Here is a 57,671-nt window from a genome sequence, read left to right as displayed (position 1 = left end):
CCCTCGGGGATGTGTTCGGCCGGGTCGCCATTGGCGTGGAAGACATAGTGCTCGAAGAAGGCCCGCCAGGCGTTGCGCCGCTTGGCGGGCAGCCGGCGCACGTTGCGCAGGGCGTGGACGAAGGCGTCGAACGGCTGGCCCGCCATCCCATTGGCCGCCATGTCCGCCGGCTCCCACCAATAGTTGACCAGCATGTTCAGCGGCCCGGTCGCCTGGACGTGGTGCCACCACAGGGTCGGGATGTAGATCGCGTCACCCGGCTCGAGATCGGCGATCAGGGCGCTCTCCAGGGCCTGCGCGAACTTCGGAAAGCGCTCCAGATTCGGGTTATCCAGCGACACCAGGCTGACCGGCCGACCGGCCGGGGTGAAGTCCAGCGGGCCGATATAGAGGTTGCCGACCTGGTCGGGCGGAAACAGCGTGAAGCGCCGCTGGCCGCTGACCACCACGGCGAGGTTGTCGGACATGTCGTGGTGGGTCTGGATGATCGAGGCGTTGCCCAGCCACAGACGCGGCGCGATCGCCTCGTCCAGCAGGTCGAGGGCATTGGCCTTCTCGAAGCCCGGCAGGATGGGCGCGATCGGGGTCGAGCCCACATAGATCGCCGGCGGTTCTGGGTGGTCGGCCAGCCGCAGCAGCTCGTCCAACACCGGCTTCAGCGGGGCCGGGCGACGGTCGAAGTTCATGCCCCGGCCGGTCTCGTCATAGAAGAACCGACCGCCGATCGCTGGCGCGCCCAGCATGGCCTCGACGGTCGCGCCCTTGTCGAAGCGCTTCAGATAGTCGGCCAGAGCCTGGGGCGACGTGCGCGCGGCCCGCACCGCCGGCCAGTCTCGCGCCACGCCGCGCAACACGGTGGGCTGGTAGAGCGGCGTCAGATCACGAGCGAAGGTCTCGGCGTCGATCTCGAAGATCTCTGACGGCCGACCAGGGGAGGGCATGGAGGACGCGGACTTTTCGGGAAGGGGTGAGCGGCGGCACGCTAGGGTGCGAAATCGGCGGTCGCGTTACCGAACGTTGCGGGGTCGCAAAGAACGGCCGATCCGCCTCGCCAAACGCCGGAATGCTGATAAGCACGGCCTTATGCTGACCGATCCGTTCTTCTACGCGGTGGCGATCCCCGCGGTGATCCTGCTGGGCCTGGCCAAGGGCGGGTTCGCCGGAATCGGCGTGGTGGCCGTGCCGCTGCTGGCCCTGGCGGTCTCGCCGGTCATGGCCGCCTCCATCACCCTGCCGATCCTGCTGGTCCAGGACGTGGTCAGCGTCTGGGCCTTCCGGAAGAGCTGGGACAAGGGCCTGCTGATCCTGATGCTGCCGGCCGCGGCGGTTGGCGTCTTCCTGGGCTGGGCCCTGGCCGCCTTCGTCGAGGAGGCCGCCGTCGAGCTGGCCGTGGGCGCGATCTCGGTCGCCTTCGCCCTGCAGCGCCTGTGGGCCGAGCGCGCGGTCAAGGCCGCGGCGCAGGTGGAAGCCGGCCCCGCGCGGCCGTGGCTGGGCGCCCTGTGCGGCGCGGCGGCCGGCTTCACCAGCCAGATCGCCCACGCCGGCGGCCCGCCCTTCCAGATCTACGTCCTGCCCCGCCGCCTGGCGCGCGACACGTTCATCGGCACCAGCGCCATCTTCTTCGCGGTCGTGAACTGGATGAAGGTCCCGGCCTATGTCGCCCTGGGCCAGTTCACGCCCAAGGTGCTGGCCACCGCCGGGGTGCTGCTGCCCTTGGCCATCGCCTCGACCTGGGCCGGCGTCTGGCTGGTGCGCCGCGTGCCGGCCGAGGGCTTCTACAAGGTCATCTACGTTCTGCTGGTGGCGGTCGGCGGCAAGCTGGTCTTCGACGGCGCGCGCGCACTGTTCTTCTGAGTCGCTTTTCCGCGTGCCTTTTTTCCTTCAAGCGTGTCGCCAAGGCCCTTTCGCCGCCACGATGATCACCGCTTATATGTCACGGAACGAACCTAGGGTTCGGACGTAGATGCCATACGAATGGGCGGGCCATGACTGCGAGCACCACCACGACCGAGGTCGTCGCCGTTGAAAAGCCGGCGACGCATTATCCCACGCCCGGCGCCAAGTGCGCCGACCTGGTGGTGCACTTGGCCGGCCTGGCCTGCGCCCTGCTGGGCGGCGGCATCCTGCTGGGCCTGGCCTTCGGCCTGGGCGACCTGAAGCAGGTGGCCGCGATCAGCGTCTACACCGTTGGCCTCATCTTGATGCTGTCGCTGTCGACCGCCTACAACTTCGCCAAGGCCCGCTGGCGGCCGCTGCTGCGCCGCTTCGACCACGCCGGCATCTTCGTGATGATCGCCGCCTCGTACACGCCCTTCACCACCCAGAACCTGACCGGCTGGTGGGCCATCGGCATGACCACGGCCGTGTGGACCGTGGCCGCCGTCGGCGTCGCGGCCAAGCTCTTCCTGCCGGGCCTGGACAAGCGTTTCTGGGTCGGGCTGTACCTGGCGCTGGGCTGGCTCGTCCTGGTCGCCATCAAGCCGATGATCGACGGCCTTTCGTGGGTGGCCCTGCTGCTGCTGGCCATCGGCGGCCTCGTCTATTCCACCGGAACCATCTTCTACCTGATGCGTCGCCTGAAGTTCCGCCGCGCCATCTGGCACGGCCACGTGATTGGCGGCGCCGGCCTGCACTACGCGGCCGTCCTGGTGGGCGTGGTGCTGGCCAGCACGCACTAGAGGCCAACCTTGGACAAGGATCCCGCCGGCAAGATCAGCCTTCAGGGCTTCTTCAAGGATTGGAAGACCGCCGATCCGCTGCGGGGCAAGCGCCTGCCCGCCCCGCCGTCCGAGCGGCACGTCCAGGCGGCCGGCTTTCCCGGTGTGCGCCTTTCGGTCGATCAGGCCGACGACGCCCTGAAGAGCGCGGCCGACCGCCTGGCCCCGCTGCGCTCGCTGATCGGCCGCGACGAGTTCAACATCCTGGCCCTGTCCGGCGGCGCGGCCGGCGGCGCCTATGGCGCGGGCGTGCTGACAGGCCTGTCCAAGGCTGGCCGGCGGCCAGACTTCGCCATCGTCACCGGGGTCAGCACCGGGGCCCTGATCGCCCCACTGGCCTTCCTGGGGTCGGCCTGGGATGACCGCCTGACCGAGGCCTATGTCGGTGGCCACGCCACCGAGCTGCTCAGTCTGCGCCGCCTGGCCCCGGCCCTCGGCCCTAGCATCTTCAAGGGCGAGTCACTGGACGCCCTGGTCGAGACCTTCGTCGACCAGGAGATGGTCGAGGCCGTCGCCGTCGAGCACGCCAAGGGCCGGCGCCTGTTGATCGCCACCACCAATCTCGACAGCCAGCGCGCCGTGGTCTGGGACATGGGCGAGATCGCCACCCATGGCGGCGCCGACGCCCTGAAGCTATTCCGCACCCTGCTGGTCGCGTCCTCGTCGGTGCCGGGCATATTCCCGCCCAAGCTGGTCGAGGTCGAGGTCGACGGCCAGGCCTACCAGGAGATGCACGTCGACGGCGGCGTGGCCGCGCCGCTGTTCCTGATGCCCGACGCCCTGCTCCACTGGCGCAATCTGGGGCCCCGCTTCCGGCGCGGCCGGGTGCACGTGATCGTCAATACGGTGCTGGATCCCTCGACCCAATCGACCCCGCCGGGCGTGGCCTCGATCATGGCGCGCAGCTTCGACACCATGCTGCGGTTCTCGTACCGCCAGGCGCTGAGCCTGGCCGCCGGCTTCTGCTCGCGTCACAACCTGCCGCTCAGCGTGGCCTCGATCCCCAACAGCTTCGAGGGCACCAACCTCTTGAAGTTCGAGACCGACCTGATGCGCCGCATCTACGACGCGGGTCACGATCACGCCCTGGACGGTTCGGTGTGGACCAGCGCGGTCGAGGAGCAGAGCCTGTGGCGCGGCCTGTTCCGCAAGCAGGTCCCGTCGATCTCGTCCGGCACCGGCGTCATCGTCCGCGACGAACCCGGCCCGGTCGGCGTCGAGGCGCCGCTGGAGCCATAGGGGCAAGGTCGCTCTTGGGGTGGTGAACGGCCTTCAATCGACTAAAGTTCTCCAATGCGCACATACCTTGGCTCGTGTCATTGCAAGGCCGTGAAGTTCGAGGTTGATGCTGAAATCGACTATGTACGTGTCTGCGATTGTTCTATTTGCTCAATGCGCGGAGGACTGATGTTCCGCGTTCAGAGCAACGCGGTACGGCATCTCACGCCGCTAGCCGATTTGACTCCGTATCGCTGGGGCTCGTGCACCGCCACGGACTATTTTTGCCCGATCTGCGGGATCCTCCCATTTCGGAAACCGAGCCATCCAACACGCGCTGAGCAAGCGGCTGGAATGGCCGCGTTCGACGGATGGGCGATCAACACACGCTGTCTTGAAGGCTTTTCCCCCGAGGCCGTGACTGTCGTTCCGATATTCGGGCGACGGCTCGGCCTAGAGACCGACTAGATCGAAAGCCGACCCGCGGTCAGGTCGATCCTCAAATCTCTTGGAGTCCGCGGCGTGCGGGGCGCGGTGGGAGAGCTCCCGCCGCCATGAGGCTTTCCCAGTGAGCAAAGTCGCGCGCTACGCCGGGGGCGCCCCTGGGTTTTGATCAGCTCGCCGAGCGACAGACTTCCGCGATGCGGTCGGCCATTTTGTAATCGCCTTCGCGCAACACCATCCGCAGGGCCCCCTCGCAGTGACCGTTGTTGATCAGGTTGGCGGCGCGCTGGGCCGTAAGCTTGCGGTGGCCGTCGCTCTCGCTCGACATCGAACCCGGGGGAAAGCTGGCCCGCGGCGCCGACGGCCAACCCAGCACGCCGCGCTGGGCGGCGGCGCCCGTGGCGCCGAGCGTGAGGACGCCGATGATGGTGAGCGAGAGGAGGCGCATGACGATCCCTTCCGGCGACCGTGTCGCCCGCGTGCGGAATCAACCCGAGGGCGATACACCCGCGTCGCTCACCCCGCAATGGTCAGGGCGGGAGGGCGTCTTGGACGCCTTAGGCCTTCTTGAGATGCCGCGCGCGCAGCTTGTCGACGTTCGGCGGGTCGGCGCGGAAGTCCGAGGCCAGGCCCAGGCGGGCGTTGCACGACGGGCAGCGGACCGAATCCCCGTCGGCCAGTTCGGTCGGCGGGTCGAAGCGCGTGCCGCATGGCTTGCACTTCCAGTCGCCCACGGCCGGAGGCGGGGGCGGCGGAGGCGGCGGCGCGGCCTGGGGCGTGAACACCGTGGTGCGGGCCGACGGCTTGACCATGCGCTCGAGCGGCGGCGGACCGCCGGGAGCGGCGACAGCGCTCTTGAGGCTCAGGGTCTTGCGGCGCGGGGGCTCGCTCTCGCTCATGGTCTCGCTAGTCTTAAAGGGGATGGGGGCTTCTAGGATAGGACCCGGGCTTGCTGCATGAAAGCGGCCGGAAACACAAGCTTTATAAGGGAAAAAGCCCTTACCAGTGCGGCTTCAGGCTGAACGACAGGGCCACCACGTCGTCCTTTTGCGTGGCCAGGCCCATGATGCCTTCCTTGGCCCTGATCTCGCGATGGATGTAGCCAAGCGAGGCCTGCATCGCGCCGCGGCGCCAGGCGACGCCGGCCTGGCTGTCGCCGATCAGCTTGCTGGTGACGTCCTGGGTCAGGCCGCCCCGGCTCCAGTCGCCATTCTGGCCGCGCAGCATGTTCAGGCCCACGGCCCTGCCGCTGGCGGCGGCGAAGATGTACCAACGGCCGCGATCGCCGTACGCCTCATCGCCTTCGCGCACGCCCAGCGCCTGGTTCACCCGGTCGCCCATGTTCTTCTTCTTGCCCAGGCGCACGGTGGCGCCGGCCTCGGCCGAGCCGCCGGCCCCGCCATAGCCGATGCCGGCGTGCGGGGTGACGTCGAGGGCGAACTTGCGCCCCCGCAGCGACACAGCCGCTGGCCAACCGCGTGTCAGGGTCACGTCGACATCCTGGACGTCGTAAGCGTCGCTATCCGGACGGACCAGGGTCAGGGGCGCGACGGCGGCCGTCTTGGCCACACCGGCCATCGAGACGCGGACGCTGTCGATCGGGCCGCCGGCCTGGGCTTGGCGCGTGAAGGCATTCGAGCGCCAGGTCACCGGACCCGCGCCATCATAGTAGCGGTTGGCGTCGAGGATGCGGGCGTCGCCGGCGATGCTGGCGGCGGGCGAGAGCGCAAAGCCTCCTTCGACCTCGGCCTCCGGGGCATCGATCCGACGGGCCACGAAGCCGGTCGCGCTGTTCGGATCGAGCGGACGCAGGCTCTCGGGCTTCACCTGGAAGGAAATCGGCGCGGCGGGCTTGTCGAGCGCCGCGGCGCGCTTATCTGACGGCTTCAGCTTGCCGGCCTTCGTGGCCGCGCAGGCCGCGCCGGCATGGGCGGAGACCATGGCCACGAGCATGGCCACGAGACAAAAACCGGTACGCTCCCCAGCGGTCCGCATCGCGGATTCCCCAATCCCAACGGAAGTCCAGCCTACGCGCTTCGTGTGACGTGTCTATCGTGACGAATGCGCACATGGTGAACCGCCACGGACCGCGCCGGTTCCGCCCGAATGTCGCCACAAACGAAAACGGCGGCGCGATTGCCCGCGCCGCCGTCGTCATGTCGTGGAGTTGCTCGGCTTATTGGCAGGCCAGGCACTCGTCATAGTCTGTCTTTTCCGGAGCGTCGAAACCGGCGGTCTCGGCCTTCTCTCCCGCGCCGGCATAGGCCGCGCGCTGCACCGACTTTGAGCGCAGGTAGTACAACGACTTCACGCCGCGCTCCCAGGCCTGCCAGTGCAGCATGTGCAGGTCCCACTTGTCGACGTCGCCGGGCAGGAAGATGTTCACCGACTGGCTCTGGCAGATTTCCGGCGTGCGGTCGGCGGCCAGCTCGACCACCCAGCGCTGGTCCAGTTCGAAGGCGGTCTTGTAGACGTCCTTCTCGTCCTGGCTCAGGAAGTCCAGGTGCTGAACCGAGCCTTCGTGCTCCAGGATCGAACCCCACACCGCATCGGTGTTCTGGCCCTTCTCCGCGAGCAAGTTCTCCAGATAGGGGTTCTTCACCGCGAACGAGCCCGACAGGGTCTTGTGGGTGTAGATGTTGGCCGGGATCGGCTCGATGCCCGCCGACGTGCCGCCGCAGATGATCGAGATCGAGGCGGTCGGGGCGATGGCCAGCTTGTGCGAGAAGCGCTCGACCGACCCGCGATCGGCGGCGTCCGGGCACGGGCCCTTCTCTTCGCCCAGCGCGATCGAGGCCTTGTCGGCTTCGCGGCGCAGGTGCTTGAACATCCGCATGTTCCAGCTCTTGGCCAGGGCGCTCTCGAACGGAACGTTCTGGCTCTGCAGGAAGCTGTGGAAACCCATCAGGCCCAGGCCCACCGAGCGCTCGCGCATGGCGGCGTAGGCGGCCGTGGCGGCCGCGTCCGGGGCGCGATCGATGAAGTCCTGCAGCACGTTGTCCAGGAAACGCATGACGTCCTCGATGAACGTCGGGTGGTCGCGCCACTCCAGGAAGGTCTCGGCATTGACCGACGACAGGCAGCAGACGGCGGTGCGCTCGTTGCCCAGGTGGTCGGTGCCGGTGTGCAGCATGATCTCGCTGCACAGGTTCGACTGGCGCACCTTCAGGCCCAGCTCGCGCTGGAACGCGGGCATGGCGCGGTTCACGGTGTCGGAGAAGATCAGATAGGGCTCGCCGGTCTGCAGGCGCAGCTCCAGCACCTTCTGCCACAGGGCGCGAGCGTCGACTTCGCGCAGGACCTCGTTGGTCTTGGGCGAGCGCAGGCCGAACTTGGTCCCGTCACGCACGGCGTGCATGAACTCGTCGGTGATGGAGAGGCCGTGGTGCAGGTTCAGGGACTTGCGGTTGAAGTCGCCCGACGGCTTGCGGATCTCGAGGAACTCCTCGATCTCGGGGTGGTGGATGTCGAGATAGACGGCGGCCGAGCCGCGGCGCAGCGAACCTTGCGAAATGGCCAGGGTCAGCGAGTCCATCACGCGGATGAAGGGGATGATGCCCGAGGTCTGGCCCTGGCCCTTCACCTTCTCGCCGATCGAGCGGACGCCGCCCCAGTAGGTGCCGATGCCGCCGCCATTGGCCGCCAGCCAGACGTTCTCGTTCCAGACGCCCAGGATGCCGTCCAGGCTGTCATTGACGGCGTTGAGGAAGCAGCTGATCGGCAGGCCGCGATCCGCGCCGCCATTCGACAGCACCGGGGTCGCCGGCATGAACCACAGGCGGCTCATATAATCGTAGACGCGCTGGGCGTGCTCGGCGTCGTCGGCGAAGGCCGTCGACACCCGGGCGAACATGTCCTGATAGGACTCGCCGGGCAGCAGGTAACGATCTTCCAGGGTGGTCTTGCCGAAGTCGGTCAGCAGGGCGTCACGCGAACGGTCCACCTGGACCTTCCGCACCAGCGCCAGCTGCGGCCGCTTGGCGGGCTTGATCGCCGCCAGTCGGGCTTCGTTCCGAACGCTCGTCTTCGCCGCTTCACTGCCGTTCATGACCAAATCCATTGCTCAATCAGCGTGTTCCGGAGAAGGGACTTGCCCCGGTCAGCCGCTATATCTTGTGGCTGAGGAGCCCCCTCAACCCACATATGGGGCCATAGTGGCTAATGACTCGTCAACGCCCCGGAGGCGAGTTTTTCGTTAACAACCTGTGAACGGCCGCAAGTTGCATAGGCGGGACAAGGGGTTGCCTGGACGAACTTTTTTCAGCCGCGACAGGAGGTCGCAAGAGGCCCCGAGACATCCGCCCCCGGACAACGCCGTTCGTTAACAGGGTGACCACAAGGGATAGTGGTTGGCGGTGGATACCGCCCGTCCGGCGCCCTCTCGGGCGAGCGCCGCGAAAGGCCCGCAAACCGGGCCTTCAGCTACAATATGGGGCCGACGGGCCCGGCCGCCAAGCATCGCCGAGGGTCCAGATCGGGAGATTCGGACCACCCCATTCGAACTTGGGGGTCCAGACATAGAGAAAGGGCCCGGCGTCGCCGCCGGGCCCTCCCAAGTCTTCAGTCGATTCGATCTTAGAAGTTGATCGAGATCGTCGAACGGCGGTTCAGCGGTTCCTTGACACCATCGCCAGTGGCGACGGCCGGAGCGCTTTCACCCTTCCAGTCGACGGCCAGGGCCGTCGTGGGAACGCCTTGCGAGGCCAGGGCGTCGGCGACGGCGCGAGCGCGGCGTTCCGAGAGCTTGGCGTTGTACTTCGGCGAGCCCGACGTGTCGGTGTGGCCGACGACGACGATCTTGGTCGCGTGACCGTCGTTCGAGTACTTCGCGGCTTCCGAGACCACCGATTGCGCTTCCGGCGTCAGGACCGATTGGTCGAACGGGAAGTAAACGATGAACTCGCGGGCCTCATACTGCGGCGGCGGCGGAGGCGGCGGCGGCGGGGGAGGCGGCGGGGGCGGAGGCGGCGGGGGAGGCGGCGGCGGCGGGGGCGGCGGCGGAGGCGGCGGCGACGCGAACGAGTAGCGGAGACCGACGGTCACCGACTGGTCGCGGTACTGGCCTTCGAAGGCGCCCGGCTGCAGCACGCTGGAGCCCATCGACTGCCAAGCATGGTCCGCGCCGGTGATGTAGCGGTAGGTGAAATCGATGTTCAGCTTGTCCGTGGCCTTGATCGAGGCGCCGGCGATGGCTTGCCAGGCGATGGCCAGATCGTCGTCGTCAACGGTCAGGTTCTGGATGGCCGGGTTGGTCGCCGTGATGGCGCCCGGAACGCTGCTGAATTGACCCAGGGTCTTGACGTCCAGGCGGTTGATGCCGACGCCGGCGCCCACGAACGGGTTCAGCCAGGAGCCCGGAGCGAAGTCATAAATGACGTTCGCCATCAGGGTCCAGGATTCGATCGAGCCGTCCGGCGAGCCGCAGGTCGGAGCGGCGGCGGTGCGGGTGACGCCCGGGGTGCAGAGGCCGACCGGCAGACGCTGGGCCGGGCCGTGGACGCTCTTCAGGTCGCCGGGGCGATAGCCGCCCTCGACTTCAGCGCGCCAGTTCGGGTTGAACTGGTAGCCGAGGCGAACGAAGCCGGTCCAGTCCTTCTCGGACTTCCAGGCCCAGTGATAGTGAGCACCGTCCGGAGCGTTTTGATCCGACTCGGTCTTCACGCTCTGCGGCCAGTGATAGCCAAGGTCGACCGCGCCGTACCAGCCGGTCTCTTGAGCCGAAACGCCCGACGCGGCGAACACCGCGGCCAGAGCAGCTCCTGCCAGGAGGTTGAGTTTCATAGTTGAAGAGCCCTCTATTGCCCTGCCCAGGCCGGAGACCGACCGAGCACTGTTATACCAAGGCGAACGCCACGGGAAAGTGTCAGCAAAGACACACTCGTCAGGTTTCGCCCCCCTGCCCTTTGCTCAGGAAAGCTACACATGACCGCCCCTCAGAATCAACTTCCGAGCGTGCCCGCCGTCATCCACGGAAGATAAGCGTCTGCTCCGCTGGGTTCGCACGTGAACCGTTTGCACGCAAGGGCTTGAAGCCATGAAATGGTCAAGCATTCGCAGATCGTCGCCGAAAAACCTCACCTTTTGCTGGCGTTGGTCAGGTCCTCGACCAAACTTGACCAGATCGGGCCCTAATCCAGAGTGGTGCGATAGCGCGCCATGGCCAGGGCCGAGACGGCCAGGACGAAGACTCCGAGCGCGGAGAGACTTGGCCACAGCTGGGCGAGATCCAGCCCCTTCAGCAGGGCGCCGCGCACCACCCTGAGAAAGTGTGTCACCGGGATCACGCCGCCCAGCGCCTGGGCCCAGTCGGGCATGCCGCGGAACGGGAACATGAAGCCCGACAGCAGGATCGACGGGAAGATATAGAAGAAAGACATTTGCATCGCCTGCAGCTGGGTCCTCGCCACCGTCGAGATCAGGAAGCCCAGGGCCAGCGAGCCGATGATGAACAGCACGACGCCCAGCGACAACGCCGTCCAGCCTCCGGCCATCGGGATGGAAAACAGCGCCCGGGCCAGCATCAGGATCACCGCCGTCTGGACGATGCCGACGGCCACATACGGCGCCAGCTTGCCGATCATCACCTCGATTGGCCGGGCCGGCGTGGCCAGAAGGCTCTCCATGGTGCCGCGCTCGTACTCGCGGGTGACGCCTAGCGAGGTCATCATCACCAGGGTCATCGACAGGATCACGCCCAGCAGGCCCGGGACGATATTGTACGCGGTGATGGCCTCGGGATTGTAGCGGCGGTGGATCACCACCGAGAACGGATCGCCGCCCGGCCCTCCTTGGCCTTTTTGGGCCACGGCGCCCACCATGTCCCGCGTCAGGGCCGTGCGCGGCAAGTTCGACAGCGCCGCGATCGCCCCGCCGGTGGCGGCGGGGTCGGAGGCGTCGGCCTCGATCAGGATCTGGGCGTCGTCGCCGCGCACCACCCGGCGGCTGAAGTCCGCCGGAATGGTCAGGGCGAACTGCACCTCGCCGCGCGCCACCGCGTCGTCCAGCTCCTTGGGCGAGGTCGCGGCGCGGACGATCTCGAAATAGCCGCTGTTGACCAGGGCCGACAGGGTCGAGCGGGCCATCGGCCCCTGGTCCTGCACCAGCACCGCCGTCGGCAGGTCGCGTGGGTCGTTGTTGATGGCGTAGCCGAACAGCAAGAGCTGCACGATCGGCATGACCAGAATCATGGCGTAGGTCAGCCGGTCGCGGGTGAGCTGGATGAACTCCTTGATCAGCACGGCCAGGATGCGGGCGCCCGATAGCTGGCTCATTGAAAGTTGTCCGACGACTGGCCCATCAGCCGGATGAAGACGTCCTCCAGGGTCGGCTGGACCTCGGTCCATTCCAGAGGCGGCTCGCGGTAGGAGGCGATGGCGGCTTCCAGCGCCGCGCGATCCGTGCCGCTGACGTGCAGGGCGGCGCCGAACGGCGCGGCCATGATCACGCCGGGCGCCTTGGAGAGCTCGCGCGCCAGGCGGTCGGCGCCCTGCCCCTCGGCCCTGAAGGTGACCAGCCGTGATTGGGCGATGACTTCATCAGCCGTACCGCGCGCCATCAGTTTGCCGTAGGCGATGTAGGCGATGTCGTGGCAGCGCTCGGCCTCGTCCATGTAGTGGGTCGAGACCATCACGGTCAGGCCCTCGGCCGACAGGGCGTGGATCTCGTCCCAGAACTCGCGGCGGGCCTTGGGATCGACGCCGGCGGTGGGCTCGTCGAGCAGCAAGAGCTTGGGCTCGTGCATGACGCTGGCGGCCAGGGCCAGGCGCTGCTTCCAGCCGCCGGATAGCGAGCCGGCCAACTGCTTCTTGCGGGCGGTCAGGCCCAGGCGGTCCAGGCTTTCCTTTACCCGCTCGCGCCGGCGATCCAGCTCGTGGACGCGCGCGACGAAGTCGAGGTTCTCCTCGATCGACAGGTCCTCGTAGAGCGAGAACTTCTGGGTCATGTAGCCCGTCTGGCGCTTGACCGCCTCGGCGTCCCCGCGGAAGTCCAGGCCCAGCACCCACCCCTCGCCGCTGTCGGGGGTGAGCAGGCCGCAAAGCATTCGCAAGGTGGTGGTCTTGCCCGAGCCATTGGGCCCCAGGAAGCCGGTGATTCGGCCCTTCTCCACCTGGATCGACACGTCCCGCACCACGTGGCGCGGACCGAAGCTCTTGTTCAGCCCCCGGACATCGACGGCCAGGCCGCTCACCGGCCAGTCTCCTTGGAAGAGTCCTCCAGCGGGACGATGTCGACAGGCAGCCCCACGGCCAGCGGCGCGCCGGGCTCCGGCCGCGCCTCGACCAGGAACACCAGCCGCTGGCGGGCCTCGCGGCTATAGATCACCGGCGGGGTGAATTCCGACCGTGGCGAGACATAGTTGATCCGCGCCGTCCGTTCGGGCCCGCAGCCGTCGCAGCTGAAGCGCACGATCGCGCCGGCCCCGTACCGCGCGACCTCGGCCTCCGGCACGAAGAAGCGTAGGCGCACGCGGTCGTTGGTCAGCAACGCGACGATCGGCTGGTTGGCGGCGACCCATTCGCCGGGCTGATAGAAGACGTCCTGCACCCGGGCCGCCTTGGGCGCGCGCGGGCTGATCTGGTCCAGGCGATCCTGGGCGGCGGCCAGGGCCTCGCGGGCCGAGACGACGGCCGATCGGGCGGCGTTCACCGCGTCGGGGCGCGCGCCCAGGGTCCCGACATCCTTGCGGCGCGCGACGGCGGCGGCGTTGGCGCGGGCGGTGTCCAGGGCGGCCTTGACCTGGTCGAGGCGGGCCGGCGCGTAGATACCCTTCTTCACCAGAGGCGCGATGCGGTTGTAGTCGGCCTGGGCCTGGCGCACCTGAGCCTCGGCCGCGGCGCGCTCGGCGTCATAAACGGCCAGTTCCCGCGGGCGCTGGCCCTTCTCGGCGTCGCGCAGCTGGGCCGTGGCGATGGCGACCTGGGCGGCGGCCTGATCGCGGGCGGCCGTGAGCTGGGCGGCGTCGAGGGCGAACAGCGGCTGGCCGGCCTTGACCCGATCGCCGCGCTGGACGGCGACAGCACTGACGAGGCCCGCGTTCGAGGCTCCGACATAAAGCGTCTCGCCCTCGACATAGCCCGACAGGCGATGTGGCCGGTGGGCGTCGGGGCCGAGCAGCTTCCAGCCGAGGAAGCCGGCGACGCCCACGGCCGCGACGATGGCGATGATACGAACAGGCGGCTTCATGGCAGCATGACCACACGCGAGGCCAAGCCTGTCAGCACGGTCTCGCAGTGCTGCAGCGCCAGGGCCTCCAGGTCGACCGGCGGCGCCCCCACGGGCGAGAAGGTCTCCTGCCAGATCACCCCCATCAGAACGGGACCCACGATGCTGAAGGCCTGGAGGCGCGGATCGCCCGGGCGAACCTCGCCGCGTTCCTGGGCCCGGGCCAAGGCACCGGTCATCGCGCCGAGCGCGCGGCTAACGACCTCGTCGTGCCAGACACGGGCCAGTTCCGGAAAGTTGCGCGACTCGCCGACGACCAGCTTGGCCACGGCGCCCAGGCGCGATGTCCCGATCACCGTGACGATGCGTCCGACCGCCAGGCGCAGCAGATCCGGAAACGGCAGCGTGGCCTGGGCCAGCATGACCTCGACCATGCCGATGTTGGGAACCACCGCCTCGCGCACCACGGCGCGGAAGATGTCTTCCTTGGTCTCGAAATAGAGATACAGCGCGCCCTTCGAGATGCCAGCCTTTGCGGCGATCTCGTCCAGCTTGGCGGCGGCGAAGCCCTTTTCCGCGAACACTTCGAGCGCCGCCTGAACGATCTCGCCCGGCCGCGCCTCGCTGCGCCGACGCCATTTCGGAGTACCGGCCTGCATGATCTTGACCCGCCGATGTAAGTGACCGACGAGTCAGATACGCTTCGATGGTGGAAAGTTCAAGCCTTCGCCGTCACCAACCAGGACGCCGAATGCATCGTCGCGACGCCGTCCCGAGCATAAGGCTCAAGGGCCGCCGTCACCGCCTCGACGACCTTGGCCCGCACGACGGCGTCGACGTCCTTCAGGATCGGATTCAACGGCCCCACCCGCAGGCTCATGGTCAGCAGCTCGTCGAAGCTGAGCGGGCTTTCGGTGTCCAGCGGCGCGATCTCGATCGCGCTCCAGCCGGCCTCCGCCAGGATCCGCCGCACGCGGTCGGGATCGGCGAAGGCGAAGCGGCCCGGCGCGTCCTTCTCGAACTTGGGCGTTTCCGGCAGGAACGGCGCGGCGGCGCGCAGCGGGACCAGCGATAGCGGGTTCTCCTCGGGCGAACGCCAGGCGGCGAAGGCCAGCTTGCCGCCCGGTTTCAGGGCCGTGCGCAGGTTGGCGAAGGCCGCCACCGGGTCGGGGAAGAACATCACCCCGAAGCACGAGACCATGGCGTCGAATTCGGGCGCGAAGGCATGGGTCTGGGCGTCGGCCAGCAGGAACTCCACACTCTCGATCCCGTCCTCGCCCGCGCGGCGACGGGCCAGCTCGACCAGGGCCGGCGAGATGTCGGCGCCGACCGCGCGGCCCGTGGGGCCCACCCGCCAGGCCGCCGCGAAGGTGGTCGCGCCCGAGCCGCAGCCGACGTCCAGCACGGCCTCGCCGTTCACCGGCCCGGCGGCGTCGACCACCGCCTCGGCGATCGGGGCCATGATCCGGTCCAGCAGCGCCTGGTGCTCGACCCAGACCCGGCCCGCGCGGTCCCAGTAGGCCGCCATGTCGCGTTCAGGGGTAGTGCTCATCGTCATCTCCGTCGTTGCCAGCATCGGCCTGCCCGCGCATCCTGCAAGTTGAAGCGCACTTGAGGTCAAGCGGTGTTCGACATCGACATTTCAGAACTCTCGAAACGTTCGGGCGCGCAGGCCTCGACCCTGAGATTCTACGAGGAGAAGGGCCTGATCGCCTCGACCGGGCGACGGGGCCTCAAGCGCCTGTTCGCGCCCGATACCGCCGAGCGCCTGTCGCTGATCGCCCTGGGCCGCGCCTCTGGCTTCTCGCTGGACGAGATCGCCATCATGCTTCACGGACCCGACGTCGACCGCGACCGCCTTCGCGCCAAGGCCGACGATCTGGATCGCAGGATCGAGCAGCTTGCCCGCATGCGCGACGGCCTGCGCCACGCGGCCGACTGCAAGGTCCCAGTGCTGACCGACTGCCCGCACTTCCTGCGCATCGTGAAGGCGGCCGGCCATCGCCGGCGGCGCTATCGGGCGGAAGCCGTCTAGGCGAAGCGCTTGGCGCCGGCCACGCACAGCACGATCACGGCGGTGACCGCCAGCATGGCGGGGGCGACCGGCTCGTGCAGCAGCAGGCCGGCCAGGGCGAGGCCGAAGAACGGTTGCAGCAGTTGCAGCTGTCCGACCTTGGCGATGCCGCCCAGGGCCAGGCCCCGGTACCAGAACACGAAGCCGATCAGCATGCTGAACACCGAGACATAGGCCAGGCCCCACCAGGCGCTGGGCGCTATGCCGCTCCACGCCAAGGGCAGGGTGATCACCGCGATCACCGCCATCACCGGCAGGGCCAGAACCAAAGCCCAGCAGATCACCTGCCAGCCGCCCAGCCGGCGCGACAGCACCGCCCCCTCGGCATAACCCAGGCCGCACGCGACGATCGCCGCCACCATCAGGAGGTCGCCAGCCACCGATCCCGAGCCGCCGCGCGAGAGGGCGAAGCCGGCGACCGACAGGCTGCCGATCACCGAGAAGATCCAGAACGCCGGCCTCGGCCGCTCGCCGCCACGGAGCACGCCGAAGATCGCCGTCGCCAGCGGCAGCAGGCCCACGAACACCACGGAGTGGGCGGTGTCGATGTGCTGCAAGGCCATCGCCGTCAGCAGCGGAAACCCGACCACGACGCCCAAGGCCACCACCAGCAACGGCCGCAGGTCCGAGGCGGCGGGGCGCTTCTGCCGTAGCGCCAGCAGCAGCACGACGCCCAGTAGGGCCGCGATCACGGCGCGGGCGGACGTCAGGAACGCGGGACCAAAGCCGCCGATCGCCACGCGCGTGGCCGGCAGCGAGCCGCTGAAGATGATCACGCCCAGGAGGCCGCTGCCCCAGCCCGTCGATGTCCGTTCCACACGTCGCTCCCCGCGAGAAAGCGCGAGCCATAAAGAGCGGGCTTCGCCGGACCCAGGAACGGTCGGTACGATTTCGACCGAACTGTATGCTATTGATAGCCACACAGTTGAGGAGCGACACCATGGCCAAGGCCGCGAGCCGGACCGGCGAGGTGATGCAGGTGATCCGGAGCCGCATCTCCAGCCGCGCCTTGGGCCACGGCGACCGGTTGCCGTCGATCCGCGCCCTGGCCGCGACCCTCGAGGTCTCGCCATCCACCGTGGTCGAGGCCTATGACCGGCTGGCGGCCGAGGGCGTGGTGCGCTCGCGGCCGGGCTCCGGCTTCTACGTCAGCGCCGGCGTCGCCACGCCGACGGTCAACGCGCTCCAGCCCCGCGCCGACCGCGCCATCGATCCGCTGTGGGTTTCGCGTCAGTCGCTGGACGCCACGCCAGAGGCGCTGAAGCCCGGCTGCGGCTGGCTGCCGCCGGACTGGATGCCGGGCACGATCCTGCGGCGGGCCATGCGCGGCCTCTCCCACGCCGACGATGCGGTGCTGGTCGACTACGGCAATTCGCGCGGCCTCCTGGACCTGCGCCAGTTGCTGGCTCGCCGCGCCGCCGCCGACGGGCTGGATGTCGGCCCCGAGCAAATCCTGCTGACCGCCTCGGGCACCCAGGCCATCGACCTGATCTGCCGCTTTTTGCTGAAGCCCGGTGACGCGGTGCTGGTCGACGATCCCTGCTACTTCAACTTCCAGGCCCTGCTGCGCGCCCACAAGGTGCGGATCGTCAGCGCGCCCTACACACCCACGGGCCCGGACGTGGCGGCCTTCGCCGAAGTCCTCGCCGCCGAGCGGCCGCGTCTCTACATCACCAATTCGGCGATCCACAATCCAACCGGCGCGACCATGTCGGCCCAGACCGCGCACAAGCTGCTGACCATCGCTTCCGCTCATGGACTGGTCATCGTCGAGGACGACATCTTCGCCGAGTTCGAGCCCGAGCCCTCCCCGCGCCTGGCGGCCTTCGACGGCCTGACCAACGTCATCCGCATCGGCAGCTTCTCCAAGACCCTGTCGGCCTCGGTGCGCTGCGGCTATATCGCCGCGCGTCCGGACTGGATCGAGGCGATGGTCGACCTCCAGGTCGCCACCAATTTCGGCGGCGCCAGTCCGGTGGCGGCAAGGCTGATCTTCGACAGCCTGATGGACAGCGGCTATCGCCGGCACGTCGAGGCCCTGCGCCGGCGGCTGTCGGGCGCGCGCCGCGACGCCAATTCTCGCTTGGCGAGCCTGGGCGTGAAGACCTGGGTGACGCCGCGTGGCGGCTTCTATCTGTGGGGCCGACTGCCCGACGGCCGCGACGCCTCGGAGATCGCCCGCGCCGCTCTGGAACACGACGTGATCCTGGCTCCGGGCGACGTGTTCAGCGCCGCCCAGAAAGCGCCGGACTTCATGCGTTTCAATGTCGGCCAGATGCAGGATCCGCGCGTCTTCGCGGTCCTGAAGGCGGCGCTGGCCTAGGGCGCTCGGTCTTAAGGCGCGGGGCGCAGGATCTTGGCCATCGCCTTGCCCTTGGCCAGCTCGTCGATCAGCTTGTCCAGGTAGCGGATCTCGCGCATCAGCGGCTCGGCCACCTCTTCCACGCGCACGCCGCAGACCAGCCCCTTGATCTCGGCGCGGGCGGGGTTCAGCCGGGCCTTGGCGAAAAAGGTCTCGAAGTCGGTCTTCGCCGCGATCTCGGCCTCGAGCTCCCGCTGGCTGAAGCCGGTCAGCCACAGGATGATCTCGTCGACCTCGGCCTTGGTCCGGCCCTTGCGCTCGGCCTTGGTCACGTAGAGCGGGTAAACGCTGGCGAAGCTGGTGCTGTAGATGCGGTGGCTCATCAGCCGCCCTCGCCGTGGGACTCGGCCCAGGCCTTGGTCGCCGCGCACACGTCCATCGCCCGCCTATACCCCTCGCGCGCCGTGGCGCGGTCCACATAGGCGCGCTCGGCTTCATTGAGTTCGTAGCCGCCGGCGCGCTTGGCGAACTGCAGGGCGTAGGTCACGGAGATATCGGCCGCAGTGAAGGCTTCGCCGGCCATGTAGGGCGCGCTGGCCAGCTGCCGGTTCACCAGGCGCAGACGGCCCTTGAACATCGCGAGACCCTTGCGGGCGCCCCAATTGTCCTTCTCGTCCTCGGGCGCGAGGATGCGGCTGACCACCGGAATGAACATCGGCATCGCCAGGCCCGCCTCGCCCAGATGCAGGAACTGCTGGTAGTTCGGGAAGGCCGGGTCCTGGGGATCGGGCGCCATGGGCGTCGGCCCATAACGCGCCATCAGATATTCCATGATCGCGATCGACTCGACCATGACGATGTCGCCGTCCCGGATCGCGGGAATGAAGCCGGCGGGGTTGATGGCCATGAACTCGGTGTCGTTCTCGACCCCGGCCAGCATGTCCACCGGCCGCAGCCGATACGGCAGCCCCATCTCCTCCAGCAGCCAGGCGACCCGAAAGCCCCGACCTTCGCCGTATAGGGTGATCATGATCGCGGCTCCCTTAATGCCTGGGGCCCATTCAATCACGCGAAGGCGCGTCAGGCGCAACTGGCGGTTCCGGGCGTCCTTCGAAGCGCCCCTGTCCAGCGCGGGAAAGTCTAGCGCAGGGTGGCGTCGCGCAGCCGGCGGCGTCTTCCTCCCAGCGCGTCTGGACGGTTCAGCACCTTCCGATACTCGTCGCGGCGCTCGTGGATCGAGGCGATGACCAGGCCCATCGGCACGCCGATATCGACCAGCACGGCCTCGGACAGCTGCAGCGAGGCCTCGATGGTCTCGGGCACGGCGTCGGTGGCGCCCAGTTCGTAGAGGCGCGCGGCATGGCGGGCGTCGCGGGCGCGGACCACGATCGGCACGTCCGGCCGGGCCCCGCGCGCAGCGGCGACCACGGCTTCAGCCACCTCGAAGGCGTCCATGGTCACGACCACCGCTTTGGCCGTGGCCAAGCCGCAGCGCTCCAGCAGCTCCAGCCGCGAAGCGTCGCCGTAGTAGATGCGCGAGCCGTCGCGGCGGTCCTGCTCGACCAGGCGGGCGTCGCGGTCGACGGCGATCCAAGGCAGGTCGTGGCGGCCCAGCATGTCGCCGACCAACTTGCCCACGCGACCATAGCCGACGACCAACACCTGGCCGGCCGGCTCGGGGCCGACGCGGTCCGGCTCCCGGTCCGTGGACGGCGGGGCTTCGCTGATCGGCAGCGGCGCGCTCTTGCGACCCAGATAGCCGCCCAGCGCCGCCAGGCCCGGGATCAGGAACATGGTCAGGGTCGCCGAGACCAGCACCGCCTGACCGACGCCGGGCGAGACCACCCCGGCCCCGATGGCGTTGTCCAGCAGCACGAAGGCGAACTCGCCGCCGGCCGCCAGGATCAGGGCCGCCTCGATCGCCGCGCGCTTGTTCAGGCCCATGACCAGGCCGCTGCCGAACACCACCGCCGTCTTCAGCACCAGCAGGCCCGCCGCCGTGGCCAGGATCGCGGCCGGTTGCGCCACCAGCAGAGAAAGGTCCAGGCGGATGCCCAGCGACACGAAGAACAAGGAAAGCAGCAGGCCCTTGAACGGCTCGATCTTGACCTCGACCTCGTGGCGATACTCGGTCTCGGCGAGCAGGACGCCGGCCACGAAGGCGCCCAGCGCCATCGACAGGCCCGACAGAGCGCTGACCATGCCCGCGCCGATGATCACCAGCAGGCAGGCGGCCATGAACATCTCTTCGCTCTTGGCCTTGGCGACGGATTTCAGCATCGGCCGCAGGGCCAGGCGCCCGACCAGCACGATCGCGCCCAGGCCGATCGCGGCCGGCGCCAGGGCCAGCAGGTCCTTCAACTGGAACGTGCCATTGCCGCGGCCCAGAATGGCCAGGGTAATCAGGATGGGGGCGACGGCCAGGTCCTGGAACAGCAGCACCGAGAAGGTGGCGCGGCCGGCCTCCGAGTGCAGGCGGCGGCGCTCGGCCAGCACCGGCACGGCGATGGCGGTCGAGGACAGGGTCAGGGCCGCGCCGATGGTCAGGGCGGCCACGGGATCCTGGCCCAGCAGCATGGCGCCGGCGCCCAGGGCCAGCGAGCAGCCGATGACCTGCACCGCGCCCAGGCCGAACACCCATTTGCGCATCAGCCGCAGGCGCTCCCACGACAGCTCCAGCCCGATCATGAACAGCAGGAACACGACCCCGAACTCGGCCAGCTGGGCGATTTCATCGGGATTGTCGACGGTGACGTAGTCCAGCCACGGAGCATAGGGGATGAACCGGCCTAGACCAAAGGGTCCAAGGATCACCCCGGCCAGCAGATAGCCAAGGATCGGATTGATCCTCAGCCGCTTGAACAGCGGCGCGACAATGCCGGCGGTCGCCAGGAACAGGACCAGGTCCTTGTAGCTCTCTGGTGAAACCTCGTGCGCCACGCGCTCTCCTTTTGCTTCTAGACCGGTCGCTTCAAACGCACACCGGGCCCCGCCTCGTCCGCCACGATCAGCGACACTCCCCCCGCCTCGATCGCGTCGATCAGGAGGCGTTCGGTGCTATGGTGCAAGGCGTGGCGCTCGGTCTCGAAGTCCTTGACCGTGCTGCGCGACACGCCCGCCTTGTCGGCGAGCTCCCCCTGGGACCAATTGATCAGTCCTCGGGCGGCCCGGCACTGGGCCGGGAGGAGAATTTTTGCGTGTGGCATCTGGCGCACCCAGGCTTAGTCGCCCATATTGGTTGAGTACGCCCGAAAAAGCTGATCGTCAAGGAGAGCCTTTGCACCACACCTCGCTGATCGCCACCATCGTCGCGGGCCTGGGTCTCGCCTTCGTCTTCGGCGCCATCGCCAACCGGCTGAAGTTGCCGGTGCTGGTCGGCTACCTGCTGGCGGGCGTCGTCGTCGGGCCGTTCACGCCCGGCTATGTCGCCGACCAGGAACTGGCCCCGCAACTGGCCGAGATCGGCGTGATCCTGCTGATGTTCGGCGTCGGCCTGCACTTCTCGCTGAAGGATCTGATGGCGGTGAAGAACATCGCCATTCCAGGCGCGATCGTGCAGATCGGGGCGGCGACGGTGATGGGCCTGGGCCTGGCGGTCGCGCTGGGCTGGAGCGTCGGCGCGGGCGTGGTGTTCGGCCTGGCCCTGTCGGTCGCTTCGACCGTGGTGCTGCTGCGCGCGCTTCAGGAGCGACGGCTGATCGAGACCGGACGCGGCAAGATCGCGGTCGGCTGGCTGATCGTCGAGGACCTGGCCATGGTGCTGGCCCTCGTACTGCTGCCGGCCCTGTCGGGCGTGCTGGGCGGCGAGGCGCCGACCCATCAGGGCAGCGACGGCGTAGGCATGGCCTTCGCCGTCACCATCGGCAAGGTCGTGGCCTTCGTGGCCTTCATGCTGATCGTCGGCCGCCGGGTGATCCCGTGGATCCTGCACCGCATCGCCCACACCGGCTCGCGCGAGCTGTTCCGCCTGGCCGTGCTGGCCATCGCCCTCGGCGTGGCCTTTGGTTCGGCCGCGCTGTTCGGCGTGTCGTTCGCCCTGGGGGCCTTCTTCGCCGGCATGATCATGGCCGAGAGCGAACTGTCGCAACAGGCGGCCAACGAAACCCTGCCGCTGCGCGACGCCTTCGCGGTGCTGTTCTTCGTCTCGATCGGCATGCTGTTCGACCCCAGCGTCCTGTTGCGCGAGCCGCTGGCGGTGCTGGCCACCCTGGCGATCATCGTGGTGGGCAAGTCGATCGCCGCCCTGGTCATCGTCCTGGCCTTCCGCCGCCCGATGAGCACGGCCCTGACCATCTCGGTCAGCCTGGCCCAGATCGGCGAGTTCTCGTTCATCCTGGCGGGCCTGGGCGTCTCGCTGAAGCTCTTGCCCGACAACGGCCGCGACCTCGTCCTGGCCGGCGCCATCCTGTCGATCCTGGTCAACCCGCTGCTGTTCGCCTGGCTGGACCGCATCCTGCCCGGGATGATCGCCAAGGAGCGCGTGGCCTCGGGCGAGCCGCCGATCCCCGCCGCCGCCAAGCCCCACGCCCTGCTGATCGGCTACGGCCGGGTCGGCAAGGCCGTGGCCGAGGGCCTGAAGGGCAAGACCCCGCTGGTGGTGATCGAGGACGACCCCGAGCGCGCCGAGGAACTGCGCAAGGCCGGCTTCGAGACGATTGGCGGCAACGCCGTCAAGCCCGAGGTGCTGCTCAAGGCCGGCCTGGACAAGGCCACCCACCTGTTCGTCGCCGTGCCCAATCCGTTCGAGGCGGCCCGCATCATCGAGCAGGCCCGCGCCGCCAATCCGCAGTGCGAGATCGTCGCCCGCGCCTATACCGACGCCGACGTCCTGCTGCTCAAGCAGATGGGCGCCACCCACGCCCTGATCGGCGAGGAGGAGATCGCCAAGGGCATGCTGTCGCGGGCGCCGAGGAAGAAACCGGCGGCCAGTTCGGCGCATCACTAGCTGGGATCCGTCTCCCCGGCTTTCGCCGGGGAAACGGCATTGGGAAGCACCGAATGCGGATTTTACTGGTCACGCCCTTCCATGAGCGGTAACCGCCCCGGATGATCGAACGTCACCCCTCCGGCGGCTACATCCTGGAAGAACTGTCCGTCGGGATGGTGGCCGAGAAGCACGTCACCGTCACCGAAGAGCGCATCGGCCTGTTCGCCGAGGCCTCGGACGACTTCAACCCCGTCCACATGGACGAGGCCTTCGCCAGCAAGACCGCCTATCGCGGGCGCATCGCCCATGGCCTGCTGTCGGCCTCGTTCGGCTCGGCCGTGGTCGGGACGATCCTGCCCGGGGCCGGGGCGATCTACCTGTCGCAGACCCTGGCGTTCCACAAGCCGGTGCGGATCGGCGACGTCGTCACCGCCCGCGTCACGGTCGCGGCCATCGATCCCGAGAGCGCCCGTGTCACCCTGCGCTGCGAAGGCCTGGTCGGCGACGAGCCGATCATGGATGGCGAGGCGGTCGTCCGCGTGCCGCGCCGCCGCAAGCCCGCCAATAGGTCCTAACCCACTCCCCGTCTTGCGAGCGTCGCCGGGCTTGGCCATGGTGCCCCCTTCGTTTTCTGGGGGAGCGCATGCGTAAAGTTCTGTTCGGCCTGTCGGGCCTGGCCCTGTTCGCCACCACGGCCCCAGTGGCTGCAATGCCGGCTGATCCCGGCCCCAACGCGCCCGTCCAGTACGAGGTCTCGTTCGAGAACGCCGCCCACCACGAGGCCCAGGTCACGGCGACCTATCGCGGCGCGCCCAAGGGGCCCTTGCACCTGCGGATGTCGCGCTCGTCGCCCGGCCGCTACGCGATCCACGAATTCGCCAAGAACGTCTACAAGGTCACCGCCGTCGATGGGGCCGGCAAGCCGCTGACCGTCGAGCGCACCGATCCCTACGGCTGGACGGTCACCGGCCACGACGGCGCCGTGAAGGTGACCTACACCCTGTACGCCGACCGCGGCGACGGCACCTATTCCCAGGTCGACGCCAGCCACGCCCACCTCAACATGCCCGCCACCTTCCTGTGGGCCGACGGCTATGACGACAAGCCGATCCGGGTGAGCTTCAAGCGCGCCGATCCCAGCTGGAAGGTCGCCACCCAGCTGCCGGCCGTGACGGGCCAGGCCGACGCCTTCTGGGCCCCGAACCTGCAGTACTTCATGGACAGCCCGACCGAGCTGTCGGCCTTCACCCTGCGCGAGTGGCCGGTCACCGACGCGGGCAAGACCTATACGTTCCGCCTGGCCCTGCATCACCCCGGCACGGAGGCCGACGCCGACAAGTTCGCCGAGAAGCTGAAGGCCATCGTCCCCGAGCACATCAAGGTGTTCGGCGAGCTGCCGAAGTTCGACCACGGGACCTACACCTTCATCGCCGACTACATGCCGCAGATCACCGGCGACGGCATGGAGCACCGCAACTCGACCTTCATCAGCCAGCCGCGCTCGCTGTTCCGCGCCAACTTCGCCCAGCTGGGCACGGCCAGCCACGAGTTCTTCCACGCCTGGAACGTCGAGCGCATCCGTCCGGCCGAGCTGGAGCCGTTCGACTTCACCAAGGCCAACCCGACCCCGTCGCTGTGGCTGGCCGAGGGCTTCACCCAGTACTACGGCCCGCTGCTGATCCGCCGCGCCGGCCAGTCGACCACCGACGAGTTCCTCACCGGCCTGTCGGGCACGCTGAACGGCGTCGTCACCGGTCCGGGGCGCCTCTACGGCTCGCCGCGGGAGATGAGCCTGCGCGCGCCGTTCGTCGACGCCGCCGCCGCGCTGGACCCGACCAATCCCAACATCTTCACCTCGTACTATCCGTACGGCGCGATCATCGGCCTGGCCCTGGACCTGCAGCTGCGGGGGCGCGAAAAGCCGCTGTCGCTCGACGACTTCATGAAGCGGATGTGGAAGAGCCACGGCGCGCCGGAAAAGCCCTACAAGCCCGCCGACATCCGCGCCGCCCTGGCCCAGACGACCGGCGACGCCAAGTTCGCCGACGCCTTCTTCAAGGCCAGCATCGAGGGCTCGGCCCTGCCCGACTTCGCCCCGCTGCTGGAGCAGGCCGGCCTGAAGCTGCGTGCGAAGTCCCCCAAGAGGGCCTGGCTGGGCGCGTCGCGCGTGAAGGTCAGCGGCGCCGAACTGATCCTGGACCAGCCGCCGGTCCCGAACAGCCCGCTCTACGCCGCCGGGCTCGAGGTCGGCGACCGCATCGTCGGCATCGGCCGTTTCCAGTTCGCCAACGAGGCCGACTGGACCGACGCCCTCGACCGCCTCAAGCCCGACGAGGCCACGACCGTGAAGTTCGTCCAGCGCGGCCAGGTCCGCGAGGCCCCGCTGAAGGTCGCCGCCGACCCGACCCTGGAGATCGTCCGTTTCGAGAAGGCCGAGCTCAAGCCGACCGAGGCGCAGCTGGCCTTCCGCAAGGCCTGGCTGGGCGCGGAGAGCGAACCGGCGAAATAGGCCCCGGGTCCCGATCGACCAAGGTCGTTCCGGATCGCGATCGCCGCCCTCCGCGTTGTGAAGGTTCAGAAGCGCCTCACGGCGCCCCACCGGAGCCTTCACATGACGCGCCTTCTCCTGCCCTTCACCCTCGCCCTCGCCCTGACCGGCCTCGCCGCCTGCGACAAGGAAGCCGGCCGCAAGCAGGAAACCGTCGGCAAGGTCGAGTCCGGCGTCGGCACGCTGGTCGGCGACAAGGACCTCAAGGCCGAAGGCAAGAAGGACAAGGTCGCGGGGAACGTGAAGCAAGGGGATCTGAAGGACGCGGTGAAGGACGCCAAGAAGTAGGGGACCGCCAAGCGCCATTGCGGACTCTAGGCCTGCTCCAGAAACGTGACCTTCTAGGTTTGAGACGTGACGGCGCAAGTTCAACGCCGCGAAAGCGTCGTGCGCCAACGTGAATGAGCGGGCTCGGATTCGGCCCTCGCCCTCGTTGAGCACCTTGGCGACGATCACTAGGCTGCTTGGCATGCCGGGATCGAGCCCCTATGAGGCGTCATGGGCCGACGCCAACTTATCGGACTTGTGCTGCTCGCCGCGTGTTCGCCCGTCGCGTCCCACGCCCAAGAGGTCGAGGCGATTTCGGTCTGGGGCCGACGCGCCAACGACCTGGGCCGGGCCACGTCCGCAAGCGAGGGCCGCATCGCCTATGCCGACTTCGCCGTGCGGCCGCTGCTGCGACCGGGAGAACTGATCGAGGCGGTGCCCGGCCTGGCGGCGACCCAGCACTCCGGAGCGGGCAAGGCCAACCAGTACTTCCTGCGCGGCTTCAACCTGGATCACGGTACGGACCTGGCTGCCTCGCTGGACGGCGTGCCGCTGAACCTGCCGTCGCATGGCCACGGCCAGGGCTATCTGGACCTCAACATCCTGACGCCGGAATTCGTCCACGACATCGGCTTCAAGAAGGGGCCCTACTCAGCCGAGAACGGTGACTTCGCCACGGCCGGCGCGGTGGCGTTCGAAACCGTCGACCATCTTCATGGTGATAACCTGCAGGCTTGGGTCGGAGAGAATGAGTACTATCGCGCGGTCGGATCCAAGGCCCTGAGCCAGAACGTTCTGGTCGCCGCCGACCTGTCCAGCGCGCGTGGGCCCTGGAGCTCGCCCGAGGACCTGCGGAAGGCCAATCTTCTGGGCCGGGCCGTCGTCGGCGGATGGTCGATCACCGCCCTGATCTACAACGCCGATTGGAACGCCACCGATCAGATCCCCCGCCGTGCGGTCGAGAACGGAACGCTGGACCGCCTGGACGCCGTCGACACGTCCGACGGCGGCGAGACGTCGCGCTACATCCTCTCGGCGCGTCGGCGTGATCTGCTGCGCGGCTTGGACACGGTCGTCTACGTCCAACGCTACGAGCTCGATCTGTTCTCCAACTTCACCTACTTCCTCGACGATCCGGTCAATGGGGACCAGTTCGAGCAGGCCGACCAGCGCTGGATCTATGGCGGCGCGCTGACCAAACGCTGGACGCTGGCAAACGGCTGGAGCGCGCGCGCCGGCGTCTCGGCCCGCGTCGACGATATCGGCAAGGTCGGGCTCTATCGCACCACTGGCCGAGTGCGCCGCCAGACCATCCGACAGGACGCCCTGACCGAATGGTCGACGGCGCTGTGGGGCGAAGCCTCCAAGACCTTCGGCAAGCTGGACGCCACCTTGGGTCTCCGCGCCGACGCCATGGGCGCGGATGTGAGGGCCGGCGATCCGCGCAATAGCGGAGAGCTCAGCGACCTGCTGATCAGCCCGAAGCTGGCCCTGGCTTGGCGCATCTCGAAGGCATTCGAACTCTATGCCGACGCAGGCGGCGGCTTCCATTCGAACGACGCCCGCGGCGCGGTGATCGCTGTCGATCCGGTCACCGGCGATCAGGCCGAACGCGCCCCGTTGCTATCGCCGTCGGACGGCGCGGAACTGGGCCTGCGCTGGAAGCGCGACAGCCTGACCCTGACCGCCGCGGCCTGGGCGCTGCATGTCGAGTCCGAGCTGGTCTATGTCGGCGACGCCGGCTTTACCGAGGCCAGCGGCGCGACCAAGCGGGCTGGCGTCGAGTTGCTGGCCGACTGGCGGCCGACCGCCGACCTAAACCTGACGGCGTCTTACGCCGCCACCCACGCCCGCTTCACCGACGATGCGGGCGAGGGCGACCGCATTCCCAACGCCGTGCGCTCGGTGCTCAGCGCTGGAGCCAGCTGGACGATCGCCGATGCCGCGACTTTGTCCCTGACCTGGCGTCGCCTTGGCGCCGCGCCGCTGGCCGAGGATAATTCCGTACGCTCACGGCCGACCAGCTTGGTCAATGCTCTTTTCGCTCAGGACTTCGGCCGCGCCAGCCTGATGGTCGAAATACTGAATCTGACCAACAGCCGGAAGGACGACATCGCCTATTCCTACGTCTCGCGCCTGCCTGGCGAGCCGGCGGAGGGCGTCGAGGACATCCATTTCCACCCCGTGGAGCCACGCGCCGTTCGCGTGGGCATGAAGATCGATTTCTGATCCTCGCCGCGAAAAAGGGATGATTTCCTCGCCCCGCCTCGCCAAGGTCCCAATGCGGCTTCCGTCCGCGTTCTGAGGGGCTCTCACAGTTGTCCAAGCGTTCTATCCGTTACGCCGTGGCCGGCGTCCTCGCGGCCGCGCTCGCCGTTCCCGTTGCTCACGCCGACGCCATCAAACAGACCAAGGCGCCGTTCGAAGACAAGTTCCGGCAGCTTGAAGGCGAGGACTGGCCCACGCCCACCGACTACCGCAACGCTTCGGGCGCGCCGGGCTATCGCTACTGGCAGCAGAAGGTCGACTATGACGTCGCCGTGCGCTTGGACGAAGACAGCAAGCTGCTCACCGGCCGCGAGACGATCACCTATCGCAACAACTCGCCCGACAGCCTGCCCTATCTGTGGCTGCTGCTGGAGCAGGACTCCAAGCGCGACTCGATCAGCAAGCTGACGGAAACGGTGTCGGGCGACAGCATCAGCCTGGGCCAGGTGCGCCGCATCCAACGCTTCAAGGAATGGGAAGGCGGCTTCACCATCAAGGCGGTGAAGGACGCCTCGGGCCGTCCGCTGAAGTTCACCGTTGTCGACACCCTTCTGCGCGTCGATCTGCCGGCGGCTGTGCGCGCCAACGGCGGCGAGACCAAGTTCACCATCGAGTGGACCCTGCCGATGATCGAGAACAAGGTCGTCGGCGGCCGCAGCGGCTACGAGTGCTTCACCGGCAAGGGCGAGGACGGCAACTGCATCTACGAGGGCGCCCAGTGGTTCCCGCGTCTGGCCGTCTATTCGGACTATGAAGGCTGGCACAACAAGGCTTTCCTCGGGGCCGGCGAGTTCACCCTGGAGTTCGGCGACTATCGCGTCGCCCTGACCGTGCCGTCGGACCACGTGGTCTCGGCCACCGGGGTGCTGCAGAACCCGGCCGCCGTGCTGAGCGCCGCTCAGCGCGAGCGCCTGGCCAAGGCCCGCACCGCCAGCGAACCGGTCTATGTCGTCACGCCCGAGGAGGCGCTCGCCGCCGAGAAGGGCAAGGCCACGAGCGAGAAGACCTGGGTCTTCCAGGCCAGCAACGTGCGTGACTTCGGCTGGGCCAGCTCGCGCAAGTTCGTCTGGGACGCCCTCGGCGTGAAACAGGAGGGCGACGCCGCCCATCCGGTGGTTATGGCCATGTCGTTCTTCCCCAAGGAAGCGCGGCCTCTGTGGGACGCCTATTCGACCAAATCGATCGCCCACACCCTGAAGGTCTATTCGGACTTCACGTTCGCCTATCCCTATCCGGTGGCTCAGTCGGTCAACGGTCCGGTCGGGGGGATGGAGTATCCGATGATCAGCTTCAACGGCCCCCGGCCGCTGAAGGATAAGAAGACCGGCGCCCTCACCTACACCGAACGCGCCAAATACGGCCTGATTGGCGTGGTGATCCACGAGGTCGGCCACAACTACTTCCCGATGATCGTCAATTCCGACGAGCGCCAGTGGACGTGGATGGACGAGGGCCTCAACAGCTTCCTCGAGTTCCAGGCCGAGGTTCAGTGGGACAAGAAGTTCCCGTCGCGTCGTGGCGAACCCAAGGACATCGTCGAGTACATGGTCAGCCAGGACCAGGTGCCGCTGATGACCCAGTCCGACTCGGTCATCCAGTTTGGCCCCAATGGCTATTCCAAGCCTGCCACCGCCCTGGTGATCCTGCGCGAGACGATCATGGGCAGAGCGCTCTTCGACCGCGCGTTCAAGGAGTATTCGACCCGCTGGCGCTTCAAGCACCCGACGCCGTACGACTTCTTCCGCACGATGGAAGAGTCGTCGGGCATCGACCTGGACTGGTTCTGGCGCGGCTGGTTCTACTCGACCGACCACGTCGACATTTCGCTGGATAAGGTCGTCAAGGCGCGCCTCGACAGCGGTGACCCGGACGTCGAGGCCGGCGCCCGCAAGGCCCTGGACGCCAAGGAGCCGGAATCGCGCACCGCCGCCAACAACACCGGTCCCACGGTTGTGGATCGCGATCCCAAGATCCGCGACTTCTACAACGAGACCGATCAGTTCTCGGTGTTCGACAGCAGCCGCAAGAAGGCCAAGACCGCACGCGAGGACCTGACGCCCGAAGAGCGCGCCGCCCAGGACCTGAAGGACAACTTCTACCGCTTCACCTTCCGCAACATCGGCGGCCTGGTGATGCCCGTGATCCTGAAGATGGACTTCGCCGACGGCAGCACCGAGACCGTCCGTATCCCGGCCGAGATCTGGCGCAAGAACGCCAAGCAGGTCACTTGGCAGTACGTCTCGACCAAGGACCTGAAGGGCGCCGAGCTCGACCCCCTATGGGAGACCGCCGACGCCGACCGGGGCAACAACGTCTATGGCGGCGCCATTACGCCCACGACGTTGAAGATCCAGAAGCCGCCGGAAACGGCCAACCGCATGAAGGACGCCAACCTGAAGGTGGAGCCGGGCGGCCTGGGCGTCCTGAGCTCGGAGGAGCCCAAAAAGGACGACGCCAAAAAGGACGAAGCGCCAAAGTGATCGCGCGCGCGGCCGTCCTGCTCGCGACGGCGGGCCTCGTGCTCGCCCCGCTCCCGGCGGCCGCGCATCGCGGCCACGGCGTCCTGAGCGTCGTGGAGATCGACGCCCGGACGGGCGGGGTGAAAGTCAGCCATCGGATCCCGGCGCACGACGCCGAACCGGCCCTGGCCCAGATCGCACCGGACGCCCAGGCCAGCCTCGACGATCCTGACGCCATCGACGCCTTGAAGACCTACATGCTTCGGACCTTCAGCGTCGGCGTGAACGGTGACGCCGTGAACCTGACCTTGAAGGACATGACGCTGGCCGCCGACGAGGTCCGCTTGGAGTATGTCGGCAAGGTCGCTCCCGCTGACGTTCGCGCCACCGTCGAGGTGCGAGCCGCCATGTTCGCCGATATCTACGGCGACGAGGTCAATCAGGTGAATATCCGTCGCCTGGGCGTGACCCGAACTCTGGTGTTCAACAGCCCCGACGCCGACGCCCCTCAGACTTTAGACGCCCTCGCGCGCTAGAGACGCGCGCCCGCTACGATGCGCGCGGTGAAATGATCAAGCGACCATCGTCACGCGTTTCGTTAGCGGCGCACGCCATTGCGGTCTGTGTTGCTGGACGATTCAGCGAGGCCGGCGGCTTGCTCCGCCCGTCGCCTTCGGGAAGAGGACGTTCGCAGGCTGACGCTTGACCTCGACATACGCTCCGAACAGCAAAATCTCGGGCAACACGACTTGGCCGTCACGGCAGGTTAGCTTGGCTTTGATTTTCAGAACGAGGTTACGGGCAACGTATGGACAACCGCGCGGGCGAGATGATGGTGTTTGTGCGGGTGGTCGAGGCGGGCAGCTTTTCCGAGGCCGCTCGGTTGCTGCTGATGACGCCATCGACAGTATCGAAGCTGATCGCCCGACTGGAAGCGCGCCTAGGCGTGAGGCTAATCGAGCGGTCGACCCGGCGCCTGGCCCTGACCCGCGAAGGCCAATTCTACTACGAGCGGAGCCAAGCGCTGCTGGGTCAGCTTGACGAGACCGAACAACAGATCGCCCAGGGCGGCGCCGAGGCCGAAGGCGTCATTCGCGTCACCTCGTCGGTGACCTTCGGCGTCTCGGCGCTGGAACCGATCCTGCCCGAGTTCCTGGCGACCTACCCCAAGATCGTGATCGACCTGTCGTTGTCGGACGATGTGGTCGACCTCTATCTGGAGCGCACCGACATCGCCATCCGGGTCGGCAAACTGCGGGATTCCAACCTGATGGCCCGCAAACTGGGCGAGACCCGCCGGCGCATCGTCGCCTCCCCCGCCTATCTGGCCAAGCACGGCACGCCGCTGACGCCGGGGGACTTGGCCGGCCACAACTGCTTGGGATTCAATTTCCGCCGCGCCAATCCGGTCTGGCCGATGCGCGAAGGCGGGCGGATCGTCGAGCGGATGCTGAGCGGGAACCTGCTGGCCAACAATGGCGAGACCTTAAGGCGCATGGCCATGGCGGGCGTGGGGATCGCGCGGATCGCCGACTACCATCTGCGCGGCCCGATCGCGCGCGGCGAGTTGATCGAGCTTCTGCCAGATAGCGACATCGGCGAGACCGACGAGATCCACATGCTGTTTCGCGGCGCCCAGTTCCTGCCGGCGCGGGTCCGGGCGTTCCTGGACTTCACCGCGCCTCGTATGCAGCGCTTCCTCGCCGAGGGGTGAAAAGGGGCGGCCGGAGCGTGGGGGAGCTGGCCCCGGCCGCGCGAGGCCTCACCGACGCCCGTGCCCCAGGACTTCCATCCGCATCACCTGCACCCCGCCCTCGGCGAGCGTCGGGAGCTTGGCGAACCAGTCCTTCACATAGGGCATGGCGTTGTGCGCCTCGAAATCCTCCACGGTCGCGAAGACCTCGTAGAAGATGAAATGGCCCGGTTTGGCCCGATCCTCCTGCAGGAAATAGACAAGGTTCTTGGGATCGCCCCGGACCAGCTCCACCAGCGGCAAGGTCGCCGCGCGAAGAGCCGCTTCCTGGCCGGGCTTGGCCTGCACCCGGGCGACAATCGAATAGGCGCCCGCGGGGATCTGGTTGTAGCGGACGCCGGTCGGCTCGCGGGCCATGGCCGGCGTCGAGAGCGCGCCGGCGGCCGTCAGGGCGGTCAGCGCCAACAGGGCGGTGATGGTCTTACGCATCGTGGTGTCTCCTCTGAATGAATGACTTCAGCGCGTGGCGCGCTGGCGGGCGGCCAGGGTGGTGGCGAAGCGCTGCTTGACCGGGCCCAGAGCCTTGACGAACTCCAGCTGCTCGCCTTCCGGGCCCTTGCAGTAGATCAGCTCCCAGCCGTCGGACGGGGCCACGGTCACCTTGTTGGTGTTGGCGTTCTGGGGCGCGGCGCGGCGCTCGGCCTCGGTGTTGACGCGGATGATGCGGTTGGCCCGCACCTGGGTCATGCCGCGGCGGGCGGACTCGGCTTCCAGGTCGGTGATGAACTTGTTGAAGTCGACGTCGTCGCGAACATAGAAGCAGATGTGCATCATCCGCGGGAACGCGGGGCTCATGTGCCGCACCGGCTCGGCGAAAGCGCGCGGTCCGCCCATCGGCTGGTCGGCGTCGCGGTATTGCAGAAGCTCGATCACCACGTTGTCGAACTGAATGAAACGAACGTCCAGCCGCTGGGCGCCGCCCCGCAGATCCGGAACACCGATGGTGCGCGGATTGACGCCCAGCGCGTTGGCCTGGATGTCCTGGTCCGCAAGCAGCGTGTTGTGGACGGTGTCGCCCTGGAAGTCGCCGTGGCGGAACACCTCCGTGCCGCCCAACACCTCGGTATAGAACTCATAGGCCCGCTCCATGTTCTGGACGGTCAGGCCGAAGTGCTGAACGCCTTGCAGCCGCGCCCCCAGCGGACCGCTGTCGCGGGCGGCCGCGGACAGGCTCCGTGCGGCGACGGGCGCGGCCATCGCCGTTCCGGCGGCGGCGGCCAGGGCCACGCCGGCGGTGCGAAGGATGTCGCGACGGCCGGGATCGACCGCGCCGGGGGTTTTCGAGTTACGCATGATCTTTCTCCTTTTCGTGGGGATGCTTAGGCGTGCGGAGGCCCTCCGGCCGAAGCGAGCCTCGGCCGTTAAGCGACGGTTTGAGTGGAAGGGGTCGGGCTAGGCCGCGCCGGGCAGCGGAGCCGCCGGATTGACCAGGCCCGCCGCGCGCAGCTCTCGCCAGAAGTCGGCCGGGATGGCTTCGTTCAGGGCGGCGCGATCCTCGGCGATCCGGCCAGGGCGGCTGGCGCCGGGAATGACGGCGGCCACGGCCGGATTGGCCAGGGCGAACCGCAGGCCGGCGGCCTTCATGCTGACGCCGTGGCGGTCGGCGATGGCCTTGATCCGGGCGACCTTGTCCAGAATGGCCGGGGTCGCCGGGGCGTATTCGAAGTTGGGGCCGCCGACCAGGGCGCCGGAGCTGTAGGGCCCGCCGACCACGATCCCCAGCCCGTGCTTGGCGACCTTGGTGGTCACGCGTTGCAGGGCGCGGTCATGGTCCAGCAGCGTATAGCGGCCGGCCAGCAGGAAGGCGTCGGGGCGAGGCTCCTCAAGATCCAGCAGCAGCTCGATCGGCTCGACGCGATTGACGCCAAGGCCCCAGGCCTTGATCACGCCTTCGTCTCGCATCCGATCCAGGGCCTTGAAAGCTCCCTTGCGGGCGCTCTCGAACATGCTCAGCCACTCGTCGCCATAGAAGTCCTGAGCCACGTCGTGGACGAAGGCGATGTCGATGTGGTCGGTCTTCAGGCGCTTGAGGCTGTCTTCGATCGAGCGGTAGGTCGCGTCCTCGGAATAGTCGTTCACGATCTTGTTCGGGCGGCCGTATTTGAAGACGTCGCCCTTTTCGCCGAGGTCGCGGGCGCTGACGTCCTCGACCTCGTCCAGGATCACCCGGCCGACCTTGGTGCTGATCACGTACTGGTCGCGCGGCTTGTCGGCCAGCGCCCGGCCCATGCGGATCTCCGCCAGGCCCGCGCCGTAGAACGGGGCGTTGTCGAAATAGCGGATGCCGTCGTCCCAGGCCGCTTCGACGGTCGCCAGGGCCTCGGCCTCTGGAATGTCACGAAACATGTTGCCGAGCGGCGCCGCGCCGAAGCCGAGCTTGCCGGGCAGGATATCCTTGATCGTCATGGTCTTAGCTTTCCATCTGATGTCGTGTCGGGCGCGCCGCCCGGCTCGACGTCTGGAATATTCCCCGGGCCGTGCGCCCAGTAGCCGGGCGCTGATCCCAGAACCTTGGAACTAAATTCACAGATCGTGCGGGACGGCGCTCACTGGACCGCCCTGTCCGCCGACCGGGTCACCGCTTCCTCGATCAGGGAGGCCACCACGCCGGGCTGGGAAACATAGACGGCATGACTGGCGGCGACGTCGCGCACGGTCGCGCCGGCCCGCTTGGCCATCATCCGCTGAGCCGGTGGTGGGATCATGTTGTCGTCCTTGGCGATCAGGTACCAGCTGGGCTTGACCCGCCAGGCCGGGGTGGTGACCTTGCCCTCCAGGGCCTGCGCGCCCCACGGCTGCTGGGAGTCCGCCATGAAGCGCGCGACCTCCGGCTTCACGTCGGCGGCGAAGGCCGCCGAGAACTTGGCGCGGTCCAGCAGCAGCAGGCCGTCGACCGGCGGCAGGATCGGCGGGGCTGGCGCGCCAGGCGGCGCGCCGGCGACGATCGAGGCGACGGACTCCCCCTGGTCGGGCGCGAAGGCGGCGACATAGACCAGGGCCGAGACCTTGGGATCCGAGCCGGCTTCGGTGATGACCACGCCCCCATACGAGTGGCCGACCAGAACCACCCTCCCCTCGGCGGCCGCGATCGCGCGCCGGGTCGCCGCCACGTCGTCGGCCAGTGAGGTGGTGGGATTCTGGACGATGACGACCTTATAGCCGTCCCGTCGCAGGATCCGATAAACGTCGGCCCAGCCCGAACCATCGACGAAGGCGCCGTGGACGAGGACGATCGTGCCCGGCTTGTCGCTCGGCGCGGCGACGGCCGGGATCGCCGGTCCGACGGCGCTGGCTCCGGCGGAAAGCATCATGACGAGCATCAGCCGATTGGCGGAAAGCAGACGCATCACAGGTCGCTCCTTGTCTCGCTTGCCGCGGGACCGGCGCATGCCTGTTCTCCCCGACCGCCCAGCCATGATGTCGTGACGGCGAGAGATGGAAATCTCCGATGGGGTATCGGGCGATCGCTCGAACAGGAGCCTGGCGGCTAGCGTGAGGATCGCGACCGCACGCGGACCCGCCCCCAGATCCGCGCATCGACGGCGTAGGCTCCAGGCCCCGCCAGAACCAACGCGACCATGCCACCCAGCAGCGCGAGGTCTCGCGGAAACGACATGGGCGGACCCAAGGTGATCAGCGCCAAGGCGCAGACGAGCGCGCTCCAGCGCGCGCCAGCGCCCAGCGCCAGAGACACGCAGAGAACCGCCGTCAGCCACGGACCAGGCCCGCCAAGTTTCGGGATAGGATCGAAGGTCAGGGCGGCCCAGGCCAGCGACAACCGCAGCACCGCCAGACCCGCGCCAAGCAATCCGCCAGGGTAGACCGGAGCCGTGATCCTCATTCGGGAGGTCTTGAACCCTCGGCTCGCCGCGCGGAACACCCGATCTAGCGATTGTGCGATCCCCTGATCGGGGATGCCTTCCAACCCCTCACGGAACAGTGTTTCATCAGTGAAGCGACCACGGGGGTGGGAATGGCGTCTGGACCTGTTCGGCTTTGGCGAGCGTCGCTGGCGGCGCTGCTGTGGATCGCGGGTGTCCGCGAGGTCGCCGCCCAGCCCTACGCGCTGTCCATGGGCCAGTTAAAGCACGAGGTGTGGACGCGGGACGACGGCGCGCCCTCCGTGCCGCACGCCATGGCCGAGACGGCGAACGGCATGCTCTGGATCGCTAGCCGCGAAGGGCTTTTCCGGTTCGACGGCCTCTCGTTCGAGCCCATGGACACGGGCATCGACCGCGACAAATACGGCCAGCCTCGGAAACTCCAGATCGGCCGCGATGGGACAGTCTGGGTCTGGTACTCGAAAGGATGGCTCGGCCTGTTCCGCCAGGGCCATCTCCAGTTCGTCGAGGCGCCGAAATATTCGGGCGAAGTCATCACCTTCACCCTGACCCGGGACGGCGCGCTATGGGTCGGGATCGCGCAGATCGGCCAGCCGTTCATGCGGTACCAGAACGGGCGCTGGGACAGGGTCTCGCCAAACCCCGAACGCCAGATGTTGTTCTACACTCTGGAGTCCGCCGACGGGGCCTTCTGGATCGGCTACAACAAGTCGGTGCTGCGTCGGGCGCCGAACGGCGTGAAGTTCGAGCGCGTCGAGGCGCCCATGGGCGGCGGCGGGGCGCTGGCCATCGATCCCGCCGGAAGCGTCTGGGTCGTTCGCCCAGACAGTGGGGCGCGGCTCACCGGACCGGGCGGACGCTGGCCGGCTCCAGCCTCCAGGCCATTTCGCTGGAAAAGCGACGACCCGGCCTGGATCGGGGTGGCGTTCGACAAGGACGGTAACCTCTGGACCAAGGGTCGGGATTTCGGGCGGGTCGCGGGTCTGGTCCAGGCGGAGCGCACCGGCCAGAGCGACCCCGTCTACGAACGAGGCGGTCGATCCCTGATGTCCTCGCCACGACCATCCCTACTGTATGTCGATCGACGCGGAACCCTGTGGTATGGCGGCCCGCGCGGCATCGACCACTTCAGCACGCCCAGCATCGTCGTCGAACCCGAGCTGACCGCGACCGCCCGGTACGGCGACCAGTTGCTCACCGCCTCTTCCGGGGCCGTCTATATCGCCCAGAGCGACGCGCTCTACCGGGTCGATCCGGGCAAGCCGCCGGTGCGGCTCTTGGCGATCACCGACCCGAAGGCGATCTGCGAGGATCGGGACCAATCGATCTGGGTCGCGTCCCTGGATCGGATCATCCGGGTCCGCGGCGACACACGGACCCAGTTCCCCGCCCCTCCCAGCGAGACCAGCTTCTACGATTGCGGACCCGATTCCACCGGGCGGTTCTGGTTGCCCGCCTCCACCAACGGCCTGTACTGGCGTGACGGCGCGAGCTGGCGTTCGGTTTCGGCCAAGGACCTTTCGGCGACCTCCGACCCGGCCTTGCTGGTGAAGGATCCCCAGGGTCAGCTCTGGACGATGACCGATCCTTCGACCCTGACCCGGCTCGAAGGGCGGTTGGCCGAAGCGCGGTCGCTCGGCGCGATCTTGAAGACGACCGGCGCGATCCGCGCCGCGCTCGCCACCTCGCGGGGCATCTTCCTGTCGGGCCGGGACGGCGCCGCGTTGGTGACGAGCGGCCCGGCGCGCATGGCGCAGACCCAGGCCAAGGCCCTGCGCAACGTGACCGGACTGGCCCAGACACCCGAAGGCGACACCTGGCTGTTCGGCGCGGGCGGGCTTTCGCGAGTCAGGACCGCAGATCTGGAGAAGGCCTTCGCCGAGCCCGCCTTCGTGATCCCCGAGCGCGCCTTCAGCTACGAGGATGGGCTCCCGAACGGCCCCAACGCCCAGAGCTATCGGACCATGACCCGCGGCGGCGACGGCCGTCTGTGGCTGGCCACGATCGACGGGATCGCCTGGATCGACCCCGCTCACCTGCCCTCCAATCCGGTCCCGCCCGGCGTCGCGATCACCTCGCTGACCAGCGAGGCGATCACGATCAAGGATCCGGCGACGATACGCCTGAAGGCCGGATCCTCGGACATCACCATCGGCTTCGCGGCGATCAACCTGACCCAGCCCAAGCGGGTGAAGGTTCTGTATCGGCTGGAAGGCCACGATCGGCAATGGGTGGATCCAGGCTCGCGCCGGCAGGCCTTCTATACGAACCTGGCGCCGGGGATCTATCGTTTCCAAGTCATCGCGGCCAACGAGGACGGGGTCTGGAATCGCGCTGGCGCGACGATGGCGGTGACGATCCCACCGACCTTCCTGCAGTCGATCTGGTTCAAGCTGCTCGTCGCCGCTACGCTGATGGTCCTGGCCTGGGCGCTCTACAGCCTGCGCGTCCGCCAGGTCGCCGCCGGGTTCGAGGCGCGCTTCCAGGTTCGGACCGCCGAACGCGAGCGGATCGCGCGGGAACTGCACGACACGCTACTGCAGGGCTTCCAGGGCCTGATGCTGCGCTTCCAGGCGGTATCGAACCGGCTGTCCGGCGACGACCCGCTCCGAGCGGACATCGACCAGGCCCTGGATCGCGCCGACGGCGTCCTGGCCGAAGGACGCTCCCGGGTCCGCGACCTGAGGAGCCAGGCCGCGCGCGCGGATCTGGCCGAGGCGCTCGTCGACCTCGTCGGCGGTTTCAACGACGGCGTCGCGCCCCCCATCGAACTCGTCATCGAAGGCGGCGCCAAGGCGGTCGTTCCGCTGGTGAGCGAGGAGCTGCCGCGGATCACGCAAGAGGCGATCCGCAACGCGATCGCTCACGCCCAAGCCTCACGCATCTCGGTGCGCCTGACCTTCACCCGCCGCCACCTGACGCTGTCGATCGCCGATGACGGCGTTGGGTTGCCGGCGGCGGTGCGGGATGTGGGCGAACGCGAGGGCCACTTCGGCCTCAAGGGCATGCGCGAGCGCGCCGAGCGCGCCGGAGGACGACTGACGATCGCCACCCGCCCGAAGGCCGGGACGGAGATCGAGGTCCGGGTCCCGGCCCGTTCGGCCTATGTAGAAGCGGCTCACGGATGGGATTGGCTGAGAAATCTCGGCGTCTGGCGCGGAAGATCTCAATGACGGCGCGTCTGATCCGCGTTCTTTCCGTCGATGATCACGCCGTCCTGCGCGAGGGGATCGCGGCTCTGGTCGGACCGCAGGAAGACATGGTCATCGTCGGCGAGTGCGAGAACGGCCTGCAGGCCGTCGACGCCTTTCGGCGGTTGCGGCCGGACGTGACCCTGATGGATCTCCAGATGCCGGTCATGAGCGGCCTGGAGGCCATCGCCGCCATTCGCGAGATCGCCTCGGACGCCCGCATCGTCGTCCTGACGACCTATCAGGGCGACGTTCAGGCCGTCCGCGCCCTCAAGGCCGGCGCCAGCGGATATCTGCTGAAGTCTTCGCTTCGCCACGAACTGCTCGAGACCATCCGGCTCGTCCATGCCGGACGCCGCTTCATCCTGCCAGAGGTCGCGCAGGAGATCGCCGTGCATGCCGCCGAGGAGCCGCTCAGCGGCCGCGAGATCCAGGTTCTGGAATGCATGGCTGCTGGAGGCGCGAACAAGACGATCGCCCACCGGCTGTCCCTGTCGGAAGAGACCGTAAAGGCCCACATCCGCAGCATTTTTTCCAAGCTCGATGTCAATGACCGCACCCAAGCGGTCACCACGGCGCTGCGCCGCGGCATCATCGCGTTGTAGCAATCACGCCTCCGAAGACGCTTCCAGTCTGGCGAGAAGGACAACCCTGGCCGCATCTCCCACGCCGGCGACGCCGATGTGCGCGCCACGCTCTCCAGACCCTGATCCCATGCATGCGTGCAGCGGCTCCGCTCGCCCCGGCCGCTAGGTCAAACGCGCTTGACCCGATACCCGATTAGAGAAGCTCCCTTAAGTACCCACGCTCCCGCCCGCCTCACTCCGCCACATTGACCCCGTCGCCGCAGCGCCCTACTCAGCCACCATCATGACCGCCCGTCCCGGACATCCTCGAGCCTTGCTCGCCGCGCTCGCGGCGATGCTGGCCGTGTTCGTGATGGGGCTGACGCCGGCCGCGGCGATGGCCCATGACCTGCGCGAGAGCGGGTCGGCCATGGTCATCTGCACGGCCGACGGCTCCAAGGTCGTGATCATCGACGAGGACGGCCAGGTTCGCACGGCGCCCGCCAAGGGCTTCATGGGCCTGAAGTGCTCCAACTGCGTGGGCCCCACCCTGGCCGCCACGCTGGATTCGCCAGTCCCGGCCATCGCGCCTGTCCGCTACGCTGAATACCTAGAGACGCCGGTCGAACGCGTCCTGGGCGTGCACGGCCATGCCCGCGCGCCTCCGCGTCCGCCGAGCCAGGGCCCGCCCCTCTTCCTGAACGCCTGACCCTCTTGCCGCCGCGCCGCGTTTGAGACGCCGCGCGCCTTGTCACGCTTTCAGGACGCCTTCGTTCATGTCGACCTTCCGCCACGCCCTGCTGGGCGCCGCCGCCCTTGCCTGTCTTACGCGAACCGCTCACGCCAATGAGGCCGATCAGGTCTCGTCGGTCATCGTCACCGCCCGCCCGAATCCCGAGGATCCGCCCGTCGTCGCCGACGCCCGGCGCCGGCTGTCGGAGACCCCCGGCGCCGTGTCGGTGATCTCGCGGGAGAGCTACATCAGCCGCCAGGCCCTGGCCCTGGACGACATGCTGCGCGACGCGCCCGGCGTGTACGCCCAACGCAAGTGGGGCGGCGACATCCGCATCTCGATCCGGGGCTCGGGCATCGGCAACGCCAACCACAACCGGGGCCTCTTGCTGGCCCAGGACGGCGTGCCGCTGAACGAGGCCGACGGCTATGGCGACAGCCAGGTCGCCGACCCGCTGAACACCCGCTACGCCGAGGTCTATCGCGGCGGCAACGCCCTGCGCTTCGGCGGGGCGCTGCTGGGCGGGGCGATCAACATGGTCACGCCCACGGGCAAGGACGCCGGCTTCCAGAACCAGGTGCGGCTGGACGGCGGCGCGTTCGGCCTGGCGCGCGAGCACATCGCCATCGCTCGCCAGTCCGGGGACTGGGACGTCTACGCCGCCGCCACCAACCAGACCGGCCAGGGCTGGCGCTCGCAGAGCCAGCAGAACATCCAGTTCGGCGCGTTGAACATCGGCCGGTCGTTCGGCCAGGATCGCGAGGTCCGCTTCATCGTCAATGGCTCGAACATCAACCAGGAGATCCCCGGATCCCTGACCCTGGCCCAATTCCAGGCCGATCCGCATCAGTCGGCGGCGGGCAACCTGGCCGGCGACCAGGGCCGCAACCAGCGCGGCCTGCGCGGCTCGCTGCGCACCACCTGGCGGCTCTCCGACCAACTGGTGTTCGAAGGCGCGGTCTATGCGGTGTGGAAGGACCTGGACCACCCGATCTTCCAGGTCATCGACCAGCAGAGCCGCAACTACGGCGCCTTCGGCCGCTTCGACTGGGACGGCGAGCTGGGCGGCAAGCGGGCCGACGCCTTCTTCGGCGCCTGGTACCGGACCGGCGACATGGACAGCAACTTCTACGTCAACAATCGCGGGGCGCGTGGGGCCCCGACGTCTCGGACGCAGCAGAACGCCAAGGCCATCGACCTGTTCGGCGAGGGCCGGCTGTTCGTCACCGACCGTGTGGCCCTGGTGGCCGGCGCGACCTGGGGCCAGGCGCAGCGCGACTACACCAGCTTCGCGATCCCGGGCCAGGCGGCGACCTTCAACCTCAAGGCCGACAAGACCTATGACTGGGTGTCGCCGCGCGTTGGCCTGCTGTGGCGGGACGAGACCGGGAACCAGGTCTTCGCCAACCTGACCCGCTCGGTCGAGCCGCCGAACTTCAGCTCGATGTCGCCGACCAATACCGGCTTCGCGCCGGTGAAGGCCCAGAAGGCCTGGACCGGCGAGATCGGGGCGCGCGGCCATCGGGGCCCGTTCACCTACGACCTGACCCTGTACCGCGCCGAGCTCCGGGACGAGATGCTCCAATATGCGGTGACCTCGTCGATCCCGGCCGCGACCTTCAACGCCGACAAGACCGCGCACCAGGGCGTCGAGGCGGCCCTGGACTGGGCCGTGGCCCCGCGTTGGCGGATCCGCCAGACCTGGACGTATTCGGACTTCCGCTTCCGCGACGACGTGCAGTTCGGCGACAACCGCCTGCCGATCGTGCCGAAGAACTTCTACCGCTCGGAGGTCCGCTACGACGACCCGCGCGGCTGGTTCGTGGCCCCGTCGGTGGAATGGTCGGCCAGCGACCAGTGGATCGACTACAAGAACACCAAGACCGCGCCCGGCTATGCCATCCTGAACCTGAACGCCGGCTGGAAGGTCACGCCGGCCGTGTCGGTGTTCGTCGATGCGCGGAACCTGACGGACAAGGCCTATGTGTCCAACACCCAGGCCGCCGTGGCCTGGACGGCGGCGACCGCGACGCTCTGGCCGGGCGATGGCCGGTCGGTGTTCGGTGGCGTCACGGTCAACTTCTAAGGGAGAGCGACATGAAGACCCCGCTGATCATCCTCGCCCTGCTGGCCGCGACACCGGCGGCCGCCCACGTCGTGGCCGTGCCGGACGCCGCCAAGGCCGGCTCGTACTCGGCCATCGCCTTCCGTGTCGGCCATGCCTGCGCGGCCGGTGATGTGACCCTGAAGGTCCGCATCGAGATCCCCGACGGCGTCGCCTCCGCCCGGCCGCGGGTGAAGCCCGGCTGGACCTACAGCATCGAGCGTGAGGATCCGAAGAGCCCGCCCACGGCCATCACCTTCGAAGGCCGCCTGCCCGACGAGGCCTTCGACGACTTCGCCATCCTGATGAAACTGCCCGCCCCAAACACCAAGGAGGGCGGCGACCGCATGATCTTCCCGGTCGTCCAGACCTGCGAGAAGGGCGAGAGCCAGTGGACGGAAGTCCCTAGCCCCGAGGCCCCGGACGCCAAGCTGAACCGGCCCGCTCCGACCGTGACTCTCATCCCCGTTGATGCGGCGACCGCCGCCCACCATCATTAAGGAAGGAGCGCCCATGTCGCGCCTGATCGCCATCGCCCTGACCGCCATCCTCGCCGCCTCCACCGCCGCAGTCTCCACGCCCACTTTGGCCGGCGACTACAAGCTCGGCGCCCTGACCGTCCGCCAGCCCTGGAGCCGTCCGGCCCAGGCCGGCATGAACGGCGTCGGCTTCTTCACCCTCGTCAACGCCGGCAAGGCCCCGGTGACCCTGAAGAGCGCCGAGAGCCCCGCCGCCGGCAAGGTCGAGATCCACCAGTCGTCGATGGCCGGTGGCATCATGACCATGCGCCGCCAGGACAACGGCGTGACGATCCCCGCCGGCGGCCAGGTCGCCTTCGCGCCCGGCGGCTACCACCTGATGCTGCTGTCCCTGAAGACCGCGCAAGCCCAGGGGCAAAAAGTTCCGGTAACACTGCTCTTCGGCGATGGTCGCAAGATGCAGGTCGACCTGGCCGTCCAGCTTGTCGCGCCCAATGGACAGGCCGCGCCGGCGGGCCAGCACCACCACTGAGGTTCCAAAAAATGGACTACATGAACTTTTTTTAAGGGAGCAAATATTCCGCGTCCGTGCAGATTGCCGGCCAGCTCACACCAACGGACGCGACTTCCATGAAACGAGTTTTGTTCGGCGCCGCAGCAGCCGCTGCGTTGTCGATATCGGCCTTCGGGGCCCTGGCCCACGAACAACACCAATGCATCGACGATGCCTGCACCGTGCAATCGCTGCTGCCGCAAGGCGCCGCGGGCGCCGGCGACACCACGTCGCTGGAGTCGCCGCGCTACGGGACCTGGGGTTTCGACCTCACGGGCATGGACACCTCGGCCAAGCCGGGCGACGACTTCTACAAGTTCGCCAACGGCGCCTGGGAAACCCGCACGGTGATCCCGTCGGACCGCACCCGCTACGGCAACTTCGACAAGCTGGCCGAACTGTCGGAAGCCCGAACCAAGGCGATCATCGAAGGCGCCGCCGCCGACAAGGCCGCGACTGGTGAAAAGGCCAAGATCGGCGCCGCGTATCGTTCGTTCATGAACGAGGCCGCGATCGAGACGCTGGACGCCAAGCCGATCCAGCCGTGGCTGGACGGCGTCAAGAAGGTCAAGACCAAGGATGAGTTCACCGCCCTGATGGGCAAGAGCTCGGTCACGCCCTACGCCACCCTGATCGGCCTGGGCATCGGCGTCGACGCCAAGAGCCCCAAGGCCTACGCTGTCTACGCCTCGACCGGCGGCCTGTCCTTGCCCGATCGTGACTACTATCTGGACGCCAAGTTCGCCGAGAAAAAGACGGCGTACCTGGCCTATGTCGAGAAGATGCTGACCCTGGGCGGCTGGGAAAAGCCGGCCGAGAACGCCAAGGCCATCGTCGAGTTCGAGACCAAGCTGGCCGAGGCCTCTTGGACCCGCGTCGAGCGCCGTAACCGCGACAAGACCTACAATCCCGCCACCCTGGCCGAGCTGCAGGCCCAGACGCCGGGCTACGACTGGAACCGCTATCTGGTCGGCACGGAGCTTCCGAAGGTCGATCGCTTCGTCGTGACGACCAACACCTCGTTCCCGAAATACGCCAAGATCTATGCCGACACCCCGCTGGAGACCCTGAAGGCCTGGCAGGCGTTCAAGGTCATCGACGGCGGCGCCCCGCTGCTGTCCAAGCGCTTCGTCGACGCCAGCTTCGAGTTCCGCAACAAGACCCTGTCGGGCCAGCCCGAGCAGCGCCCGCGCTGGAAGCGCGGCGTCGCCCAGGTCAACACCATGCTGGGCGAAGCGGTCGGCAAGGAATATGTCGCGGCCTACTTCCCGCCGGACTCCAAGGCCAAGATGGTCGCCCTGGTTGGCGACATCCGCACCGTCCTGAAGACCCGCATCGACGCGTCCGACTGGATGAGCGTCGAGACCAAGGCGAAAGCGCAAGACAAGCTGGCCAAGTTCACCGTCAAGATCGGCTATCCCGACAAGTGGCGTGACTACTCCAAGCTGGAGATCAAGGAAGGCGACGCCTACGGCAACCTGATGCGCACCGGCGCCTGGGACTATCGTCACGACGTCGAGCGCCTGAACCAGCCGGTCGACAAGTCCGAGTGGGGCATGACCCCGCAGACGGTCAACGCCTACTACAACTCGGTCAACAACGAGATCGTGTTCCCGGCCGCCATCCTGCAGGCGCCGTTCTTCCATCCGGACGCGGACCCGGCCGTCAACTACGGCGGCATCGGCGGCGTGATCGGCCACGAGATCGGCCACGGCTTCGACGACCAGGGCCGCAAGTCCGACGGCGACGGCGTGCTGCGCGACTGGTGGACGGCGGAAGACGCCGCCAAGTTCGACGCTCAGAAGGCCAAGCTGGGCAAGCAGTACTCGGCGTTCGAGCCCTTCCCGGGCGTGCACGTCAATGGCGATCTGACCATGGGCGAGAACATCGGCGACCTGTCGGGTCTGGCCTTCGGGCTGGACGCCTATCGCGTCTCGCTGCACGGCAAGCCCTCGCCGGTGCTGGACGGCTTCACCGGCGACCAGCGCGTCTATCTGGGCTGGGCCCAGGTGTGGCGTGGCAAGTCGCGCGACGACGCCCTCAAGCAGCAGATCGCCAGCGATCCGCACTCGCCGGGCTACTATCGCGTCAACGGCACGATCCGGAACCAGGACGGCTGGTACTCGGCCTTCGACATCAAGCCGACCGACAAGCTGTACGTCGCCCCGGCCGATCGCGTGAAGATCTGGTAGTTCGCGCTACCGATCTGAAAAATGGGAAGGGCCGCCGGACATCCGGCGGCCCTTTTTGCTGGGAGACCCCACGGCCGCTAGTCCGCCCCCGCGATCATCCCGACCTTGAGGTCGCTGGCCGTGTAGACGCACTCGCCGTCGGCCAGCAGCCGGCCATTCGCCAGGCCCAGGGCCAGTTTGCCGCGCCGCGCCTGCCGCAGGCTGATCTCGTAGCGCACCAGCTTGATGTCCGGCGTCACGTGGCCGCGGAACTTCACCTCGCCGACGCCGATCGCGCGCCCCTTGCCCGGCGAGCCCGACCAGCCCAGCCAGTAGCCGATCACCTGCCACATGGCGTCCAGACCCAGGCATCCGGGCATCACCGGGTCGCCGATGAAGTGGCAGCCGAAGAACCAGAGATCCGGGACGATATCCAGCTCGGCGGCGACATAACCCTTGCCGAAGTCGCCCCCGTCCAGGCTGATCTCCGTGATCCGATCCATCATCAGCATCGGCGGCGCGGGCAGCTGGGCGTTGCCGGGTCCAAAATAGCCGCCCAGACCCGACTTCAGCAGATCCGCCTTGGTGTAGTGGTCCTTCGGCGTATGGAATTCATGCGGGTTCGCCAAGGCGCAGCCCTCCCCTTATGGATTTCGCTGAAGCTGCGAGCATGTGGCGACGCGCGTCAAGATTGCGCCGACGTCCAGCGGGTGAGCTTGGCGTCGTCCGGCCTGATCCCGAAGATCTCGACCCGCCTATGATCTTTCATCCAGCGCGGCCAGATCTCGGCATTGGTGACGCCGTATGGCGCGGCTGGAGCAACAGGTGCGGGGCATGAGCCGAGGGCCAGGCCGGCGCGTGGGCGATCTCACGTCGCGCCGGTGATCAAGATTCGCAGACCAGCGCCTCGCGTGATGGGTTTTCGCGAAAGGTGATCGGCTTTCGCGCTTGCCCTCTAGAGTGGCTCGCACGCTTGCGGAAACCAACCGCTCGGACCCTCATCAGGGGGCGCCAGATCCCGCCCAGGTTCTGGCCTGTCTGGAGAGTCTGGAGCGTAACGTTCAGCAACTGCTCAAGACCGAGTGGGACAAGTGCAAGCTCGAAGCTCGCACAGGCCAGTTACAGGATACGCCGCGCTGAGCGTTGGGGATCGGATGGTCAGATTATATCGGCTCGACGTTTTGATATGGATCAGCGTCCGGAGCGCCGCGCGTGGCGTTGCGCGCCCGATCGAGCGGCTAGGTCCGCCGCCACGCGCGATAGTTGACGCCGGACCGTTCGACCGCCGCTTGCTGGGTCCAGCCGAGTGATTTGCCGCGCGCGACTGATCGAAAGGCAATCACCCAGCACGGCACCTTGCCTCACTTAAGCGCGAGTCCAGCACGGAGAACCGCAGATAGGTTGCGATAGCAAATAACATCGTTACATTATTGTTAATCGCTGTCCGAGGGGGGCAAGTGGCGCGGGTTCCTTATCAACGGGTGCGATCACGGCCACCCTATGTGGCACGCAAGAGCGATGACGTGCTCCTCAGGGCCGCAGATCGGCCAGAGACCGTCCTTGTCGTCTCCGGCGGCGGAGCGCGGCGGGGCGTCAGCCGCACCCTCCACCAATTCGTCCGACGGGCCCCCACGACCAATTTCCTGGGCGGCAAGAACCGCTATCCGATCGTCTTCGATTTCATCCCTCATTCGTTCCTGCCATTGCCGGAGCATCTGGTGGTGATGCGAAACCTCGTCGTCGGCGCCTTCAACCGAACCTTTGGCGTGACGGCGGTCGGATCTTACTTTTTCGAATTCGACGCCGCGTACCGTCTCTGGCTGAAACTGGAGGAAATCGACGCGAGCGACGCGACAGCGCTGACCCCCACGAAGCGCGCCAAGGTCGCCAAGGGCGTGGCCAAGCTGGTCGTGACGATCTCGACAGCCGGCACGTTCGAGATTGTCGGACCGCTCAAGCACATCGCCGAGTTGGCGAAGACTTACGGCTGGGGAGCGGCGGCGTCTTTCGATGCGGCACGGGACAAGATGGTCGAACGCACTTTCGAGGCGCGGCTACACAACCTGCAAGTCTTGGTTCACGGCGTCATCGCCCCGCGCATCAGCAAACGGATCAAGGCGGCCAAGGCCGATGACGCTCTGATGCCGGCCGATCTCGCTTGGATCATGCAGGAGCTCTTCGTCGTCGCGATGGCGCGCGCTCAACGCGATATCGGCGAGAAAGGCATCATGCTGCTGGCTGCCGACGCCATCGACGAAATCGCCGACGATCACGATGAAGACGACGGTCACAACCAATTGGCGCGCACCGTCTTCGCTGGCGTTCTCCAAGCCTGCGCCGGGCGTGATATCTCGGCCATCGTCTGCGGGCGAAGGGCCGGTCCCCGATGGTGCGAAGAACTGGAACTGCAAGGCTTTAAGGAGGAGGACATCGGGCTTTTGAGCAAACACGATATCGGCGTTCGACTTGAACAGGCCGGCCTTGAGCCCGCGACCATACAGACCATTCTCGACGCCCTTGGCGACAAGCAAGCCGTCGTGGCCGGCGATTTCGAAAGCGCCTGCCGACGCCTAGTCAAGACATGGCCGAATGGTTGACCGAAGCGTGCCCGCACCGTCGAAGGCCAATCTTTCCGAGCTCTACGGTCAACTGCTGCGCCAAGCCGACAAGGCCCCGGTCAAGGCGCTTGAAAGCTGGCTAGTGTTGTTCGACGCTCAGGCGGCGTACCCGCGATCGGTTCTCGCCACCCATCGGCGCGCTCTTGAACGCCTGATAGCGCGGGCAAGCGCCGGCGCGGGCGCGGGCGCGGGCGCCGAAGAGAAGACCGTGGCCGCCTTGGCCAGGGCGGCGCGCGAACGCCTGGCCAAGACGCCCGTCAAACCGCGATCCTCGACTGAGCCACTTCCCCCTCTAACCCTAACCCCGACGCGGGAGGGCCCGATGAGCGAGATTTCGAGTGCTGGTCCCGACGCGTTCTGCCCGCCCGACCTGCTGCGTCTGCAGAAGGTTGCTCAAAAGTGGGCCTCGGCCGATTTCATCAAATGGCTGGCGGATGGTTTCGCCGCGCTCCAAGACAGCGGACGCCAGTCCCACCTGGCGTTCGCGCCACTGCGACTCTACCCGATGGGGCGTTTCGCGCAGCAATTGGCGGCCTCGATCTCGGAAGCGGCCGAGTTTCATCTGCCCGTGGCCGAGGCGATCATCAAGGCAATCCGCCGTCATTTGACCTCGGGAAGACCGGCCTTGGCGCACGGACATCGCCTCGATGTGCAGTTGTGGACGCTCTACGCTCAGTTCAAAGTCTTTGATCCGCGCGCTGAAATTCCCGCCTCCTATCTCGACCACGCCCTTCGCCAGGTCCGAAAGGACACACCGGATCTGGAGCCGCTCCTGGATGTAATCACCGATACGGTATTCGAGACCGTGCCCTCTCCCTCGCGACAGGCATGGTTCTTTGAGCGGGCGCAGCGCGCGGTCGTCTCGCCGACACTGGACGCGGCGCTGGCCATCGCGCTGCTGAACGAAGCCCAGCGCGACATCGGCAGCGACCAAGACGCGGTCGTGAGCGCGGCGACCCGTTGCAAACGCTTGATCGGAGATCGCGGCGGCGCGGTCGAGGCCAAGCTCGTCGATCTGCTGTCGCAGGGGCGACTGTTCGATGAGGGCCGGCAGGCTTTCAGCCGCCCTGTCGGCAACGTTCTGATGCTGCGCACCGGTATCGAGCGGCTGGCTCGCGCGGGCGAGGTCACGACGGCCAAGCAACCCGTCCCCATCAAGTTGGAGGAGACGTGGTTCGCCGCGGCGATGGTATGACCGGACAGCACTCCAGAGCCTACATCAACGCCTCTCGCCGACTGATGCAGTATGTGGCGATCAATCGCTCCGATAGCGAGTTCGCTAAGCACGGCGAGATCGTCTACATTTTCGACACCAGCGTTCTCGAGGCCTATTGGCGACGAGAACCGAACGCGATCGGCGGCCGCTATGGGATCGACGCGCTCCTGACGGAAAACGCCTCGCGCTACAGTTCCTGGATCGCGCTCAAATTCCTCTTCGAGCACCGACTGCCCGGTATGGAGGGCGCTGCGTTCTTGAGCCCGGCGCATTGGAATGAGGCCTTCGACCGCCTGAGCAAGCTCGAGACGGAAATCCGGCAGGGCTTCAAGACCAAGACCGCCGGCGGCGAGAAAGGCGAAAAGCCTGGCGTCGACGAGGCCGCGCGCCTCGACGCCAAGCTGAAATCGCTTCTGGCCAAAAGCAGCAACCCCCTGGATCTGATCGAAGAAGCCAAGAAGGAAGGCCTGGACGACGACTTCACCAAGATCATGGCGGCGATTTCGTCCAGCGAGCGGGTCAAGCGCCTGTTCGTGAACGGGCGCTCAGGTGAGGCAAGCGTCCGGGACCTGACCTTCTGCGATCGCTACTGGAACCCGACCGACTATCCCGTGCGGCACGAAGATTTTCGTCGATGGAACGCCAAGATCGCCATGCGTCGGGCGGAGATGGACGCAGAGCGACGAGCAGCCATCCGGCCAGTGCAGCAGGGGGACGGCTCGCGCCATGACAGTCCCAAAAGCGACAGCGCCAAAAGCGACAATTCTCGCAACAACGAAAACGACGCCATCACCTTGGCGACCATTCAAGCGCTCTACCGCGATCACAAAACTGTCGGCTCGGACGTCAAAACGCTGTTCGTCTTCGTCACGCCGGACGCGGCGCTGCACGCTGCTTTTCAGGACTTGGCGCCACAGCTTGCCGAGGAGGGGGTGCCTTACTTCCTCCGCCACCCGCAGATCTACACGCCGCTGCTCAACCACATGAACATGTCCAACGATGCCACGGCGACTCGGTATGGCGTGCAGAAGCTTCGACGGGTCTTCGAAGGGGTCGAGACGGCCCTCGACATGCTGTTTCCGTTCGCCGAGACCGACCAGACGGTGGCCCAGCAGATCGGGTCGCTGCAACTGCCGCTGGAGGACAATATCGCCTCTTGGTCGCGCACCGCGGAGACGATCTGCCTGGCCAACAGCCACTACATCCTCTCCGACATCGGCGGTGAATATGTGTCGGCTGAGAACATCGCCAAGCTGCTCAGCACGCCAGATGTACGCGAGGCGGCCGCGACGTCGGTTAGCGGCGACATCGCGCTCATCCGCGACGATCACATTCAAACGATGTCGGCGCTCGCGCTTCAGTCCCTAGCGTCGATCAAGTTGACGGAGGGGGCGCCGCTCTATCGCGCGCCGGTCAAGTTGCTGGACATCGACATTCCCGCGGCGTTGGGCATTCACGTCGATCGGCGACAGGTCCGTCACATGGCGCCGATGGACGCTCTGCTCAGGAGCCTCAGCGCCGACGACACCGCGCAATTCCAGCGCATCTATCACGACATGCGCAACGCCTGGCACGACCCCGCGCGCCGCGCAGCCGCTCAATTGCTAGCCAGTTGCATCTACTTCGCCGTCGATGCCTGGGATTCGGCGCGAACCTGCGCCGAGCTCTGCCATGATGGTTTGCAGAGCGCCCAGCAGCGCCGCAGCCCCTGGAAGCGGGAGGCGCGCTACTGCGAGGCCCTTGCCATTCGCATGCAGTTGCGCTCCGGCTCTGAGGTCACCCGCGGCCGCCAGCTTCTGTTGAAGAATTTGGCGACCGCGCCGCAATCCTTGGCCAAGCTTAGGGACATGGTCGAGTTGTCGGCGCTGGTGCTGACCGCCGCGATCGTCCAGACCATCGAGGACGACCTGCAGCACGTGTCGGTCGATACCCCGTTCATCAACCTCATCGACCGCGGCGAGCTTTCGGCCGACTTCGAGGACGCGCTACAAGATATCGACGACGTCCTGCGCGACCTGGAAAACTTCGAGACCGAAAGCGACGACGGCACCGCCACGCGCGTTCGGCTGCAGGCCGAGACCAATCGCCTGGGCGGCCTCATCTTCCATCATCTCATTGGCGCTCGACTGAGCCCAGAGCCTGTGGACCGCAACGCCATGCGCAAGGCGCTGCAGAATCTGGAAGCGACGCTCGACTCCAGTCGCAACGCGCGCTCGATGACCGCGCGAACCTATACCGAGGTGGCCAAGTTCCTATTGTCGATGGATCGGGAAGCGGGGGCGCGAGCGCTGGATCTTCTGACGGCGTCCAAGCTCAGGGACGTGGAGCTATCGCGCGCCGACCAAGCCGAGATCGACTTCTTCGTTCGCAAGCTGAGCGCCAGCTTGGGCGTGATGGCCGCGTGAGGCGACATGGCTAGGGCGATAGCAAGAGCGCGAACGCAAGGCTCTGTCGGCGCGACCGGAGCTCCAGTGCGCCGCACGAGGGATCAGGGCTGATGGATTTTTCGACGCTTCAGGCCGTCAGCAAGGTTTCCAACGAATGGAAATATCCTCAAAGGCCGGCGAACCGCAGCGGCTGGCTTCAAGTGGACCAGAGCCCCGAACATAAACTCTATTGGGAAGAATACGGCGATCCCGCCGGCGAGCCGGTCATGTTCCTCCACGGCGGCCCGGGCGGCGCCTGCGCGCCGGTGATGGCGCGCTTCTTTGATCCGGCGCGCTACCGCGTGATCCTATTTGACCAGCGCGGTTGCGGCAAAAGCCAACCCAATGTGGCGACGGCCGGTCCGCAAGCGGCGCTGGCCCACAACACCACCGACTTCTTGGTCGATGACATCAATTGCCTGCGCGAGGCACTGGACGTGAACGGTAGGATGCACGTGTTCGGCGGCAGTTGGGGCAGCACGTTGGCGCTGGTCTACGCCATCCGACACCCGCAGAATGTCGCCTCCCTGATCCTGCGCGGCGTCTTCCTCGGGGCCAAGGAGGACCTGCTGTATATGTATCAGGGCAACGCGGCGACCTTCGAGGAAAGGCCCTACGCCCTCACCGCGCCGGGTAGCTATATCAGCTACCCCGATGAGTGGAAGGCCTTCGTCGAGGTCATCCCTCCGGCCGCGCGCAGCGACATCATGGGGGCCTACAAATCAATTTTCGACATGGTCCCGGCGGATGAATCCCAGAGCGCCCATCAACTCTCCGCCGCTCTGGCCTGGTCGATCTGGGAGGGCGCCATTTCCAACCTCATCCCCGAGCGGGGGGATCCGGGAAAGTTCGGCGAGGCGGCCTTCGCCCTGTGCTTCGCCCAGATTGAAGCTCACTTCTTCGCCAATCATCTGTTTTTGGAACCCGACTACATCGTCGGCAACGTCGAAAAGCTCGCCCAGCTTCCGATCCATGTCGTGCATGGGCGTTTTGACCAGGTCTGTCCGCTCTCCCAGGCCTCGCGGTTCGTCGCCGCGCTTGAAACCATCGGCGCGCCCCCGAAAACCTTTGTGAAGACATCCGCCGGCCACAGCGCGCTGGAGGCCCAGACCGTCCTGGCGTTGACCGCCATCATGGATGGCCTTCCTCGCATCAATTGACGGAGAACGCCATCAATTGGTCAAGGCTTACCTCCTCGGCCCGATAGCGCGCGATGAGGTCGGGCGCGACGGCGGCGAGACGCAGTCGTTGGCGCACGACCGACGCGGTGACGCCGAACCGCGCTCCAATCTCTTCGGCGCCCAAGCCCTGGCGCCCGGAGAGGTCGAAGAAGGCTTCGAATTCGTCGGCCGGATGAAGCGGATCGCGCGCAAGGTTCTCATCGAGGCTGACCTCCCCGGCGTCGTTGGCCTCATCCACCAGGCAGCGGACGAGGGCGGTTTTGGGGATCAGCTTGCGCTTGGCCAGCAAGCGCAGGGCCAAGCGCCGACCCTCCCCGGCCGTGACCAGGCCGTAGCCGGTTTCGCTGCCGTCGGGGCGGCGCTCGGGCTTTACCACCGGCAGGTGGATCAAGCCCTTGGCCAGGATCGAGGCGGCGCGCTGTTCGATCACGGCCTCGCTGTGGCCGCCCTTACGGACGTTGTCGGGCGAGCGCTTGAGCTTGTTGAGCGGATAGACGCGCTCCTCCCCGGCGCGAACCGCGCCGCTTGCCGTGAGAACAAAGCCCTTTTCCAGGGCGGTTTGATTGGGCTGGGTCATGACAGGTCTCCCTTTGAGGGTTGGGGTCAGGCGCAAGGCGCGCCTGACCCCTGCCCGTCGGCGAGACCGGGGGGTGCAAACGGAGCGTCGGTTCGCGGGGAACCGCCTGCAGGGCGTCGAGCCCTACGTGCGGATCGCTGCTACGCGCACGCCCGAAGGTGGGCGGAACCGATGCGAAGTGCGCCAGGGGGCAGCGCCCCCAAGCACGCGCTCGCGGCGCGAGCGCAAACAAGAAACAGCCTCTTCTAAAGCCCGAACTCGCACCAGGGGAAAGGCGGGGCTGGCGCGTCTAGATGCTGCGGACGACCCGCTCCGCGCGTGAACTTGAGTGAAATGACTGTTGAATCAAAGGCGTCGAAGAGAACGCCCAAGAAACCTGCCTGCCGCCAGCCAAAAGCCTCCGCAAAGCCGGAGAAGCGTAAACCCGGGTATCCGGCGCGCGCCGTCATCGCCTATCCCAAGGCTCTGTGGGACGACTGGGAAGATCCCCCCACCTTCAGCGAAGCCCTAGACCTGCACATGCGCCGTCACGCCGACACCGGCTATGGCCTCCAGCGGGCGGTCTGCCTGCGAGACGATACGCTCGAGACCACGACCTTCACGTCCTGGCGGCGGGGCGATAAAGCTCCGCGAGGCGCAACGAGCCTTCGGATCCTTGCCGCGCTCGAACGCCGCTGGCGTCTGCCGGCTGGCTACTTCCGGGACAAACTTCCCCATCCCGGCCGAATGGTCGCCGACGCCGAGAGTCTGCCACTTCCGATGTCGGAACGACGTCGGATGGCGTGGCACTTGCCGGATGATTTCGCCCGCCTGCCGCTGGTCAAGCGACAGGAGATCGAGGCCTGGGTGCGAGCGGTGATCCTCTCGGGCCACACGGACTACCGCCGCAATCAGGCCGAAGCGATGAAGCAGAGGTTCGCTCTGCAGTTCACTGGAAACGGCGCACTGAGCGAACTGTCGGCGGGCCCGCCACTTGAGGAGCGGCTCGCTGACCCTGGACTGCGCAGTGTGGGACGCCCGATGGGCGCGGCGCCTGCGCCGCGGGCGCTGAACGACGAAGCGGCCGACCTGTTGGCTTTCAAGACCGCGACACTGACCTCGCGCGGCCGACGTCGCAACGGCGTGTGGAACAACGAGACCGCCGGCCAGAAGATGGAGCACCTCGGCTTGATGATGGGCGCTCTAGCAGCCTGTCCGAGTGGGCCGGTTCGGGGATATGGCGCACCTGTCGGCGCCCTGAGCTTTGGGCTTCTGATCTTTCCGGCGGTCTGGGATTGGTACCTCCAGTGGCGGGAGGGGCGGCGCGGCTTCTTCACCCAATGGGAAACCGAGATGCTGACCGTTGGCGCCTCGCTGAGCCGGCGTGAGACGGGCTGGCTTCGACAGACGCCGCGCCTGGCCGAGCGCTTGCGGCCTATCGAGGGCCTGGTGACAGAGGCCGACGTCCGCGCGGCGGGGGAGGATTGGAACGCCGTCTGCGACGTGCAGCATCACCATCTTCTATTACGGGCCAAGGAAGTCGCGAGGGTGTCGCGGATCCACCGCGATCCGTTTGAGCCGATCCTGCCCATCCTGGAGGCCGACAGCCCTGTCGGCGAGTATCGGAAGATCACCGAGGAAATCCTCAGGCGACGTCCGGACGCCCGCCTCTATCCCACGTCCGCCGCGGAGGCGACGCGCGCATTCCTGATGCTACGCCTGGGCCTTCACCTGGGCCTGCGTCAGAAGAACCTGCGCCAACTTCTCGTTTGCCCGAAGGACAAGATCCCGACGCCGGAGCGTCAGCTTGAGGCGCTCAAGCGCGGCGAGTTGCGCTGGAATGGCCGTGACGCGACCTGGGAAGTGCTGATCCCGGCGGCGGCGTTCAAGAACGCCGGTTCATCGTACTTCCGCAAGAACCCCTTCCGATTGGCGCTCCCCGACTTGGGCGGCCTCTATTCGGAGATCGACGCATATGTAGCCCGCGATCGGCGCATTCTCCTGAAGGGCGCGCCGGACCCCGGCGTGTTTTTCGTCAAGACCATGAAGGCCAAGAGCAAGGACGCCGACTACGACCAAAACACCTTCTACGAAGCCTGGCGTCTCGCGATCCAGCGCTACGGCATCTACAACCCGTACACCGGGCGCGGTGTCATTGAAGGCCTCCTTCCGCATGGCCCTCACAATGTCCGGGACGTTCTGGCCACCCACGTTCTCAAGCAGACCGGCTCGTACGAACAGGCCAGCTATGCGATCCAGGACACGCCGGAAACGATCGCCGAGCATTACGGACGCTTCCTTCCCCAGGACAAAGCCGCCTTGGCCGCGCAGGTTTTAAACCAGGTTTGGAGCCAAGCTTAGTCGCGAACCTAGTCGTCCATATGTGGCCAGTTATTGCGCGATTTACGCTCCAATCGGCCACATATGGACAATTGCGGCATCAATCCTCGAAGCCGCCGTGCGACGGGATGACGCGCCGGCGCCATGCGCCTTGCTCCGCGAAGGAGCGTGGGACAGGGAGATCCATGGCAAAGTACGATCCACTCAAACGCTACCTCTCCCGTCAGAAGACGGCCCGCGTTGATTTGACCTTCCGAGACGTCGAACGGATCATCGGCGCGATGCTGCCCAACAGCGCTACGCGCCCACAGTGGTGGGCCAACGAGGCGTCGCCCGCCTCGACCCACGTCCAAGCCGCGGCCTGGCGGGAGGCGGGCTATAGGGCCTTTCTCGAGGACGGCGAGCGCGTGCGGTTCGAGCGCGCTTCCACCAGCGTCTGATCTGCGGGACCGCGATGTCAGACGAGATTGGGATCCCAGTAGAAGAGATCAATCTTTGCCTTGAAGGCCCGCCGCAGGGCGCTGACGGACTTGATCCGCCCTGGGCGGTTGAGAGCCGCGAAGAAGATGAGATAACCAAGATAAATGTCGAGAAGGTGCTCCTCCAGCGCCATGAAGCTAGATCGCACATCTTCATTGGATGGAGCGTCGCCATGAACCACAGCGCTTCGCCAATGGTAGGCCTGACGCACGGCGTCATAGACCTCGATAGCCCAACGAGGATCGCCGCCACCGGCGACGCAGGCACACCTGCGGGCTAGGTTGTGCGCTTTGTCAGGGCCGTCCAACAGCGACAGCGCCTCAAGGGCCGAGACCATGCGGACTAGCCTGATCTGGTCGTTGGGCTCGGAATAGGTTTCGGCCAACAGACGATTGGCATAGCGCAATCGCTCGAACGTCGGATCGTCCGCGTGCTCGCCATCGATCAGCCAGTAGGCGAAACTCCCCAGCAGCGTCGCGTAGCGCCGAAAGCGACCGTCGAAGTCGTCGGTCCACCCCTCCTCGATCAGCGTGCCCCAAGGGCCGTAGGTGACTGCCAAATGGTGGTTGCCGTCGTCCCGAAGGAGCAAGGCCGAGCTTAAAGTTTCCCAGATGTATCCGCCGCCGATCCGGATGCGAGTTGTCTGGCGGAAGGGGAAAAGCATCCGAATGAGGTTCAGCAGAAACTCGACAGCGTCTCGCCCAGCCTCCCACGCCATCTCGCGCTCGAACCCTTTGATATCGACCAGGACAATGTGGTCGTAAGCGCGAAGATGCCGCCGCCAATCCTTGACCGCTTTGACCCTCACTCCGTCGGCGAGGTGGTTCAGGGCGTCGCGGTGTTCGCGAAAGAACACCGACTTGGACATGATCCGTAGTGGCCCCACCCAAAACGAAGTCCGCTTAGCGGCGGGCGCGAACACGATTGGAAAGACATAGAGGCCGTTGTCGCGTGGCCAGGCGGTCAGGCGCGCCAGGGCGCCCTTGATGACCGCGTCCTCGGACATCTGGCCGGTCTTCTTGGACTTGGGCAATTGAGCAAATAGCGCATCGACCAAGGCCTGGCGCCCGGCCTTG

At 67.1% G+C, this 57,671-nt stretch carries 51 protein-coding genes (2 of these 51 only partly in view); 27 read left to right on the top strand and 24 right to left on the bottom strand.

What is annotated here, in order from left to right; translation table 11 throughout:
- Positions 1–941, bottom strand: the 5' portion of a protein-coding gene (locus ACW173_RS09635; protein WP_492084909.1) for a cupin-like domain-containing protein. Its footprint begins 88 nt before the window's first position; the window shows 941 of its 1,029 coding nt (coding positions 1–941); its start codon is at positions 939–941; the stop codon falls past the left edge of the window.
- Between the two features lie 142 nt (positions 942–1,083).
- Between ACW173_RS09635 and ACW173_RS09630 the strand changes: the two genes are divergently transcribed.
- The 4 genes from ACW173_RS09630 (at position 1,084) to ACW173_RS09615 (ending at position 4,403) form a co-directional block, all read left to right on the top strand.
- Positions 1,084–1,854: a sulfite exporter TauE/SafE family protein gene (locus ACW173_RS09630; RefSeq protein WP_492084907.1), complete on the top strand. Its 771-nt coding sequence runs from the start codon at positions 1,084–1,086 to the stop codon at positions 1,852–1,854.
- Positions 1,855–1,985: 131 nt separating this feature from the next.
- Positions 1,986–2,678, top strand: coding sequence for a PAQR family membrane homeostasis protein TrhA (trhA, locus tag ACW173_RS09625; protein ID WP_492084906.1), 693 nt, complete (start codon positions 1,986–1,988; stop codon positions 2,676–2,678).
- 9 nt (positions 2,679–2,687) lie between these two features.
- The gene (locus ACW173_RS09620; protein WP_492084904.1) at positions 2,688–3,956 is read left to right on the top strand and encodes a patatin-like phospholipase family protein; all 1,269 of its coding nucleotides are present in this window, start codon (positions 2,688–2,690) and stop codon (positions 3,954–3,956) included.
- A gap of 54 nt (positions 3,957–4,010) precedes the next feature.
- Positions 4,011–4,403: a GFA family protein gene (locus ACW173_RS09615; RefSeq protein ID WP_492084903.1), complete on the top strand. Its 393-nt coding sequence runs from the start codon at positions 4,011–4,013 to the stop codon at positions 4,401–4,403.
- Positions 4,404–4,548: 145 nt separating this feature from the next.
- Here the strand turns inward: ACW173_RS09615 and ACW173_RS09610 are convergent, their stop codons facing one another.
- From ACW173_RS09610 to ACW173_RS09565, 10 genes are all read right to left on the bottom strand, one after another.
- The gene (locus tag ACW173_RS09610; protein WP_492084902.1) at positions 4,549–4,827 is read right to left on the bottom strand and encodes a hypothetical protein; all 279 of its coding nucleotides are present in this window, start codon (positions 4,825–4,827) and stop codon (positions 4,549–4,551) included.
- 109 nt (positions 4,828–4,936) lie between these two features.
- Positions 4,937–5,278, bottom strand: a complete 342-nt coding sequence (locus tag ACW173_RS09605) for a hypothetical protein (protein WP_492084900.1) — start codon at positions 5,276–5,278, stop codon at positions 4,937–4,939.
- 100 nt (positions 5,279–5,378) lie between these two features.
- The gene (locus tag ACW173_RS09600) at positions 5,379–6,374 is read right to left on the bottom strand and encodes a lipid A-modifier LpxR family protein (protein WP_492084898.1); all 996 of its coding nucleotides are present in this window, start codon (positions 6,372–6,374) and stop codon (positions 5,379–5,381) included.
- A 181-nt stretch (positions 6,375–6,555) separates the two neighbouring features.
- The gene (locus ACW173_RS09595; RefSeq protein WP_492085965.1) at positions 6,556–8,433 is read right to left on the bottom strand and encodes a ribonucleoside-diphosphate reductase subunit alpha; all 1,878 of its coding nucleotides are present in this window, start codon (positions 8,431–8,433) and stop codon (positions 6,556–6,558) included.
- Between the two features lie 521 nt (positions 8,434–8,954).
- Positions 8,955–10,160, bottom strand: coding sequence for an OmpA family protein (locus tag ACW173_RS09590; RefSeq protein ID WP_492084897.1), 1,206 nt, complete (start codon positions 10,158–10,160; stop codon positions 8,955–8,957).
- 347 nt (positions 10,161–10,507) lie between these two features.
- Complete coding sequence (locus tag ACW173_RS09585; RefSeq protein ID WP_492084896.1) at positions 10,508–11,650, bottom strand: ABC transporter permease; 1,143 nt, start codon at positions 11,648–11,650, stop codon at positions 10,508–10,510.
- Positions 11,647–12,567: an ABC transporter ATP-binding protein gene (locus ACW173_RS09580; protein WP_492084894.1), complete on the bottom strand. Its 921-nt coding sequence runs from the start codon at positions 12,565–12,567 to the stop codon at positions 11,647–11,649. Before ACW173_RS09580 ends, ACW173_RS09585 begins: the two co-directional genes overlap by 4 nt.
- Entirely contained in the window at positions 12,564–13,562 is a 999-nt protein-coding gene (locus ACW173_RS09575) for an HlyD family secretion protein (RefSeq protein WP_492084892.1), read from the bottom strand. The genes ACW173_RS09580 and ACW173_RS09575 overlap by 4 nt, the downstream gene beginning before the upstream one ends.
- On the bottom strand, positions 13,559–14,200 hold the full coding sequence (locus ACW173_RS09570; RefSeq protein ID WP_492084890.1) for a TetR/AcrR family transcriptional regulator: 642 nt from the start codon (positions 14,198–14,200) through the stop codon (positions 13,559–13,561). The genes ACW173_RS09575 and ACW173_RS09570 overlap by 4 nt, the downstream gene beginning before the upstream one ends.
- 59 nt (positions 14,201–14,259) lie before the next feature.
- Positions 14,260–15,093, bottom strand: coding sequence for a class I SAM-dependent methyltransferase (locus tag ACW173_RS09565; protein ID WP_492084889.1), 834 nt, complete (start codon positions 15,091–15,093; stop codon positions 14,260–14,262).
- A gap of 72 nt (positions 15,094–15,165) precedes the next feature.
- Between ACW173_RS09565 and ACW173_RS09560 the strand changes: the two genes are divergently transcribed.
- Entirely contained in the window at positions 15,166–15,576 is a 411-nt protein-coding gene (locus ACW173_RS09560) for a helix-turn-helix domain-containing protein (RefSeq protein ID WP_492084887.1), read from the top strand.
- Here the strand turns inward: ACW173_RS09560 and ACW173_RS09555 are convergent.
- The gene (locus ACW173_RS09555; protein WP_492084886.1) at positions 15,573–16,433 is read right to left on the bottom strand and encodes a DMT family transporter; all 861 of its coding nucleotides are present in this window, start codon (positions 16,431–16,433) and stop codon (positions 15,573–15,575) included. The two genes, ACW173_RS09560 and ACW173_RS09555, sit on opposite strands and share 4 nt — an antisense overlap.
- Before the next feature lie 122 nt (positions 16,434–16,555).
- Between ACW173_RS09555 and ACW173_RS09550 the strand changes: the two genes are divergently transcribed.
- On the top strand, positions 16,556–17,938 hold the full coding sequence (locus ACW173_RS09550) for an aminotransferase-like domain-containing protein (protein ID WP_492084884.1): 1,383 nt from the start codon (positions 16,556–16,558) through the stop codon (positions 17,936–17,938).
- Positions 17,939–17,949: 11 nt separating this feature from the next.
- Here ACW173_RS09550 and ACW173_RS09545 read toward each other — a convergent pair whose 3' ends face one another.
- From ACW173_RS09545 to ACW173_RS09530, 4 genes are all read right to left on the bottom strand, one after another.
- Positions 17,950–18,300, bottom strand: a complete 351-nt coding sequence (locus tag ACW173_RS09545; RefSeq protein WP_492084883.1) for a DUF2200 domain-containing protein — start codon at positions 18,298–18,300, stop codon at positions 17,950–17,952.
- Positions 18,300–18,947: a glutathione S-transferase family protein gene (locus ACW173_RS09540; protein WP_492084881.1), complete on the bottom strand. Its 648-nt coding sequence runs from the start codon at positions 18,945–18,947 to the stop codon at positions 18,300–18,302. Before ACW173_RS09540 ends, ACW173_RS09545 begins: the two co-directional genes overlap by 1 nt.
- A gap of 110 nt (positions 18,948–19,057) precedes the next feature.
- The gene (locus ACW173_RS09535; RefSeq protein WP_492084880.1) at positions 19,058–20,857 is read right to left on the bottom strand and encodes a cation:proton antiporter domain-containing protein; all 1,800 of its coding nucleotides are present in this window, start codon (positions 20,855–20,857) and stop codon (positions 19,058–19,060) included.
- Between the two features lie 17 nt (positions 20,858–20,874).
- Positions 20,875–21,123, bottom strand: a complete 249-nt coding sequence (locus tag ACW173_RS09530) for a helix-turn-helix domain-containing protein (RefSeq protein ID WP_291872164.1) — start codon at positions 21,121–21,123, stop codon at positions 20,875–20,877.
- Positions 21,124–21,194: 71 nt separating this feature from the next.
- Here ACW173_RS09530 and ybaL point away from each other — a divergent pair, with 71 nt between their 5' ends.
- From ybaL to ACW173_RS09490, 8 genes are all read left to right on the top strand, one after another.
- Complete coding sequence (ybaL, locus tag ACW173_RS09525; protein WP_492084877.1) at positions 21,195–22,862, top strand: YbaL family putative K(+) efflux transporter; 1,668 nt, start codon at positions 21,195–21,197, stop codon at positions 22,860–22,862.
- A 101-nt stretch (positions 22,863–22,963) separates the two neighbouring features.
- The gene (locus tag ACW173_RS09520) at positions 22,964–23,419 is read left to right on the top strand and encodes a MaoC family dehydratase (RefSeq protein WP_492084876.1); all 456 of its coding nucleotides are present in this window, start codon (positions 22,964–22,966) and stop codon (positions 23,417–23,419) included.
- Between the two features lie 68 nt (positions 23,420–23,487).
- Complete coding sequence (locus ACW173_RS09515) at positions 23,488–25,353, top strand: M61 family metallopeptidase (protein ID WP_492084875.1); 1,866 nt, start codon at positions 23,488–23,490, stop codon at positions 25,351–25,353.
- 102 nt (positions 25,354–25,455) lie between these two features.
- A complete protein-coding gene (locus tag ACW173_RS09510) occupies positions 25,456–25,680 on the top strand; it encodes a CsbD family protein (protein WP_492084873.1) in 225 nt (74 codons plus the stop codon).
- Positions 25,681–25,890: 210 nt separating this feature from the next.
- Positions 25,891–27,888 (top strand): TonB-dependent receptor, encoded by a 1,998-nt coding sequence (locus ACW173_RS09505; RefSeq protein WP_492084872.1) that lies wholly within the window; start codon positions 25,891–25,893, stop codon positions 27,886–27,888.
- 89 nt (positions 27,889–27,977) lie between these two features.
- On the top strand, positions 27,978–30,407 hold the full coding sequence (locus ACW173_RS09500; protein WP_492084870.1) for a M1 family metallopeptidase: 2,430 nt from the start codon (positions 27,978–27,980) through the stop codon (positions 30,405–30,407).
- Positions 30,404–30,922: a DUF6702 family protein gene (locus ACW173_RS09495; RefSeq protein WP_492084869.1), complete on the top strand. Its 519-nt coding sequence runs from the start codon at positions 30,404–30,406 to the stop codon at positions 30,920–30,922. Before ACW173_RS09500 ends, ACW173_RS09495 begins: the two co-directional genes overlap by 4 nt.
- A 272-nt stretch (positions 30,923–31,194) precedes the next feature.
- Positions 31,195–32,100, top strand: coding sequence for a LysR family transcriptional regulator (locus tag ACW173_RS09490; protein ID WP_492084867.1), 906 nt, complete (start codon positions 31,195–31,197; stop codon positions 32,098–32,100).
- Between the two features lie 48 nt (positions 32,101–32,148).
- Here the strand turns inward: ACW173_RS09490 and ACW173_RS09485 are convergent, their stop codons facing one another.
- From ACW173_RS09485 to ACW173_RS09465, 5 genes are all read right to left on the bottom strand, one after another.
- Complete coding sequence (locus ACW173_RS09485; RefSeq protein WP_492084865.1) at positions 32,149–32,568, bottom strand: putative quinol monooxygenase; 420 nt, start codon at positions 32,566–32,568, stop codon at positions 32,149–32,151.
- Positions 32,569–32,595: 27 nt separating this feature from the next.
- Positions 32,596–33,432 carry a VOC family protein gene (locus tag ACW173_RS09480; RefSeq protein ID WP_492084863.1) on the bottom strand — a complete coding sequence of 279 codons (837 nt, stop codon included), beginning with the start codon at positions 33,430–33,432 and terminating at the stop codon, positions 32,596–32,598.
- A 99-nt stretch (positions 33,433–33,531) separates the two neighbouring features.
- Positions 33,532–34,545 carry an aldo/keto reductase gene (locus ACW173_RS09475; RefSeq protein ID WP_492084861.1) on the bottom strand — a complete coding sequence of 338 codons (1,014 nt, stop codon included), beginning with the start codon at positions 34,543–34,545 and terminating at the stop codon, positions 33,532–33,534.
- A 140-nt stretch (positions 34,546–34,685) separates the two neighbouring features.
- Positions 34,686–35,486, bottom strand: a complete 801-nt coding sequence (locus ACW173_RS09470) for an alpha/beta fold hydrolase (protein WP_492084859.1) — start codon at positions 35,484–35,486, stop codon at positions 34,686–34,688.
- Between the two features lie 140 nt (positions 35,487–35,626).
- On the bottom strand, positions 35,627–35,980 hold the full coding sequence (locus ACW173_RS09465) for a hypothetical protein (RefSeq protein ID WP_492084858.1): 354 nt from the start codon (positions 35,978–35,980) through the stop codon (positions 35,627–35,629).
- A 132-nt stretch (positions 35,981–36,112) separates the two neighbouring features.
- Here ACW173_RS09465 and ACW173_RS09460 point away from each other — a divergent pair, with 132 nt between their 5' ends.
- The 7 genes from ACW173_RS09460 (at position 36,113) to ACW173_RS09430 (ending at position 45,799) form a co-directional block, all read left to right on the top strand.
- Positions 36,113–39,154: a sensor histidine kinase gene (locus tag ACW173_RS09460; protein WP_492084856.1), complete on the top strand. Its 3,042-nt coding sequence runs from the start codon at positions 36,113–36,115 to the stop codon at positions 39,152–39,154.
- A complete protein-coding gene (locus ACW173_RS09455; RefSeq protein WP_492084854.1) occupies positions 39,151–39,777 on the top strand; it encodes a response regulator in 627 nt (208 codons plus the stop codon). The genes ACW173_RS09460 and ACW173_RS09455 overlap by 4 nt, the downstream gene beginning before the upstream one ends.
- Positions 39,778–40,072: 295 nt before the next feature.
- On the top strand, positions 40,073–40,447 hold the full coding sequence (locus ACW173_RS09450) for a DUF2946 family protein (RefSeq protein WP_492084853.1): 375 nt from the start codon (positions 40,073–40,075) through the stop codon (positions 40,445–40,447).
- A 67-nt stretch (positions 40,448–40,514) separates the two neighbouring features.
- Positions 40,515–42,557, top strand: a complete 2,043-nt coding sequence (locus ACW173_RS09445) for a TonB-dependent receptor family protein (RefSeq protein WP_492084851.1) — start codon at positions 40,515–40,517, stop codon at positions 42,555–42,557.
- 11 nt (positions 42,558–42,568) lie between these two features.
- On the top strand, positions 42,569–43,075 hold the full coding sequence (locus ACW173_RS09440; RefSeq protein WP_492084849.1) for a YcnI family protein: 507 nt from the start codon (positions 42,569–42,571) through the stop codon (positions 43,073–43,075).
- Positions 43,076–43,088: 13 nt separating this feature from the next.
- Entirely contained in the window at positions 43,089–43,586 is a 498-nt protein-coding gene (locus ACW173_RS09435; RefSeq protein ID WP_492084847.1) for a copper chaperone PCu(A)C, read from the top strand.
- Between the two features lie 98 nt (positions 43,587–43,684).
- Positions 43,685–45,799: a M13 family metallopeptidase gene (locus tag ACW173_RS09430; RefSeq protein ID WP_492084845.1), complete on the top strand. Its 2,115-nt coding sequence runs from the start codon at positions 43,685–43,687 to the stop codon at positions 45,797–45,799.
- A gap of 77 nt (positions 45,800–45,876) precedes the next feature.
- Here ACW173_RS09430 and fabA read toward each other — a convergent pair whose 3' ends face one another.
- Positions 45,877–46,407, bottom strand: coding sequence for a bifunctional 3-hydroxydecanoyl-ACP dehydratase/trans-2-decenoyl-ACP isomerase (gene fabA, locus ACW173_RS09425; RefSeq protein ID WP_492084844.1), 531 nt, complete (start codon positions 46,405–46,407; stop codon positions 45,877–45,879).
- 894 nt (positions 46,408–47,301) lie between these two features.
- Between fabA and ACW173_RS09420 the strand changes: the two genes are divergently transcribed.
- The 4 genes from ACW173_RS09420 (at position 47,302) to pip (ending at position 53,198) form a co-directional block, all read left to right on the top strand.
- Positions 47,302–48,375 (top strand): hypothetical protein, encoded by a 1,074-nt coding sequence (locus ACW173_RS09420; RefSeq protein ID WP_492084842.1) that lies wholly within the window; start codon positions 47,302–47,304, stop codon positions 48,373–48,375.
- The gene (locus tag ACW173_RS09415) at positions 48,368–49,591 is read left to right on the top strand and encodes a hypothetical protein (protein ID WP_492084841.1); all 1,224 of its coding nucleotides are present in this window, start codon (positions 48,368–48,370) and stop codon (positions 49,589–49,591) included. The genes ACW173_RS09420 and ACW173_RS09415 overlap by 8 nt, the downstream gene beginning before the upstream one ends.
- A complete protein-coding gene (locus ACW173_RS09410) occupies positions 49,588–52,017 on the top strand; it encodes a hypothetical protein (protein ID WP_492084839.1) in 2,430 nt (809 codons plus the stop codon). The genes ACW173_RS09415 and ACW173_RS09410 overlap by 4 nt, the downstream gene beginning before the upstream one ends.
- A gap of 92 nt (positions 52,018–52,109) precedes the next feature.
- The gene (gene pip, locus ACW173_RS09405) at positions 52,110–53,198 is read left to right on the top strand and encodes a prolyl aminopeptidase (RefSeq protein ID WP_492084837.1); all 1,089 of its coding nucleotides are present in this window, start codon (positions 52,110–52,112) and stop codon (positions 53,196–53,198) included.
- Here the strand turns inward: pip and ACW173_RS09400 are convergent.
- Positions 53,191–53,796, bottom strand: a complete 606-nt coding sequence (locus tag ACW173_RS09400) for a ParB/RepB/Spo0J family partition protein (protein WP_492084835.1) — start codon at positions 53,794–53,796, stop codon at positions 53,191–53,193. The genes pip and ACW173_RS09400 overlap by 8 nt on opposite strands.
- 333 nt (positions 53,797–54,129) lie before the next feature.
- On the opposite strand from ACW173_RS09400, the gene ACW173_RS09395 reads away from it, so the two are divergent.
- Both ACW173_RS09395 and ACW173_RS09390 read left to right on the top strand, forming a co-directional pair.
- Complete coding sequence (locus ACW173_RS09395; protein WP_492084833.1) at positions 54,130–56,136, top strand: hypothetical protein; 2,007 nt, start codon at positions 54,130–54,132, stop codon at positions 56,134–56,136.
- A 20-nt stretch (positions 56,137–56,156) separates the two neighbouring features.
- Positions 56,157–56,555 carry a DUF7662 domain-containing protein gene (locus tag ACW173_RS09390; RefSeq protein ID WP_492084831.1) on the top strand — a complete coding sequence of 133 codons (399 nt, stop codon included), beginning with the start codon at positions 56,157–56,159 and terminating at the stop codon, positions 56,553–56,555.
- Between the two features lie 17 nt (positions 56,556–56,572).
- Here ACW173_RS09390 and ACW173_RS09385 read toward each other — a convergent pair whose 3' ends face one another.
- On the bottom strand, positions 56,573–57,671 hold the 3' portion of the coding sequence (locus ACW173_RS09385) for a hypothetical protein (protein ID WP_492084829.1). It continues 230 nt past the right edge of the window; only the last 1,099 of its 1,329 coding nucleotides appear in the window; its start codon lies off the right edge, out of view; the stop codon is at positions 56,573–56,575.

It is taken from the genome of Caulobacter sp. ALps2 (assembly GCF_058681635.1).
This window is presented reverse-complemented; position numbering and strand designations above follow the sequence as displayed.

Coding starts and splice junctions, on each gene's coding strand:
- ACW173_RS09430 (WP_492084845.1), top strand. CDS start 43,685: ATGAAACGAGTTTTGTTCGGCGCCGCAGCAGCCGCTGCGTTGTCGATA.
- ACW173_RS09600 (WP_492084898.1), bottom strand. CDS start 6,374: ATGCGGACCGCTGGGGAGCGTACCGGTTTTTGTCTCGTGGCCATGCTC.
- ACW173_RS09470 (WP_492084859.1), bottom strand. CDS start 35,486: ATGCGTCTGCTTTCCGCCAATCGGCTGATGCTCGTCATGATGCTTTCC.
- ACW173_RS09460 (WP_492084856.1), top strand. CDS start 36,113: ATGGCGTCTGGACCTGTTCGGCTTTGGCGAGCGTCGCTGGCGGCGCTG.
- ACW173_RS09585 (WP_492084896.1), bottom strand. CDS start 11,650: ATGAGCCAGCTATCGGGCGCCCGCATCCTGGCCGTGCTGATCAAGGAG.
- ACW173_RS09630 (WP_492084907.1), top strand. CDS start 1,084: ATGCTGACCGATCCGTTCTTCTACGCGGTGGCGATCCCCGCGGTGATC.
- ACW173_RS09610 (WP_492084902.1), bottom strand. CDS start 4,827: ATGCGCCTCCTCTCGCTCACCATCATCGGCGTCCTCACGCTCGGCGCC.
- ACW173_RS09615 (WP_492084903.1), top strand. CDS start 4,011: ATGCGCACATACCTTGGCTCGTGTCATTGCAAGGCCGTGAAGTTCGAG.
- ACW173_RS09540 (WP_492084881.1), bottom strand. CDS start 18,947: ATGATCACCCTATACGGCGAAGGTCGGGGCTTTCGGGTCGCCTGGCTG.
- ACW173_RS09410 (WP_492084839.1), top strand. CDS start 49,588: ATGACCGGACAGCACTCCAGAGCCTACATCAACGCCTCTCGCCGACTG.
- ACW173_RS09455 (WP_492084854.1), top strand. CDS start 39,151: ATGACGGCGCGTCTGATCCGCGTTCTTTCCGTCGATGATCACGCCGTC.
- pip (WP_492084837.1), top strand. CDS start 52,110: ATGGATTTTTCGACGCTTCAGGCCGTCAGCAAGGTTTCCAACGAATGG.
- ACW173_RS09485 (WP_492084865.1), bottom strand. CDS start 32,568: ATGCGTAAGACCATCACCGCCCTGTTGGCGCTGACCGCCCTGACGGCC.
- ACW173_RS09400 (WP_492084835.1), bottom strand. CDS start 53,796: ATGACCCAGCCCAATCAAACCGCCCTGGAAAAGGGCTTTGTTCTCACG.
- ACW173_RS09520 (WP_492084876.1), top strand. CDS start 22,964: ATGATCGAACGTCACCCCTCCGGCGGCTACATCCTGGAAGAACTGTCC.
- ACW173_RS09480 (WP_492084863.1), bottom strand. CDS start 33,432: ATGCGTAACTCGAAAACCCCCGGCGCGGTCGATCCCGGCCGTCGCGAC.
- ACW173_RS09440 (WP_492084849.1), top strand. CDS start 42,569: ATGAAGACCCCGCTGATCATCCTCGCCCTGCTGGCCGCGACACCGGCG.
- ACW173_RS09415 (WP_492084841.1), top strand. CDS start 48,368: ATGGTTGACCGAAGCGTGCCCGCACCGTCGAAGGCCAATCTTTCCGAG.
- trhA (WP_492084906.1), top strand. CDS start 1,986: ATGACTGCGAGCACCACCACGACCGAGGTCGTCGCCGTTGAAAAGCCG.
- ACW173_RS09435 (WP_492084847.1), top strand. CDS start 43,089: ATGTCGCGCCTGATCGCCATCGCCCTGACCGCCATCCTCGCCGCCTCC.
- ACW173_RS09395 (WP_492084833.1), top strand. CDS start 54,130: ATGACTGTTGAATCAAAGGCGTCGAAGAGAACGCCCAAGAAACCTGCC.
- ACW173_RS09565 (WP_492084889.1), bottom strand. CDS start 15,093: ATGAGCACTACCCCTGAACGCGACATGGCGGCCTACTGGGACCGCGCG.
- ACW173_RS09530 (WP_291872164.1), bottom strand. CDS start 21,123: ATGCCACACGCAAAAATTCTCCTCCCGGCCCAGTGCCGGGCCGCCCGA.
- ACW173_RS09575 (WP_492084892.1), bottom strand. CDS start 13,562: ATGAAGCCGCCTGTTCGTATCATCGCCATCGTCGCGGCCGTGGGCGTC.
- ACW173_RS09550 (WP_492084884.1), top strand. CDS start 16,556: ATGGCCAAGGCCGCGAGCCGGACCGGCGAGGTGATGCAGGTGATCCGG.
- ACW173_RS09445 (WP_492084851.1), top strand. CDS start 40,515: ATGTCGACCTTCCGCCACGCCCTGCTGGGCGCCGCCGCCCTTGCCTGT.
- ACW173_RS09510 (WP_492084873.1), top strand. CDS start 25,456: ATGACGCGCCTTCTCCTGCCCTTCACCCTCGCCCTCGCCCTGACCGGC.
- ACW173_RS09390 (WP_492084831.1), top strand. CDS start 56,157: ATGTGGCCAGTTATTGCGCGATTTACGCTCCAATCGGCCACATATGGA.
- ACW173_RS09490 (WP_492084867.1), top strand. CDS start 31,195: ATGGACAACCGCGCGGGCGAGATGATGGTGTTTGTGCGGGTGGTCGAG.
- ACW173_RS09590 (WP_492084897.1), bottom strand. CDS start 10,160: ATGAAACTCAACCTCCTGGCAGGAGCTGCTCTGGCCGCGGTGTTCGCC.
- ACW173_RS09605 (WP_492084900.1), bottom strand. CDS start 5,278: ATGAGCGAGAGCGAGCCCCCGCGCCGCAAGACCCTGAGCCTCAAGAGC.
- ACW173_RS09515 (WP_492084875.1), top strand. CDS start 23,488: ATGCGTAAAGTTCTGTTCGGCCTGTCGGGCCTGGCCCTGTTCGCCACC.
- ACW173_RS09545 (WP_492084883.1), bottom strand. CDS start 18,300: ATGAGCCACCGCATCTACAGCACCAGCTTCGCCAGCGTTTACCCGCTC.
- ACW173_RS09465 (WP_492084858.1), bottom strand. CDS start 35,980: ATGAGGATCACGGCTCCGGTCTACCCTGGCGGATTGCTTGGCGCGGGT.
- ACW173_RS09505 (WP_492084872.1), top strand. CDS start 25,891: ATGGGCCGACGCCAACTTATCGGACTTGTGCTGCTCGCCGCGTGTTCG.
- ACW173_RS09475 (WP_492084861.1), bottom strand. CDS start 34,545: ATGACGATCAAGGATATCCTGCCCGGCAAGCTCGGCTTCGGCGCGGCG.
- ACW173_RS09570 (WP_492084890.1), bottom strand. CDS start 14,200: ATGCAGGCCGGTACTCCGAAATGGCGTCGGCGCAGCGAGGCGCGGCCG.